Source organism: Candidatus Hydrogenedentota bacterium (assembly GCA_035450225.1).
Lineage (GTDB): Bacteria > Hydrogenedentota > Hydrogenedentia > Hydrogenedentales > SLHB01 > DSVR01.
Genome location: DAOTMJ010000011.1, coordinates 1 through 57,671, shown reverse-complemented (window position 1 = coordinate 57,671; position 57,671 = coordinate 1). Strand labels below are relative to the sequence as shown.

Genomic DNA, 57,671 nt, shown 5'->3' with positions numbered 1-57,671 from the left:
ACATGCTGGCGCGCGTCACCCCCTCGGACGATCCCGCCCACGGCGGTTTCGGCTGGTTCAATTACGGCGAGGAATACGGGCGCGCCTCGTATGCCTTCATCGCGGCGGACCCTCGCCAATGGGGACGCCGTCTGCCCTTTGGCGGCAGCCGCGTCATCGCCTTGCGGGAGGTGCCCCGTGCCTGACAACCTCCGGCGATCCCTCCAAGTCTCCTCGTTCCTGCTCGTCATGAGCGGCTATCTGGCCCTTGTCACCACGCAGCGGTATACCGCCGCGCTGGCGTTTGCGCCCCTGTTCTTTTATGCCCTCGCGCCGATCGGTGAATACCTTGACGCCCGTTCCCCTTGGTATCGCCGCATCACCGCCGTCGTGTCGTTGTTGAGCCTTGGAGCGGCGCTGGCCTCGCTGGCCGTGCTGGATCTGCTGACGAGTGTCACATTGTTGGTGATGTATATCCAGGCGTACACCCTCCTGCACCGCAAGCGCATATCGAGTTACCATCACCTGCATCTGATGGCCTTTTTCCTGCTGCTGGCCGCCTTCGTACAAAGTCCCGACCCCGAAATCGCGCCTGTCATCGCGCTGTTCGTGATCAGCGCCATCGCCGCGCTCATGGCGCTGCACGCCTGTTCGGAACTCGCCCGGAACGAGGGCATCGGCCCGGGCGAAGTCCTGCCGCTCGGCGCGTTCGACAACGGCATGCCCGTGCTCGATGCGCCGCGGCATGCGCGAGGCGTCACGGCGGTATTTGCGGCCATCGCCGTCGCATGCCTCGTGTTCATGGTGGGGATTTTTTACCTCACGCCGCGCATGGAGGCCGGCCTGCTTGGACGCAGCGACCCGGTGTTGTTCCAAACCGGCCCGTCGCGCACGGTGGACTTGTCCAAGGGCGGCACAATCCAGCAAAGCCAGACGCCCGTCATGCACGTCGAATTCCCGGACGAACCCGGCGGACGCTATCCCGGCGAAATGTATTGGCGCGCCACGGCGCTCGATGACTATCAGAACGGGCAATGGCAGTCCAAGGGCGTTTCCTCCATCAGAACCGAGCCGATGTATTCCGTGTCCGTTTCCGACATTGTCGCGTCGAACACCGGACGGAGCGGCCTCGTCGAGCGCGCCTCGTGGAACAACGCGCGGATTGTCCGCCAGTCCATCTACATGGACGATGCGCCGGAAGACGGCCTGCCCTGCCTCACAATGCCGGAACGCGTGTCCGTATCTGTGAACCGCCGCGCCATCCGGCTGGGTTGGAGCGATCGCGGCGACTACTCGGTTATCATCCTGCGGCGCGGTCCCCAGCGATGGATTCAGTATGAGGCATGGTCCGATGTGCGCCGGTTTTCACCCGAACAACTGCGCAGCGCGCCCGACAACTTTAGGGAACTGCTTTCGCCGCACGATTATGAACGGCTGACCTACCAGGATCTCCTGCCGGAAACCCGGCGGCTGGCACAGGAAATCACGCGCGATCAGCAAAATGTCCATGACAAGGCCGCCGCGATCAATGCCTATCTGAGCGGAAGCAACTATCTGTATACCCTTACGCTGCCTCCCCTGCCGCCGGACCACCCCATAGACGCCTTCATCAATCAGACCCGGCGCGGGCATTGCGAACTCTACGCCAGCGCCCTGGCCCTCATGCTCCGATCGCTGGGCGTGCCCACGCGCGTCGTCGCGGGATACCGAGGCGGCGAATGGAACGATTCGGATGCCGCGTACACCGTCCGCGCCGACATGGCGCATTTGTGGGTCGAAGTCTTCTTTCCGGGTTATGGCTGGATTACCTTCGATCCGTCGCCGCGCGGGGTCGAAAGCCTGGTAACGCGCAACTGGCTCGCGCAGGCGGTGTCCCGCCAAGTGTTACGCGCAAAGATTTTCTGGTACCGCGACGTAATCGGTTTCGATCGCGCCCTGCAACTGACCCTGTTCCGAAACGCGGGATTGCAACTGGTCGGCTTGGGTTCCGAATTGTTTGGCGCGGCGGACCTCGGCCAAGCCATCAACCCGCGGGGGCCGTGGTTGCTGCCGATCTCGGCCCTTGTGCTGTGCGCCGCCCTTGTCGCGTGGCGGAAACGATCCCGCGCCCGGGCGCAATCATTGTATGCCGGGGCGCTGTCCGCCGATCAGCACCGGGCCGTTACGCTTTACGAACGCCTCCGCCGACGGCTCCGGCGCATGGGCGTATCTGTCGCAGGCCTTACCGCCAACGAAATCCAGCAACACATCGAAACCGTGCCGATCGTGAACGACGCGGCGGCCGTACGCGAACTAATTGAAACCTATAACCAGGTCCGGTTCGGAGGGCGCCCGCTGACCCGCGAACGCTACGCCGCCCTGAAACGCCTCCTGCGCTCCATCCAATTCCGGGAACGCCCGACTTGATTTTTCAGGCCCGGAGACGTCGCGCAGCACAAGGAGGCATGACGGCCGGACGCTCAATTACTGGGCGCCGCGGCCGGTCAAAACAATCTTCACGGTGCCAATGAGAATCCGCACATCAAGACGGAACGAAAGGTTGGCGATATAGGCGAGATCGTACCGAAGCCGGTCGGCGGGCGTGCTGTCGTAGCGTCCCCACACGTGCGACAGCGCCGTCACGCCCGGCCGCACACGCAACCGCAGGGGAAAAAAAGGAAGTTCTTGGGAAAATTTTGAGATGAAATGGGGCCGTTCGGGACGTGGACCCACAAGACTCATGTCGCCTTTGAGGATATTCCACATCTGCGGGATTTCGTCAATGCGTTTTGCGCGTAGGAACGCGCCCACGCGCGTGACACGCGGATCATCCTTGGTCGCCCAGACCGGCCCCGTCTCCTTTTCGGCGTCCACGCGCATCGTGCGCAGTTTGAGAATCTCGAATTCACGCCCGTTCTTTCCGGCGCGGATCTGGCGATAGAACACAGGACCCGGCGTTTCGAGGCGAATGGCAACGGCGGCGGCCAGAAGAATCGGCGAGGCCATCGCAAGCCCCGCGATCGCGCATGTAATGTCCATGCCCCGCTTGATGAACGCATACGGCCCCGACAACGGGCGCGGCTTGAGTTGGATGAGCGGAAGACCTCCAATTTCGTAGAGGTCGAGGCGGCTGATCATTGAATGATAGAATGTGGGGACAATATGCACGACAATGTTCCGGCGTTCGCAGAGGTCCACGATGCCCGGCAAATATTCGGGATTTTGGGCGAACACCTCGCCGACAATCAGGATTTCGTCCACGTTGTAGCGTTCGACGATCGCGTCAATCTCGCCGATGCATCCCAGAAAATCCGGCGGCGGCGTTTCGTTTTTCGACGAAACGCACCCGGCAACCCGATGGCCGACACGCGAATATTCCTGCAATTCCCGCGCGATGTCGGCAATCCTATCGGGGTTTCCAACCGCAATCACGCGACATTGCAGATCCCCTCGCTTTCGGCGGTCCGCCGTGTACCAGACACGCCAACCGGGCAGGATTACCAATTCGATTGCAAGCGCCGCCGCAAAAACCGAACGTCCGATGACCTGCGTTTCCGGCGCATAATAGAGAATCGCGAAAGTCGCCAACGCAAACGAGGCGAAATTGGCTAAAAGCACGCCCAGCGCCGCCGAAAACGCCAAGTCCGATTCGCTGCGCGTTTTCCCGAAGTCGTAGGACTCGAACGCGGCTAGGCTCGCGATGTGAATGGCCACGAACGGCAAGAGGCAGCGCGCAAGCGTGTCAAGCATCTCCGGCGACGCGCCGAAGGCCACACGCGCAACCGTGCAGCCCACGTAGGTGTACACGACGAGGACGGCGTCGGCCAATATGGCGGCGATTATTCTCATGATCCACCCTGGCCTCCGCCGCCGTTCACCGATCGGATTTCGATCGGCCAAAGCGGTATCGGGCCCGTGCCGGACACCGCGGCGACGCTTATCGTGTACCGCCCCGGCGCCGTATCGGGCGGAATTGTCAGCGCAAATGACTCAATCAGGACATCGCCGCGAAAACAAGGACCCGGTCCCAGTTGCCGGGGCGACGACGCGAGCGACACTTCCGCGCCCCCGGCGAAAGGCAATGCGCGAAAAGACAATTCCGGCAGCGCCCGGCCCCGCGGATTCCCCGTGAAGAGAATGTAAAGGCCGGCCAAGATGGTCGCGCCCGATTCGGCGGTCTCCGGCGGAAGATCAAGACCCAGCACGCGCGCGCCCAAATCCAGCGAGCGATCGATGGGCATCGGCGGGGTTAGTTTTTCGCGCAGCATGCGCATGCGCGCCGCCTCGCCCGAATAGCCGCCGGCGGCGTAGAGATCGTGCAGCGCCTGCAGAGTCCACAGGGATCGGGGAAACATTTGCAGATGACGTTCGAAAATCTCGATGGCCTTGGCCGTCCGCTCCATTGAACGATAGGCCACGCCCATGTCGTACAGAACTTGCTTTGCCTCGGGAGCGTCCGACAGATTCAACACCTGTTCGCGCACCGCAATGGCTTCTTCCAGTCTGTCTAGTTTCTGATAGGCGTCGCCCAGCGCCGAAAGGGCCTCGATGGCCTGCGCGGAACTCGACGCGGCCTTGCGAAGCGGCGCAAGGCAGCCTTCATGGTCGCCTTGCCGAAACAGGGCAAGTCCGTAATGGAGGTTGGCCCGCGCATCATCGGGAAAACGGTCGAGGTAATTCCGGCACATGGCCAGCAGTTCGCTGCGGCGGTTCTTGCGTTCCAGGAAAAAGGCATACCGCGCGAGCGCCGGCGCATTGCGTCCCGACACCGCCACCGCGCGCGCGTACGCGGCATCCGCCTGCTCATCCATCCCGTGCGCGTCGTAGAAGCGCGCCAGCTCCGTCAGAACCGCCGGGTCGGCTCCGCGCCGTTCCGCCGCTCTCCGAAACAACGCTTCCGCGCTGGACGCATCGCCGCGTTCCTCGGCGGCCTGTGCGTTGCGCAGGATCGTTTCAACGGAATGCTCACGCGCAATATTCGCCAGACGATCGCGATACGCCGCGGCCGCCGCCACGCACAGCACGAAACTGATCATGAGCGCGGCCCACGCCACGCGCGGCGCGGTCAGCCGCCCTTTTTTCCGAAGGTTGTCTGCTGTCATCCATTCCGCCTCGACGGGTATTCTATCATCCCCCTTGGAGACCGTTCCTGTCAAAATCGCGCAGGCACGAGCATTTCGAAAATATTTCCAACCGCCCGTCGGTCCTTTTCGCCATCGTCATCGGTATCGCCATCGAAGACCCGCCCCCCCAAAAAACCGGTAATCCGCCTTGGCCCGCCCGTTGCCGGGATGCGCGGGAATCTGTAAGATGGCACGTATGCGTCGAACCGGCGCCCATCGCAAGGATTGCCGGATCGGGAGATTGGACAGGGAATTGCACGGAGACGGGCCATGAACAGCCAGGATATCCGATGGATACAGCGTTACAATCACCTCGGGCAAGCATACGGGCAATTGCACAATGCCGTGGAACTCGCCGGACAGCGCGCGTTGAGCGATCTGGAAGAACAGGGCATGATTCAAGCCTTCGAGTACACCCACGAACTGGCATGGAACGTCATGAAGGATTTTCTCGAAGATCAGGGGCTACGCGATCTCTATGGGTCGAAGGACACCACGCGGGAGGCGTTCAAAAGAGGTCTCATCGAAAATGGTGAAATCTGGATGGACATGATCAAGAGCAGGAATCTCAGTTCGCATACCTACAACCGCGATGTCGCCCGAATGATAGTCCGGGCGATTCGGGAGCATTACTGCATGGAGTTCGGGCGGCTTCTCGAAAGATTGAAGCCTTTGACCGGAGAAAAATCGGCATGAAGTTCGGTTTGAAGGAAACGGTCATTGGGCAAATTCAGTCCGTGTTTGCCCGCTATCCGCAGGTGGAGCGGGCCATTCTTTACGGTTCTCGCGCCAAAGGACCCTGCAAGACCGGTTCCGACATTGACCTGGCGCTCGTTGGCGGGGACGATCTGAATCTGAAGGTGCTGTACCGTATCATGGACGACATGGACGATCTGCTCCTGCCGTATTCCTTCGACCTTTCCATCCTGCGGTACATCGGCGACCCCGAAGTGGTCGATCACATTCGGCGAGTGGGAAAACTTTTTTATCAGAAAGCGGCGGAGCCAGCCCCGCAGGAACCACTTCCCCCTGAAAACGGGAACGCCGCCACGAAAGAATCGTGAGGCCCGCCCGTTGCCGTTCCCTTCGGCCGGCCGCCGCATTGAACACCGGCGCACATCGTGGCATGATGTAGCCGCGCGAAATCGAGGAGACGATGTCATGCAGGATAAAACGAGCTTGGGCCACACCATTCGCACCTTGCGCGAGGCCCGCCATCTGAGCGTCGAACAACTCGCGGAAAAAAGCCAACTCAACCGGAAACTGCTCGAGGAACTCGAAGCGGACGAACATGTCGCGTCGCTGGCGCCGATTATCAAGATCGCGCGGGGACTCGGCGTGCCGTTGAGCGCGCTCATAGACGACGCGCCGACGGCGGCGCCGGTGGTCGTTCGGGGAGGGCGTTCGGAAACGTCCATGGAAATGTCGGGGCTGGGACCGTATTGCCTGAGCACGCTGGATTTTCATCCGCTCGCGAAAAACAAACGGGACCGCCACATGGAGCCCTTCGTCGTGGAGGTGCATCCGACCGTGCCCGAAGAATGCACGCTGTCGTTTCACGATGGCGAGGAATTCCTGTACGTCCTTTCGGGGCGCATCGAGGTCATTCATGGCGGCCAGCGCTACGAATTGGCGCCCGGTGACAGCATCTATTACGATTCCTCGACGCCGCACCAGGTTCAAGCCATCGGCGATACTGACGCGCGAATCCTCGCGGTCGTCTACGCCTGATCAAAATGAACCGGCGTCATGCGATACTTGCGGTCGTCATCGTAGCGGCAGCCATGTCCGCGCAAGCGGAGGAATCCGCCGCGCACAAGGCGTTCTTTGCCCGGCCCATTCTGCTGGCCGCGCATCGCGGCGGCGTGAACCTCTGGCCGGAAAACACCCTGACCGCCTTCCGGAACGCCGCGGACACATGGCCCGGCATCCTTCTCGAAGGCGACGCACAATGCACGAAAGACGGCCACGCCGTACTGCTCCACGACCGGACGGTGGATCGCACAACGAACGGCACGGGGCGCATCGAGGACTTGACCCTGGATCAAGCCAAGTCGCTCGATGCGGGCTATCGCTTCACGCGCGACAAGGGCGCGACCTATCCCTATCGCGGCCAAGGCATTACGATTCCGACATTCGCGGAGGCGCTGGCCGCCCTGCCGCAATCGCGGTTCCTGATCGAAATCAAGAATCATCCCGGCGTGCCAGAGGCGATTGTCCGGGATATCGTGGCGGCCAACGCATTCGACCGCGTCATTCTGGCCTCGTTCAATCCAATCCTTGCCGCGCAGGTACGCAGGCTCAACCCGAATATCCTGACCTGTTACGATGTCCTGGAAGGCGTGAACATGCTGGTGCGATTGCGGTCGGGGCGCTGGGCGGACTATCGCCCGCAGGCGGATATGTTGGCAATCGCGGACGATCTGATTGACGCGTTCCACATCGAACCGGACGAGATTCGCGCCATGCAGGCCAAAGGCATCCCCGTGCTCGTCCATACCGTCAACGGTCCCGATGAAATGCGCCTTTATCTTGCGCAGGGCGTGGATTCCGTGCTGACGGATTATCCCGAACGCCTGGCCGCCGTGATCGGCGAACGCTGAAACAGCGCCGCCGAATGAAAACCAGAGGAGTCGAGCGATGCGGAAGTTGATGGTGACGGGATATGGCGGCTTCGTCGCGGGAAGCGTGGTGTGGCAGGCGGCGCGAAGCGGGGATTGGAACGTGTACGCGTTGTCGCTCCTCGAGAAGCAGGAGGAGCGGGAACGTTTTCATTGCATCCCGTTCGACTTGTGCGACGGGGCAAAGCTGGAAAAGGTTTTCGCGGAGGTCCGCCCGGAGGCGGTCGTACATACGGCGGCGTTGGCGGACATTGATTACTGCCAGACCCATCAGGCGGATGCCGTGCGGGTGAATGTGGATGCGACGCGGGACATGGCGCGGCTCTGCGCCGGGTCAGGCGCGAAAATGATCCTGTGTTCGACGGACACCGTGTTCGACGGCACAAAAGGCATGTATACCGAGGAGGATTCCCCGCACGCGGTCAACTTCTATGCCGAGACAAAGGTCGAGGCGGAGCGGATCGTGCGCGAGACGGTTCCGAACGGGGTCGTGGCGCGGCTGTCGCTGGTGATGGGTTTGTCGGTGCTGGGCGCAGGCAATTCGTTCCTGGCCAAGATGATCACTGCGCTAAAAAAGGGCGAACCGGTCCAATTTCCCGCAAACGAAATACGCACACCGGTGGACGTTATCACGGTGGGCCGGGCCTTCCTGGAACTGGCGGGAAACGATTTCGCCGGGACGATTCACCTTGCCGGTTCGACGCGGATCAACCGTTACGAGATGGCATGCGAAATCGCCGCGCATCTCGGTTATCCGCGCGAACTCGTGATCGCGACCGACTCCAACGCCATGCCGGGCCGCGCGCCGCGTCCGAACGACGCCTCGCTGGACAATGCCAAGGCGAAACGACTCCTCGAAACGCCGATGCAATCCCTCATGGGCGGCCTTGACCTCGTGCTGCGCATGAAACAGGCGCAGGAAAGCGAATCGGTATTCTGACCACGGCATCATGCGCTCAAGCGCTCCTGTAACGTGCTGAGCGCTTCCATAATGGCAGGATCGGGGCGCCGGTCAATGGCCTTGCGCAGTTTGGGCAACGCGCCGCCGACTTTCCTGCCGCCGCGCGCCGTTCCGAACAAGTGCCGGCTGACCGTTGACTGCGACAGGTCGAGGAGGACGGCGATGTCTTCCTGTGTCTTGCCATAATAGAAGTACAAAAGCACCACTTCGCGCTGGCGTCCGGTGAGTTCGGACTCGATCAGTCCGCGCACGGACGGGGCCACCTCCTGGTAGAATTCCCGCAGGGCATACCGCCGCTCACGATCTTCTTCCGTCTCAAACCATAACGCACGATTCGCGGGGATACGATCAAGATTCGCTACATCGATCGAGATTTCCCAATATTCGGGCCGGTATTCCGTCATAACCGCAGCCTCCTTCCGTCTTTGTCTGTCGTTTCTTTTCCGTTTGTCGTCTGGCGGGCCATTCGAGCCCCATGCCGTTGATGTGTCGCAATCGCCGATTTCGGAACATCGTTCATTCTCCTTGTTGCCGTGTTGTGCCAAGCCGAAAAAAAGAAGCGCCGCGGAACGAATCGTTTTGGGGTTCGCTCGCGGCGCCTCGATGGCTCCGATCTATGGGATTAGCCTATCTGGTCGAGTACACCTCCCCGGACGAACCGTGCGGATGCAGTCGGTGCAACATTCGCCGCATCGCCTTGCCGTATGTAAAACGCCACGTCATCCGATGTCTCTCCTTTACTGTAAAAAATTATACGGAAGCGCTGAAAACAATTGCAAAAGGAAGCAATCGCTTTGCTTATGTATCGTTTTATGCATACTTCAAGTCCCTGTACATTTTTGTGCAATTCATAATTGAAAAACAAGAAGCTGTACAAAAATGAACGCAGTAATTTCTGGACAAAAATATGCGCAAAATGCTTTGGCGTATAGATTTGTGCTTTTTGTCAACAATTGGCACGCCAAATGCTCTTACCAAATTACCATGGAATCGAATCAATCAAGCGAGAAGGAGAATGGAAGGATGTACGCGGAAGTGGCGACGCCATTGGAGGTGGTCCAAGCGAATCTGCCCGGCTGGCAGGTGATCGAAAAGGAAAGAAAAGAAAAAAGGGGGCGCATTTTGGTGGTGGACGACGAAAATGGCCCCCGGCAGGCGTTGCGCATGCTGCTCAAGGAGGAATACGAAGTTTTTCTGGCGTCCGATGTTGCCTCGGCGCTGGTGATTTTGGAGCGGGAATCCATTGATTTGGTCATTACGGACATCCGGATGCCGCGCCAGTCCGGCGTGGATCTCCTTCGGATCATCAAGGAGCAACATCCGGAGATTCAGGTCATTATCCTGACCGGCTACGCGCATCTGGACACGGCGATGAAGGCGGTGGAATTCGGCGCGTTCGTCTATCTGGAAAAGCCTTTCGACAACAACGCCATGCTGACCTATGTGCATGCGGGGCTGGACAAGACGCGGCAGGAACGCGAACGCCGCGTGATGGAACGCCTGGCCATCGAGGCGAACCGTTTCGAGACGTTCGGCAGGCTGGTGTCGGGCGTGATGCACGACATGGGTTCGCCGCTGTCGGTCATTGGCGCGACCATCGAGATGATGCTGGACAACCCCGAACGCACCGACGCCACGGATCGCCTCAAGACGATGCAGGCCCAGGTCAGGCACTGCAGCGAAATGGTCCGTTCGGCGATGAACGTGCTGCGGCAGGAAAGCCGCGGCAAGACGATGTTCAGTCTCAACAGCGTCGTCAATACCTGCCTGGAAGTGGGGCATCCGTCCATGCGGACCTGCGGTGTCACGGCGCACAAGGAACTCGCGCCGGATTTGGGTTCGTGTCTGGGCGATTTGGTGCTTGTGCGGCAGGCCGTGCTCAACCTGATTGCGAACGCGTGCCAGGCCATGAAGGAGTGGGAGGAACCGCGCGAACTGTTCCTGCGCACATGGATGGAAGACGGCGAGGCATGCTTGGCGGTCGAAGACACGGGGCCGGGCATTCCGGAAGAACATCGCGAGTGCATTTTCGATGCCTTCTTCACGACCAAGGGCGAACAGGGCACCGGCCTTGGACTGGCCGTGGTCCGGAACGCCATGAAACAGCACGGCGGATCGGTCGCGTTGCTGGAGCGTCCCGGCCGGGGCGCCACGTTCGTGCTGCGGTTTCCGACGGTAACGCTCGAGGAAGCGGTAGAAGCCATGCGGGACAACAATGTCAGGACGCTTTGACGCGGGACAGTAATAGATTCACGTAACGTGATTTCATTTGCCTGCTTGCCATGGCGCGCTTGATCGGCGGCAGTTTCACGATGGCGCCGAGGATGGCCGCCATGGCCCGATGGCTGGCCGACGCCTGATTGTCGAAAATCAATTCCGGAAGTGTTCCGCGCTCGACGGCCATGAGTACGGCGCGATGGACGGAATCCACCGGCGTGATCACGCGTTCGGAGCGCGATTCGAGTTTCAGGGCATTCTTGCCGCAGGCGCGCACGCACACCCCGCAACCAAGGCACATGCGATCATCGAGTTTCGCGACCCGGCGATTCGGCGCTGCGGAATCGTTTGCCGAAACCAGCGCCATCGCCTCGACCGGGCATGCGGACACGCAGCGGCCACAGCCCGTGCAGGCGTCCAGGACGACAACGGGAATGAAGTTCGTCGTGTGGATGGGCCGCATCACGCCGAACTTGCGCGCGGCCAGCATGGCCTCGCAACAGCATCCGCAGCAATGGCAGATGAAACTCACGCGCCTTTGGTTGTTTTCGGCGAATTGGACCAATCCCCGTTCGGTGGCCTGATTGAGCAGATCCACGGCCTCGGCCTTTTCGATGGCGCGGGCGTAGCCGTGCCGGATAAGCGAACCGGCCGCGGCATTGAAGGTCATGCAGATATCCATCGGCGCATCGCACGCCTGGCCGATATGCTGTTTCTTGTGCCGGCAATAGCACAGGCTGACGCCCACTTGCGGCGACGTGGCGATGACTTCCGTCGCCCGCTCGTAGTCCATGACATGCAGGGCGTTTTCACTCGACAACACCGCCTCCTGCACAAGCACGCGGCCGAACTGCGTCTCGCCGGTCGCGAAGAGCGCCTTGACGAAATCCTCCTCGACGTGGAGGTACTGGTGGAACAGTTCCGCGAGGACATGCTGGTCTATGTCGTCACGCACGCGCATCATCGAAAACTCGAAGAATCCCGCCATCGGCGGCGGAAGAATGTAGTGCATGGCGCCGTCGCGTCCCGGAAAATCGAGCAGCAACGCGCGATCCGCAAGGCGGTCAAGCAAAGCCTGCGCGTCCGCAAGGGACATCTGCCACACCGTGGCGGCCTGCTTGACGCCGAAGGGCTTGATGGGAAGCAGCGCAACCTTCGCCGCCTCCTCTTCGGAAAAGAGCATGCCGAGGATTTTGTACAAGAGATCCGACGGCGGCGCTCCCTGCGGCGCCTTGTTCAGGCGCGCGACGAGTTGTTGATATCCCGTTTTTGCCGTGGCATGAGCCATGCAGCCTCTCCCGTTTGTTTTCGGAACATGCGCGGAACGATCCCAATGCGTTTACGGTATCACAGCGGCTGCCCTATGCGCAATGGGTCGCACAAACGGGGCGGGCCTGTGCGATAGGGATAATGCGGGGCGCCAAATTGCCCCTTTATCTTGTGGTATGCGCTGTGGTATACTCCGCAACAATACAATATATGGGGAGTGCCGCGGGTGAATGGATTGAAACGCCGGGTCCATTTCGTCGGGGTTGGCGGTATCGGCATGAGCGGTCTTGCCGAAATCCTGCTGAACCTCGGTTACGATGTTTCGGGATCGGATCTGAAAGCGACGGAAATAACGGACCGTCTGGCCGCGTACGGGTTGCGGTTTTATGAAGGCCATGCGGCATCGAATATCGGCGATGCGGGCATCGTCGTGGTGTCGGCGGCGGTGAAATCCGACAATGCCGAAGTGACGGCGGCTCGCGAGCGCGGCACGCTGGTGATTCATCGCAGCGACATGCTCGCGGATTTGATGCGCCTCAAGCCGAACGCGGTGGCGGTCGGGGGCACGCACGGGAAGACGACGACGACCTCCATGATCAGCGCGTTTCTGGACCGCGCAAACATCGGCGCGACGAGTATCGTGGGCGGCATCCTGCACCGCAGCGGAACGAATGCCCGCTGGGGAACGGGCGATTATCTCGTCGCGGAGGCCGATGAACACGACGGCTCGTTTCTCCGGCTGCATCCGACGATTTCGGTGGTCACGAGCATTGACGCGGAACATCTCGAATATTACGGCACGTTGGATGGCATCCAGCGGGCTTTTGTGGACTTTTGCAACCGGATTCCCTTCTACGGCTATTCGATCGTGTGCTGGGACGAGCCGAACATCCGCGCCGTGATACCGGAAATCGAAAGCGTATGCATTCCGTATGGTATCGAGGACGGCGCGGCGGTTCGCGGCTCGAATATTCAGCTGGCCGTGCCGGATCCGTCCCGCCCCAAGGCGGCGCAACTGTCGCATCTGCGCACCCGGTTCGACGTGGAGGTGCATGACGAGCGCTTGGGGCTGACCGGCCGCATGGGCACGCTGGAAGTCAACGCAATCGGGACCCACAATGTCCGCAATGCGCTGGGCGCCTGCACGGTGGGCCTGTGCCTCGGCATGCGTTTCGGCATGATTGCCGACGGTTTGAAATTGTTCGACGGCGTCCAGCGGCGGCTGCAAGTCCGGGGCGAAGCGCGCGGGGTGCTGGTTGTCGAGGATTACGCGCATCATCCGACGGAGATCGCGAGCACGCTGGAAGCGGTGCGATGGGCCGAACCGAAACGGATCGTCGCGGTGTTTCAGCCGCATCTTTACAGCCGGACGAAATTCTTCCGGGACGATTTTGCCCGCGTGCTGGCTTCGGTGGATCGCGCCATCGTGACCGACATCTATCCGTCCCGCGAGGAACCGATGCCGGGCGTTGATTCCAGCATCGTGGTCGAGGCGGCCCGCGAACAGGGCGCGGCGCATGTCTCGTTGATTCGCGACATGTATGCCGTGCCGGCCCAAATCGCCCCGGATCTCGAACCGGGCGACATCGTGCTCGTGCTGGGAGCCGGAAACATCAACCGCATCGCCGAACCGTTGTTGCAGGAATTGGCGCGCACATGAAGCCATCGCCCCCCAGGCGCAAACGACTGCCCAAGGAAAACCCGAAGCCGCTGACGGCGCGCTGGCCGTTCCGCCTGATCGAAACGCTGGCGTGCCTGGCGCTCATCGGGGCATTCATCGGCGGCGGCGTCTATTACTTGCGAACAGCGCCGGAATTCCGCGTGCGGACCATCCGGGTCGAGGGCGCCAACAAACTGGCGGACGAAACCATCATTCAGTTGTCCGGTATCACGAACGCGGATTGCACGCTTTTTCTCAATTCGGCGGCCATCCGCGCGCGGATCATGAAACAGCCGTATGTGCGCGAGTGCAAGGTGACGCGGCATTTTCCGGGGTGCGTGGCGATCGCCATCGAGGAACGCACGGCGCTGGCGACCCTGATGGTGAACAACCGCCTGTTCGAGGTGGACGACGAATGCAACGTGCTGCGCGAAATCGAGCCGGACAAGCCGCATCCGGGCCCCTTTATCACGAATGCGGACGGCTTGGGATATGTCGAACCGGGCAAGAAACTCGACAATAATCCGGTGGCCTGCGCGTTGGCGGTCTGGCGCGCCTTCAGCCAGACGGCCATGTCGCGCGAAGTGACCGTTTCAGAAATATCCGCCGCCCAGGAAAACCGGCTTTGCATGTATTGCAACGAACTTGAATTCGAGATCCGGTGGGGACGCGACAATTTCGAGAAACAGGCCCGCAAGCTCGATATATTCTGGCGGTCGCAAACGAAGCCGGTGCGGTGCAAGAGTTATCTCGATCTGCGGTTTGGAAACGATGTGGCATGCAAATAAAGACTGAAGGCTGAACAGGCCTCGGACGGCGCCAGGAAGAAACAGGAGATATTGCCATGACGACGATTGGGATGTCGGACGAGTTCACGACGTTCGCGCAACGCGCGGTAATCAAGGTCTGCGGCGTAGGCGGCGGGGGCGGCAACGCCGTGAACCGCATGATCGCGGCGGGACTGCGCGAGGTCGAGTTCATCGTGGTCAACACGGACGCGCAGGCGCTTCAGAATTCACCCGCACCACGCCGGCTGCAAATCGGCCTTGAAACGACCCACGGTCTCGGGGCGGGGGCCAAGCCGGATATCGGCCGGGCCGCCGCCATCGAGGATCGCGATCGGCTTTCCGAGGCGCTCAAAGGCGCCGACATGGTCTTTCTGACGGCGGGTCTCGGCGGTGGCACGGGCACGGGCGCGGGACCGGTCGTGGCCGAAATTGCGAAGGGCACCGGCGCGCTCGTCGTGGCCATCGTGACGCTGCCGTTTTCGTTCGAGGGCATCGAGCGCATGGAAAACGCCCGCGAGGGACTCAAACTGCTCGAGGAACAGGTGAACAGCCTCATCGTCGTGCCCAACGATCGCGTCGCCGCGCTCGGACAAAACAAGATTTCGTTTCTGAACGCGTTCCAGCAGGCCGACGAAGTCCTGCACAACGGCGTGCGCGCCATCACCGATCTGATTACGGTGCATGGATTGATCAACGTGGATTTCGCCGACGTGCGCACCGTGATGGAAATTGGCGGACGGGCGCTGATGGGCATCGGCGTGGCCGAAGGCGAGAACCGGGCCGTGCGCGCCGCGCAGGAGGCCATTGTCTGCCCGCTGCTGGAACAGTCGAACATTCAGGGCGCGCGCGGCGTCATCGTGAACGTGACCGGCGGCCGCGACATCGGCATGCGCGAGATGGAAGAGGCCGTTTCGACCGTGCGCAAGGCCGCGCACCCGAAAGCGCGGATCATATTCGGCGCGGTGGTGAGCGAGGAAGAACGCCCCGAACTTCAGGTGATGGTGATCGCGGCGGGATTCGATCCGGACATGGCATCGGAGTATTCGGACCAGGGGCTTGTGTCGGCGGCGGAAACGCCCGTGGCCGCGCCGGTCGAACCGCCCGTGTTCGCGCCGGCCCCCGCCAAGCCGGTGCTCCCGCCGGAGCCTGCTCCCGTCAAACCCGGCACGCAGATCGAGTTTGCCGTGAACAACAAGGACACGGTCGAGGCCGGCGTGTCCACTACGGTGTGGGCCGGCAACGAACCGGAACCGGAACCGGCCGTCCAGCGTTCCGGCGGCTCGCAGGACGACGACATGAATCTGCCGACATGGCTGAGGAAACGGCTGAAGAAGTAGGTGGTTGGAACGGGAAGATACGTGTAAGAGAAATCGCAGATCTAAAAAATCGTAATCGGAGAAGACAATCATGGCGGTGCGAATTGGATTTATCGGCGCGGGCGGCAATGCGAATTGGCACATGGATATGTTGCGGGACGTTCCGGACGCAAAGGTTGTCGCGGTAACGGATCTCGCGTTCGACAAGGCGAAAACGGCGGCGGAAAAACACGGCGCGAAACCCTATGCCAGCCATAAAATCATGCTGGAAGAGGAAAAACTGGACTGCTGCTACATCTCGGTGCCGCCGTACCAGCATGGCGAGCCGGAAATAGACGTCATTCACAAAGGATTGCCGTTTTTCGTCGAAAAACCGCTGGCGACGACATGGGATCTCGCCACGGATATCGCGGACCGCATCGAGAAACGCGGAATCGGCACCTGCGTCGGCTACCAGATTCGTTATCTCGATATCATGGACCGCGCAAAGGAAATGCTGGACGGCGCCTTTGTGAACATGGTCCAGGGCCATTACGTCTGCGGCGCCATCGGCGGCTGGTACACGCGGCTGGCGTTGTCGGGCGGACAGATCACCGAGCAGGCCACGCACATGCTCGACCTGATGCGATTCCTGCTTGGCGACGTCGAATGGGTGTGCGCGACGAAACGGCAGGGCGCGGTGGTCACGGCGGACAAATTGGAGGCGAGCGCGTTGGGCAAGGGGTCGGTGTCGAGCCAGACGGCCGGGCTTCAATTGCACGAGTACAATATCTGGGACGCGACCACGCTGCTCATGCAGTTCGAATCCGGAATCCCGGGCGTTTTCGTGTGTTCGTGCCAGGTCAATTACATGTTTGAAGTTTTGTTGGATGTTTTCACAACGGATTTCCGCCTGAAAATTGACTACGAGAAAATGTCCATCATTCGCAAATCCGGCGGTGAAACCACGACCGAGGTAATCCGGGCCGACACATCGCCGAAAATTGACGCGACGTTTGTCAACGCGGTGAAGACCGGCGATTTCTCGAAGGTCCGCAGCAATTACGCCGACGCGATGAAAAGCCTTGCGGTATCGCTGGCGGCGGTGGAATCGGCGGAAACGGGCGAAATCGTCTGCACAGCCGATTGACATTGCTTTGAATGAGTACAGATAATGCCTGCACGTTGGTGTAGGCGGACGACAAGGAAATAGCGTTCATGGATCCGACCAGCATAATCGGCATTATCCTGGGCATCGTCCTGGTGGTGGGCGCCGGCATTGAAGAGGGGCTGCCCCCGTCGTCGCTGATTGCCCCAAGCGCCCTTGTCATTATTCTGGGCGGCACGATCGGCGCCACCATGACATGTTACTCGATGAACGAAATCAAGTCGCTCATCTCGGCGACATCATCGGCGTTCAAGAAACGCACCGTCGAGTTCCCGGACCTCTTCGAGATGTTCGGGGAACTGGCTACGCTGGCGCGCCGTGAAGGGTTGTTGGTGCTTGAAAACCATCCGATTCCCATAGACAGCCCGCTTCTGAAACGCGGCGTTGGCTTGATTGTGGACGGCACAGAGCCGGCGCTGCTGCGCGACATGCTCACAACGGAACTTTACACCTTCGAGGAACGCGCCAAAACCATGGCGGGCATCTGGTCCACGGCGGGCGGGTTCGCGCCGACGATGGGCATCATCGGAACGGTCATGGGCCTGATTCTCGTGATGGGCAATTTGGAAAACGCCAGCGAACTCGGCCCCTCGATTGCCGTCGCGTTCATGGCCACGTTCTATGGCGTTTCCTCGGCCAACTTGGTCATGTTGCCCATTGGCAAGAAGATGTTGCTTGTGGCCAAAGAGGAAACCCAGATCGGCCTCGTGATCGTGGAAGGACTGGTTTCGATCCAGTCCGGCGACAATCCCCGCGTGGTCCAGGAAAAACTCAAGTCCTATATTGATGAAAGCATGTGGGCAAGGCTGCACGTCAAGGCGCCGGTAAAAGAGACCAAGTAAGCGGCAAAGGAATCCAAGGTGGCCGGTAAACGTTCGCGCGAGGAAGCGCACGAAAACGAAGAGCGATGGCTGCTGACCTACGCGGACCTGATCACGCTCATGATGGTGTTCTTCGTCGTCATGTATTCGCTCTCCAAGGCCGACACGGCCCGCTTCCAGGCCCTGAGCGCCTCCCTGAGCAGCGCCTTCCACACCCCCGCGGGCACGCCCGTGCCGATGCCGGGCGGCGGGGGACGCCGGGGCACACAGCCGACCACGCGCCTCGAAAAAACGCCCAAACCCACTCCGGGCGGACCAGGCGCGATTGAAGGGAAAAATCTGACGCCCACCATCGAGAAACTACAGGCCGAGTTCATGGATCTCGTCGCCCGGGAAAATCTCGAAAACGCCATCACGGTCAGCACCAGCCCCGGCGGAACCAAACTCTTCGTGCGGATGTCTGATTCACTCTTGTTCGAGCCGGGCAGCGCCACGCCGACACCGGCGTCGCTTCCGCTACTGGGCAAGATCGCGCGGATTATCGCCGAGGCCAAGAAACCCGTCCGGGTCGAGGGTCACACGGACAACGTGCCGATTCGCACCGCGCGGTATCCGTCCAATTGGGAATTGTCCACCGAGCGCGCGTCATCCGTGATCGCCTACCTGATCAATCAGTACCAGTTGCCGCCTGAATTGCTCTCGGCGAGCGGTTACAGCGAATATCGCCCGGTCGCCCCAAACGACACCCCCGAAAACCGCGCCAAAAACCGGCGCGTGGAATTCGTTATTCTGGATGAAAACGAATAAGCGTGCATCCCATGCCGGACCCAACAGTCGCATGGGAAAAGCACTCTTGAAGCGTACAAATTTCGCGACGTTCGTGTCTGATAACGGGGCCGATGTGAAAATCGGCGAAGCGAGGCGGCCATGTTCAATATCATTGCAGGATTTCGACGCTCGATCCAAGGCGATACCACCCGGAAATGCGCGTTTTCATCGCTGGTTTGTGCCTGTTTGGCTTTGTCGTTGATGCCTGTGTTGTCCGGTTGTCCGAGGCACCGGGGACCCGCGGCGTCGTTCACGGCGGCGCCGTTGAGCGGCCCGGTTCCGCTCGACGTGCAGTTTACAAACACGTCGCGAGCGGGCGACGCGCCGATTACGGCGTGGGAATGGGATTTCGGCGACGGGGGAACGGCCAATGAGCCGAATCCCCTGCATCGGTATGAATTGCCGGGAACCTATACGCCGCGCCTGCGCATCGTGACGCGTTACGGCCAGGACACTTTCATCGCCGACGAACCCATTGTCGTCGAGGGCGTATGTGTGGAACCCGGCAACGACGACAGCGAGGGGCCGCTGGTCGAAATCCCCGATCCGCTGTCGGGCGACAATCCGCGATTTCCGATACAGGCCACCGCCCTTCCCGCGCCCGGCCAGATTATCGTTGACGCCGAATTGCACACGTCGCAGCGGCGCATAACGCAAGCGCTGAGCCTGCGGCACGAGTATTCCCGCCACGATCCGTTCAACGCGGACCAGAGCCTGATTATTCTGACATATTTTCCCGAAGGCGACTGGCGCGTCTACCGGACGGACTGCGTTCCCTACGACAGCCCGGAGAATTACGTCGCCAATCTGAACCTTGTCGAACCGCGATGGGATCCGCAGGACGCCCACATCCTCTGGGCCATCCGGGATCTCACGCTTGTCACGATTGACCTGCGCGATCCCGAAACGGTCGTTGTCGTAAAGGATTTCACGCAAGATCCGGTAACGGGTCCGTTCCTGCAAGCCAATCCCGACATCTACTGCATCACCATGGCGGACGAAGGCGAACCGTCGGATGATATGCGCTACTGGGCCTTTCTCATGCGCGGCACGCGGGACGATTATAGGTTCCGGGCCATACTCACATGGGATCGGGAAGGCGATCAGGTCATTGCGCTCCGCGTTCTTTCGGCGGCGGAGTCCGACATTGACTGGGTGGGCATGTCGCCGAAGGGAACCTATGCGCTTGTCGGCGGACTCGACCCGAACGGCGGCAATCTTGCGGGCCTAACGATGGCCACGCGCGATCTCACGCAATTCCACCGGCTCGATTTCACCACGGCCCATGCCGATGTCGGCCTTGACAGCGACGGAAACGAGGTTGTCGTCATGCAGAACAACCGGACGGACTATGTGGATTTGATTCCGATAGACTGGGCGACGCAGCCCATCCTCGAAACGGGCGGCGATTACACCGGCACGAACCGCGTGCCGCTCGTGCGCCTGTATTACGCGGGCGACGACTTGGGCCTGAACAGCGGCGTCCACATCTCGTGCAACTATCCCGGTTATGCCGTCATTTCGACGAATACCGAACCGGGACTTGCCGAACAGAACTGGCTCGACCGGAAAATCGTCCTCGTGTCGCTCGACCGAAGCCATCCGCGGGCCTTTTATCTTGCGCAGGTCCACGGCACGCGCGGAGGATATTGGGAAGAAACCCAGGCGAGCATCACACGAGACGGGCGCAAGATCATCTGGGCCACGAACTGGAACCAGAACGTGGGCCACGACCCGGAACTCGTCTGGGACATGCTCCTGTCCCTGCCCGCAGACTGGACTTCGGCATTGCTTCCCTTGCGATAAGCGGTGCAAATGAAACAGGCATGGCGCCGACGAAGAGTCAGCGCCATGCCGATGGGGGAAAAATCCGTTCCGCCTTACTTTGCGGGGCGGCCGTACACTTCGACCTCGATGACGTGGTTCATGTCGTTCGATGTGTTGCCGTTTGAATACAGGCGGACATAGCGGCCCTTGGCGCCCTTGGCGTCAATCAGGCGGCCTTCGCTGGTCTCGATGTATTCCTTGTCGCTGCCGACGCCCAGTTTGGCGGTATTGTCGTGATCGTTGTTGTATACGGTCTTGACATCCTTCACGAAATCCTTGTCGTCGGAAACCTGCACGATGACATCGCGGTACACGCGGGCCTGGGAATGGTAATGCCACACGACGATGGCGAAAATTTCCTGCGGGGCTCCAAGATCAATCTGTACCCATTGGACGCCGGGGCCGAATTCGATGAAGGATCCGTCCGCGCCTTCCTTGTCGCCGTCGGTAATCATCGGAAGTTCGCCGATGATGGGTTCGGAGTCGCTGGCGGTGCATTCCTTGCCGGCGGCCACATTGGTCACATCCTTCGGCGCCATGAAGGGCGGCCGTCTCTCGCCGGTGGTCTTTTCGAGGTTCGGGGAAGTGATGTTTTTCGGCGTGCCGACAAACATTGGCTTCGGCAGTTTGATATCCAAGGGGGCCATGTCCTCCGCAAAGGCCGGAATCATCGCGCCCGCCGCAAACGCCATAGCCACCACCGCCGTTACCGCATACCACATACGCTTGTTCATTGCTTTCTCCTCTTGCATGCGAACGGCCACTTCATTTTGCCGTCCCGCGTTATGTCACGCGCTTTCGCGCATTCCTCTACGGTTCGCGTCATGCGAACCCATTGGTTTCCATATACAAACCTCGCCCTTTTTCATAATGGACGAAAACCAGCCGCCGTTATTCACGGAACGGGTCGGCGGCTCATGTCTTGGACTTGTCTTCCCGCGCGATGGTTTTCCACCATTGCGGGTGATGCTCCTCGGCCCATGCGCGGCTGACCTTCCCGTACATCATCGCGCCCAAGGTGCCAGGATTCGCTATGGTGCCGAGATACAGGTGTGTGATGCCCGCCAGAACGAACAACAGCGCGGCATAACGGTGCGCCTGGTACACGATGGCCTGGCCTTCCACATCGAACACGGGAAACATGCGGCCCAATCCCGTCACCAACACCACCGCGCCCAGCAGCGCCGCCATCCAGAAATAGGCCTTTTGGCCGGCATTGAACCGGCCGGCCGGCGGATGCTTGCCGAATCCGAGGTAGCCGCCGAACTTCAGCGCCCACTCCCAGTCGTACGACGCGAAAATCCCGTCTTTTGCCCACGTGGCGACCATCAGGGTCAGCGCAATCACGAACACGGGGGCCGCCGTGGCATGAATCAGCCACCACCAGCCTTGAAGCGGACTGCCCAGCGCAAGCACACTGTAGAATCCCGTGCCGGCCAAACCCAGAAAACCCGCCACGGTCGCGATATGGATAAACCGCTCCCAAAATCTAAACCGCTGAATCTGCCGCGGCTGCTTCGGGTCGCTCAGCCGTTTCGGTCCAAACAGGACAAAATGACCGAGGACCGCCGCCACGGTTGCCGCCATTCCGATCAGTGCAATCAATCGAAACATCTAACGCTTCCTTCAAGAAAAGTAGTCAATAGCCTATAGCCCGTAACCGGGCTGTTGGGGATGTATTGGGCGAAATGGATGTCATGAACACCGGTTTCCATCCCTCATCGTTCATCCTTGACCCTTCGGGTTTCAGCCTTTCTTCTCTCCCGTCGCCGCGAATCCGCGAAACAGGCCCTCCAATCCCATCAGCCCGTAATGCAGCAGGGCGAAAACCAGAAATGCGCCGAAAACCGCCGCCAGCGCAAGGTAAATCTTCCAGTGTTCGACCCCTTCCTCGAGCAACGTCAGGAATTTCGGATCCAGACGTTCCAATTCGTGCATTCGGGTCACGACGGGCGGGCCTGGATTGGCCGGCGCCTCGGCGATGACCTTGGCATTGAAAAATCCGCTCTTTTCCGAATGACAATCGGCACAGCCGCCGGCGCCCAAAGATTGCCGGGCCGGGCGCACGTCATGCGCGAACGGCCATGCGTACGGCTTGGCCGATTCGTGATCCGAGGCCGCCAGTTGGCCGCCCGAAACGCGATAGAGTTTGCCGCCCGCCACATACACCGGTTCGCCTGTGCCCTTTTCCGCCAATTGCCCCAGGATCGCGGCAATCTGCGTGGCGTTCAACGGCGGCGCGGGAGGCTCTTCCTTCTCTTCCACTACCTGTTCGGAAGTGGCTTCGCCTTCCCCTTCGCCTTCGCCTTCGCCTTCGCTTCCTTCTTGGGGCGCGGGCGTTTCGGGGGCCGCCGCCGCGTCGCCTTCGCCGGACGACGAATCGTTTGGCGTTTCGTTGGCGGGTTGTTCGGCCGGTTGTTCGGCGGGTTGTTCAGCAGGCGCGGCTTCCGCAACCGGCGCGGCCGCCTCTTGGGCAGCCTTGGCTTCCGCGTCGCGCAGCGCATCAATCAACGGCTTGACTTCTTCCGGCAGAAGGGGCTTGATCCCACCGTCCGCAAGGATACCCCAGAAGGCCGGGTAAATCATTTCATGCGGCGCGATGACACCGTCATCCTGCCGGATAAACACCGGCGCCAGAATATACGGAACCATCATGTCCCATTGGGCGCGTCCGTGAATGCCCAAGCGGTTGGCCCGCGCCGTGCGCACGCGGCCGGTCTTTTCCGCATCCGGCCATGGGCCGGAATGACATGCCGTGCACGTGAGTTTTTCCAAATGGACCGGCGGCAATCCCTTGTGCAGGGGACGCGGCGCGCCGAGACGGCCGCCCAGTTTTTCGACGCCGGACGCCGACGCATCGCCCAGATGGCAGCCGCGACAAGTCAGCGACCCGGCATTGCCCGCGTGTTCCTCGCCTTCGTATCCGCGCACGATATTGTGCGACAGGCCGTTGCGGTGGCAGTCCGTGCAGCGCAGTCCGGCGGCCATATGGACATCCGGATCGGATTCCCACAAGGCGGTCTTGTCCAGATCCGCCGGCGCCGTCGAGTGGCAGAAATAACAGTGGTCCACCGTGGGGCTGTCGGTCACGTCGAAGAAAACGCAATCCTTCTCATTGAAAAAGTGGGGCTGGTATTTCACCTCGGGCGCGGCGGCCCACGAATTGTCGCGGTTCGGGCCGTTCATGAAGTCGAAATAGTCCGGCAGGCGCGAAGCCATGTTTTTCACGATGCCAATCCCGCTGGCGCCCGTGGCGGCCCAGCGAAAGTTTTCGCGTCCGATCTGGACCGCCCATTCGCTTTGGTTGAGTTCGTTGGCGGCCAGATGGCACGCGAGACAGTTGATGTCGAGATGGCCGGAAATTTCCCAACGCGCCTTCGGATCCAGTTGCGGATCCTCGCGTTCGCCCATGTCGCCTCCGGGCATATGCCGCCCGAAACGCTTCGTGAATTCCCAGTAGGTCAGGCCCGCGTCGGCGGGATGCCATGTGCCGGACCAGCCCCGATACGACACCGGCAACTGGATGGCTGCGTCTTCGTCGGCAATGACCCACGGTTCCCCGGGGCGTCCCGGCAGTACATTGCCGGCGGTCGAGTTGAAATGCCAGCCCGTGGCGATTTTGTCGTATTCGTGGCAATCGCCGCAGGTGGCTTGGGTGGAAAACGGCTGGGCCGGGTTGTCCGTTGGAAGGACTTTCTGGCCCATGTCGTCGTAAAGCGGAATCAGATGGACGGGCCGCGCGCGGCTGCCGTCCACCAGCACATGTTTTTTGGGCGGTGCGGCCACCGCCACCATGGCCACGGCGCAAAGCAGCGCCACGGCCGCCGTCGGCGCATACTTCCTGCTCAAGCCTTGAACTCCTCCGGCGCGAAGGTGAGCCGCTGGCCCATTTCGACCGCCTGGTTGACCTTGAGCACCGCCACGGCGGTCTCGTAACCGATTTCCCCCGGACAACTCAGGGGCGTCCCCAGGCGGATGGCATCGAAGAAGTTTTCGAGGTGCGCCTGGTGCGGGGGTTTGTTGAACTGGATGGGCAGCGGCCACGAATCCGGCAGCGCCGAAACGCGCACGTCCACCGCCACATCCTTCGATTTGGCCGCCGGGGCCGCCGCCGTCACCATCGGCGCCAGCAAGCCCTGCTTGGCGAAAGGCTGCCAGTCCGGCGCGCCGGTCTCGCGCAGCAGCGCATCGCCGCGCTGCGGTACTTCGGAAATGGCCAGCGTGCCGTCCTCGCCCATGAACTGCTCGTAGAACCCGCCGTGGCTGGTCGTCGTGAGCACCTGGTAGAACGCGCGGGCAATGCCTTCGGCATTCTCGTACTCGTAAATGCACAATACGTTGTCGTACCACTCGTGATTCAGGTAGAAGTCCACGCCGCCCGAAGCATACACCGCCTTGGGCATCACGCCGAAGACCCAACTGAAAATATCCACTTGGTGCGAACCCAAGTCCACCATCGGCCCGCCGCCGTATTTCTTGTACCAACGCCAGTTCCGGAAGTGGTGCATGGAGGCGTACCCGTATTTTTCGAGCGTGGCCGGCTCAATTTCATATTGCTTGGGCCAGCCGAGATCCTGGCTGGCGCTCTTCGACCGGTTCCACTGCGCATAGGCATGCGTCACACGGCCCAAAAGCCTGTTTTCGTGGACGAGGCGGTTGATCGCATGCTGATAACGTGGATTGCTGCGGCGCTGATGGCCGATTTGCAGGAGTTTGCCCGTCTCGTGCGAGGCCAGCACCATCTGGCGCGCCTTTTCAATGTCGTTGGACATTTCCTTTTCGCAGTAGACGTGATGGCCGGCTTTCATCGCGGCGATGCTGTGCTCGGCGTGCACGAATTCGGGCGTTGCCACAATGACCGCGTCAATGTCCGTCTCATTGGCGAGCAGATCCTGGTAATCAACATAGGCGTTGACAGGATGCCCAAATTTTTTCAGCATGCCCGCCCCGCGCCGGCGACTGTATTCCCAGATGTCGCAAACCGCTTTGAAGCGGATGCCCGGAATACGCAGCGCGGCGTCCATCAGAACCTGCCCTTCCGCGCCGACCCCAATCAGGGCGATATTGAGTTGGGTGGCCTTCGATTCCGGAGACACAATCGCCGGAGCCGCCGCCGGTGGCGCGGCCGCCGCCGCGGCTTCCTGCGCGAACGCCTTGCTGGCGAACAACATCCCGGCGCCTGCGCCCGCCGTCGTCATCAGAAAATCCCGGCGGGAAGATTTCTTCCCCGGCTTTTTCGCCGCGCCGTCACATAACGTCGCTTCTTGGGTTCGCGTCAGGACGATTGTCTCCTCCATCGCCCCCGGCGCGGCCTGGCTTTTTTTCTCTCGCATACGCATACTCGACTCCTGCACTTCAGACCCTTGCTTCCGACCACACGAAACGCGATCATATCCGAAAACGGCGCACGGTTTCCATCCATCCGCGCGCCGCCAAACGGTGTCGCGATTTATTGGCCCGCAATAATCTTGTCCATTCGTTCCGAGAGATCCTTGAGATAGGCCTCGTCGCCGCCCGACAGTTCCGGTGTCAGATAACTCGCATAGCCGGTTTCCTCGAAGGCCTTACGGACTTCCGGCCAGTTTACGTCGCCTTCCCGGAGGTTTTTCCACTGCATGCCGTCGCGCTTGAAATCCTTTAGGTGCACACGGACAATCCGCTTGCCGAGCACGCGAATCCACTGCTCCGGCCAGCCGTACACGACAACGTTCCCGACGTCGAAATAGGCGCGGAGCCAAGGATTCTGAAACTCGTCCACATACCGCGCAAATTCGAGCGGACTCAGCAGAAACTTGTTCCAGACATTCTCGACCGCAATAATAATTTCCAGTTTTTCGGCCAGCGGGAGAATTTTCTTGATGTTCGCCTGCGATCGTTCATAGGCGGCGTCGTAACTCACCTTGTCGTTCACGACCGCCGGCACCAGCAGCACGACGTCCGCCCCCATGGCCTTCGCGGCGCGCATCGTCGTTTCCAGTTTCGCCGTTCCCTTTGCGATAACCGCGGGATCCGCGTCCGACATCGGCGCGTCCCAGCCGCCATGGCAAATCGAATGAATCGGCGTGCCCGCCGCCCGGGCCTGTTCGCCCAGTTTCTTCGCGGCGTCCAGATCGTCCATCGGCACGGCCTCGATGCCCTCGAATCCGCACGCCCTCGCCAGTTTGAACTTGTCCGCGTCGGACAATTCCTTGGGCAGCATCCCGATTTGGATGGCCTTTTTCAGCGATCCGTTTTCGGCCGCCCGGGCCGTTGTCGAACCCGCGGCCCCGACGACCGCCGCCGTCATGGCCGCCCGTTTCAGAAAATCCCGCCGTCCCATTGTCGAACCGTTCATCGCATCCTTCCTCCTGACGTTGATGTCCAAAAAGTTTCGATCGCCTGTGAATAAAGAGGCCCTGTAACGCTGGCTGTCATCCCATTGCCGTCTGTCTTTTCGGACCGAATAACCGAATTGTACAGGATCAAGGATGGCCGGACTCAAAAAGTGGAAAATAGGCATTCAATGCCCGAATTCAAGACTTTGCCCGCAATTTCCATGCGCCCGATCGGGAAATGGTGGACGACAAACTAAAGCCCAAGGTTGTCCATGGCCTGTTCTTGTTGCCGGCCGTAATTGTCGCCGATGTCGCCGATCTTACGGCGCGCATACCCGCCGGCGGAATTCACGGCGGAACCGCCGCCCCCCCGGTTGAGTTCGTTCTGGATTCCGATGCCTGTCATCACTTCACCCATTGGACCCACGCCCGTCGCACCCGCCGCCGGCGGCGGTTGCGGCCGGGACGCTGGGCCGGATGCCTGTTGCGGCGATATGGACGAAACCGGCACGGACAAGGCGCCATTTTGGGGATCAAACAGAAAATCCTGCCCGGAATCGGTTTTCGGCACCTCGGCCAAATACTGCGGCACAAGCGCCTGCAGGGAGGGTGGATAGTAGCCGATTGCCTGGCCGTATTGATCTATCGCGGCTCGGATCACGGCCATTTTCTGAACGTCGTTCGGGGTGGGACCGGACACGGCCGTCGCGGGATGGTCAAGGATTTGGCCCGTGGACGGATCGTAGCCATAGGGGGATCCGTCGGCATGTGTCGGGATGGACGGAATCCACGTGGGCGCCAAGTCATTGAGCGACGGCGGCCATTGGCCTTTTTCGGCCTGATACGCGTTGATGGCTCTTTGCAGGTTGGTCTTGCCCATCATTTCGCCGGCCATGGCGGTTTGGCCTTGCACGGCTTTCAGATTCTGCGCCTGCAACTCGCCGTGGATGGCCGTCGCCGTCAACAACTCGACGCCGCCGCAGCCCGCCAGCACCAAACCCGGCAGCAATGCCCATGCAATTCTCATAACCGGCCTCCTTGCTTTTTGGCCCATGCCATGTAAAATTATAACATACCCTGAAAAATCCGGGCGCATTCAGGATGGGCGGACTCGCTGTCATTTTCCCCTTTTTTTATGTTACTCTTTCCGATTGACGGAAGTCTTTTACGAGGATGGCCGCGTGAGCGATTACGAAGCACGCATGACGTTTACAGAACATTTGGCGGAACTCCGCACCCGAATCATTCGTTCCATGATTTCGGTGGCGGTGGCATTCGCCTTTTGTTACGGCCTTTCCAATTACATTTTTGAAATCGTTTCGTGGCCATTGTCCCCGCTTCAGCAGGCAGGTGTGCTGAAAACGGAACCCTCGGACGCGACCGGCGCCGTCAAGGAACCCGCTCACAGTTCCAAGCCGCTCAACGCGCAATGGACGGTGCTCAATCCGCTCGAGCCCTTCCTGGTCAAACTGAAGTTGTCGGCGTACGCGTCAGTGTTGATCGCATTGCCCTTTATCATCTACCAATTGTGCGCATTCGTGTTCCCGGGGTTGAAGCCGGGCGAGCGCAAGATGGTTCAATTTCTATTGTTTGGCTGCGCCGGATTCGGTTTGCTGGGCGCGGGCGTGGCCTATTTCGGTGTCTTCCCGCTGGTTTTGCCCTACCTGATGCAATGGGTGCCTGAAGGCGTCGAGTTTCAACTGCGCATGAGCGAAACCGTGATGCAGATTCTGCTTGGAATCCTCGGTTTCGCGGTGGCGTTTCAGTTTCCGATGGTCGCCTTGGCGCTGGTCTACATGGGGTTGCTCACGCCGGCCGGATTGAAGCGGTTTCGACGGCTGGCCATCGTGGGCTTGGCCACCGCCGCCGCCGTGCTGACGCCGCCGGATCCCATTTCCATGATGATCATGCTGATTCCCATGATCCTGCTTTACGAAGTCAGCATCTGGGCGTCGTACATTGTCTACCGCCGGCGCCAGCGCGAAAAGGCGGCATAGGAGGTTTATCCGGTTATGTTCGGCAACTTGAGCATGGGCGAAATCACAATTCTCGCCGTGATCGCGCTGGTTGTCCTCGGACCGGAAAAGTTTCCCGAATACGCGAAGATCGCCATGCGCGCCTTTCGGGATTTTCGGGGATACATTGACGACATCAAGCGGGAAATGGCCAACGAACTCAAGCCGGTGCAAGAGGAAATCCGCGAACTTGCCCGCCACAATCCTGAGGAATACATCGAGGATCTGAGCAAGGCCATATCCTCTCTGGACGACGAAAAGAACGCCGGGGGCTCAACTCCAAACACGGAAACAGCGTCCAATGCCGCTCCGGAAACGGATCCCGGCCCCAAAGAGGCCGATTCTACGGAGCAAGCCGAAGAAGGGCGGACGGAATCGCCCGAACGTCTTGACGGTTAAAACCATCCCCGGACCCGATTATCCCATTTATATCGCATCCCGTTTTCTCGCAACGTCCGATCCGTGCAACGCCGGCGGACGCCGCTGAAAAAAATCTAAACAATTTCGCGCAAATGTCATAAGATAGTGTGCAGAGGGTAGTAAAACCATACGAGTGAGGTTGCGGAGTTTTCCTGGCCGGTCGTCCGGGGAAAGGGGTGGTTTATGTGGCGATTGAAGCAATTGGCAGTTCATACGCGTGAGCCATTGGACGATGGCGTGCCCGTCTTGAGCGCGGGGGTCATCTATCTGATCGCGATGGGAATCTCGCTTGAAATCGGCGCGAACGTGGTATGTCATCTGATTGACCGCGACATGCCGCTCGACGAATGCCTGAGCCTGCTGGCCATATCCCAACTGCTTGCCGCGAGCGTGATTGTCTTGCGCAGGCTCAACCCGACCGGTTTGATCTCCGTGGTTCCCATACTGGCGGGCGCGCTGTTTGTTTTTTCCAAGTCACTTGACGTAACCGGAAGCATCCATGCCTTGAACCAGGTCTATCTTGTCGGCCGGGATTTTCCGATGCACAAGATGGTAAAGGATCTGACTCTCTTTGCGGGTTTTCTCATCCTGTTGCTGAGTTTTTTCCTGGCCGCGTTGGAATCGCGCATGGCGCATCTGAACCTGGCGCGCCAGAACAAAATGCTGCTGCATGAAATGGAAGAACGCCGGCGTCTTGCCATGGCCATCGAGCAATCCGGGGAGGCCGTAGTCATCACCGACGCTGACGGCATAATTCAGTATGTGAACCCCGCGTTCAAGTCGCTGACGGGCTATGCGCCGTCCGAGGCCGTGGGCAAGAAAACGAACATTCTCAAGAGCGGCAAGCACGATCAGGCTTTCTACCGCCGTCTTTGGGATACGCTGGCGCGCGACGGCGCATGGACAGGCCATTTCGTTAACCGCCGCAAGGACGGCTCTTTCTACGAGGAGGAATGCACCATTTCGAGCGTCCGCAACGGTAACAACACGGTCACGAACTACATTGCCCTCAAACACGACGTCACCGCGAAAATCACCATGGAACGCCAGTTGCGCCACGCGCAAAAGATGGAAACCGTCGGCTCGCTGGCGGGGCGCATCGCGCACGATTTCAACAATATTCTCGCGCTCATTCTCGGCCATGGCGAAATGGCCCTGCGGCGCCTGTCCGAAGAAGACCCGCTGCGGATGAACGTCGAACGCATCGTAAAAGCGGGCAATCGCGGCGCCAACATGGTCAAGCAGATCATGACGTTCAGCCGCCAGGTCGAACAGGACCGCCGCCCCGTCGCCATCCATACGATTGTGGCCGAAGCGCTCGATTTCCTCCGCGCCACGCTGCCGGCCACCATCGTGCTGCGTGAAAACGTTCGCGATTGCGGCGTGATTCTCGCCGATCCCACGCAGGTTCACCAGGTCGTGATCAACCTCTGCACGAACGCGTTCCAGGCCATTGGCATGGCGCCGGGAACCGTCGAGGTTGGCCTCGACGAGCACACCATTTCGACCGGTTTTATCGCGGACGCGGGCACGCCGCCGCCGGGCGCGTATGTGTGCCTGACCGTGCGCGATACGGGATGCGGCATGGATCCGTCAATCATCCCGCATATTTTCGACCCCTTTTTCTCGACGAAAAAGCCCGGCGAGGGCACCGGACTGGGCTTGGCGTCCGTTCACGGGATCGTCACCAGCCATGGCGGCGCCATCATGGTCCGCAGCGAAGTGGGCATGGGAACGACGTTCGAGGTCTATTTCCCGCAAATGGAAGGCGCGCCCGCTTTATCGGCGCCGACGAGCCTGTCGGTAACGCCGGGTTCCGAACACATTTTGTTTGTGGATGACGACACGGAACTCGCCGTGTTGTACCGCAACGCGCTGGAAGAGGTGGGTTACGTGGTTACGGTCTGCACAAACAGCCAAGACGCCTTGCGGCTATTTCAGGAACAGGCGGGATCGTTCGACATCGTCGTCACCGATCAGGTGATGCCCCATCTCACCGGAATGGAACTTTCCTGGGAAATCCGATCCATTCGTCCGGAATGCCCCATTATTCTCTTGACGGGGTACATGCAGGGAATCAGCCGGGACGCGGCCCGCGCCGCAGGCATTACGGATAGTCTCAACAAGCCGCTGCCGACGTCCGTGCTGGCCTCCGCCATCCGGCGCATCATGGAAAAGGACGCCGAAAGCCCAGACCGTCTGGAAGCGGTCAGTTCCTGTTAGTAAAGCCGGCGCAATGGCCTGTAGCGCCGAATTCCGATTCGGCATAAAAAACGGGCGCCCCACCCGAATTGGAATTCGGCGTTACACGTTTGACTGCATGGAAAAATCACGCGATCTCAGACCTTGATAAATCCGGCGTAACGTCCCATCCAATAGGGCAGCAGCCAGAACACGGGGCACCATTCGCTGCGGCCGTCTTCGCCATGGACAGCCATCCAGGGATTCTTGTCCCACCGCACGACCCCGCGTTCGCTTGCGGGCAAAAGGCGGCTGGTCTGCAAATGCTCCCATATCGGTTCGCGGACGATCCGGATGTCCTCGCGCCGCGTGTTGTCAACGGTCCAGCAAACGAGATCCAGCGGCGCGTCGCGCAGGAAGGCAACCGAGCCGTCGGGTTCGGGATGTTCGCCCGCCAGCAGGCCATAGGTGAAATTCGCAAGGGGATTTTCCTCGATGCGGAGGCTCTTGTACCAGTGGTCGAGGCTTTCGCGAAACAGGGCGCGTAGGGCGGGATCGGTCTCGTATAGCAACAACGCGGGATACGCCATCATCAATAGTTCATCGTCAATATGCGTCCGCCAAGCCGGCGCGTAGGACTGCGCGCGGCGCACGTTGTCCGCGTAGCCGCAATCGAACAGCAACCGGCGATATTCCCTTTCGTACTTCTCGTCACCCGTGATGTGATGCGCCGTCTTGAGGTACGACAGGATCTCGACGCTGTTGATGCCGCGTTCCGCCGCCCAATCCGGGTCGCTGTTCAGGCGTTCCGGCGCCCACACCCCCCAGCGCGTGTGCGTGCCGTCCACGTCCATCAGCACGTAGCCTCCGTCAATGATGTAATCCATGACGCGGCGAACGTGATCGCGGACAATGTCCCGCTCCGCGCCTTCGGCCACAAGGTCGTAATAGAAGGCATACCCGTAGAAATGCCCTGTCATTTCGTCGCTGCTCGTGTCGCGCTTCCACAGCCATTGCCCATCCGCCGACGGCAGCCAGCGCTGTTCCACCTCTTTATACCGCGGATCTTCGATGCGGACACGGGCGCGTTCCTGCGGCGTGAAGCGCTCGCCCGGATCGTGCATTCCCGTCCATGTGGCCGGAACGACCGTGCGCGCGACAAAGCCGTTCGTGCCCGTCACGGTTTGTAAAAACCGCATCGCCTCGAAGGCTTTCCGCGCATTTTCGCGCGCCTCCGGATCGCGTGTTACCGCGTACCGGAAACATTCCATCACCATATATTGCGCCGTATAGGAACCGTCATTGTCGTCGTCTTCCGGTTCCCATTTCGAGACATCGCCCGGCACGGGCAGGCGGCATCGTTCGACCAGCCACGGCTCCCGGACGTGGCGCTGCATGCACACGCCGTGGAAATGGGCGGCCTTTTGCGCAAACGTCATGGATTCGCGGACAATCGCGCTGACCCCTTTTTTCGTGGCAATCCACGCCGTGCCGTCCGCGTCAAAGGCCACGTCGCGCACGTCGTCGTCGAGCAGCCAGCGGCGGCTATGGCGCAAAGACCACGACTGGCCGTCGTAGCGCGTCACGCCGTGTTTCGTTCCGGCCCACATGATGCCGCCGGGCCCTTGCGCGACGGCATGCACATGGACGCTGGGCAGTCCTTCGCGCGGCGTGAAATGCGAAGCCCGATCGCCGTCGCGATAAACGGTCACACCGCCGAATCCGCCTGCCCAAAGCGCACCGTCCGCATCGAAGGCCAGCGATTTCACATCACTGGAAAGAATGGCCTTCTCGTCCTGATAGAGACGCAACGCGCCTTCCTTCAGCCGGTATAGCCCGTTGCCGGTGGCGATCCACAGGGCGCCGTCCGGACCGGCAATCATATCGCGCAGGCTGCGCGCCCAGCGCGGCGTTTCGTGACGCCACGAACCGCCCTCCTGAATCCAAAGACCGTCCGGACCCGCGGCAGCCATCCCGCCCGTTGTTTTGGCCAGCGCCGCGATCGGCGCGCCCACCGCCTCGATTTTTATCCCATCGCAAAACAGACCGTTCCACGCGCCAACCCACATGGATCCGCCATCCGACAGCAACGCGAAGACCGGGCCTTGTTCGTCCTTCGGCGTCATGGCCTGCCAGCGCGCGTTGCCGCGATCGAGCCGGTACACGCCCTTGTCCGTGCCCGCCCAGACACTTCCCGAAGCATCCACGGCCACGACGCGCACGCCGCCGTCCAGCGGATACGGCTCGTGCCGCTCCTGCACGAAGGGCGTGTCGGCGATGGCGTCGGGACGCAACGCCATCGCGTGCCGGGGCAGCGCGTTGCCTGGATCAATGGAAGGCCGTCCGTCCATTGAAAAACCTCCTTGGGGCTGCAACCCATGTTCTTTCAAAAAAACCAATATCTCATCGAACACCTTCTGGCGCGCGGACGCATGCAGGAAATCGAAAACGTGTCCATAGGGCACGGTGCTCATGTGAACCGGCACGCCGAGGCGCGTCAATTGATCCCGAAACGCCGTTGACTGCTCGTAACGCACGATATGATCGTTCGTTCCATGCACCAGAAACACCGGACCCATTCCGGCGTGCGCATAGGTCATAGGTGACGCCCATTTGTACGTGTCGTGATCCGGCGTTTCCTTGCCCACGAATCGTTTTACAAACGATTTCGTGATGCCGCGCAGGGCGAAAAACCCTTTTGGATCGCGGTATCCAGACAAGTCGTACACGCCGTACATGCCGATCGTCGCTTGTACAGCGCTCGATGCGCCGAGATTGACCGTCCCCTCGAAACCATCCTTGGGTTCGGTCGCGCCGAGCATCGCGGCCAGATATCCCCCCGCGCTGTTGCCCAGCGCGATGATGCGATCCGGATCAATGTGGTATTCCGCCGCATGCAGGCGGAGCCATCGGACCGCCGCCTTGCAGTCTTCGACGCATTCGGGAAAGCGGTGCTTCGGCATCATGCGGTATTGGATGGCTGCCGCCACATACCCCTTTTCCGCAAATCGGCGCGTGTACCAATGCAATTGGCTCCGCGTGCCGAACAGCCAGCATCCGCCGTGGATCAGCAACACGGCCGGTCGCGGCTCCACGCCCGGATCTTTCGGGGTCGCCAACGTCATTCGCAATGGGACCCCCTCGTGCCGCGCATAGACGATGGGGCCGCGATATTCGATTGGACCCGCCGCCGCGGACGCGGCCCATGCAAACAACAGCGCCGAGGGCAAGATAATCCGCCATCCGCGATCCGTCATCCGCAAACGTTGGATCACGCCTGGACCTCGCTGATTTTGACTTCGCGATGGGTGCGGGCGGACTTGTAGATGGCGCAGGCGATTTCGACCGCATGTTTCGCACTCGAAATCGGAATGACCGGCTCCCTATCCGAATGCACCGCCTTGACAAGGTCCTCGATGATCAACAGGTGACCGTCGGCGGAAACGGCCATCGGATCTTTGCTGGCCTCGGTGTCGGACTTTTTGTTGCCGCCGAAGAGATTCATCATGCGCTCACGCTGTGCGGGCGAATCCATCTCGTAAAATTCAAGCGTGCCGCCGTGGCGCGAAAACGAGCCTTTCGTGCCGTACATGTAAATGCGTTGCGCGCCTTCGGGAATCGCGCAGGTGGTCGAAAAGAACGTGCCGAGTGCGCCGTTTTTGAACTTGAGCACCGCGACAACCTGATCCTCGGCTTCAATCTTGTGATTGTGCACCCCGTAAAATCCGAACACGCTCTCGACCGGACCCGCCAGCCACTGGATCAGGTCCACGGTATGAATGCCTTGGTTCATCATGCTGCCGCCGCCGTCGAGTTTCCACGTCCCCCGCCACGGACCGTGCGGGCCGGAAAAATAATCGTCGCCGCGAAACCACGGCAAATGCGCGTGCGCGCCGATAATCTTGCCCATCTTGCCGGCAAGGATGGCCTTCCGAATGAGGATGTTGCAGTTGTCCATCCGCGACTGGAAAATGCAACCGCACTTCACGCCCGACGTCTTGACCGCGTCCTCGAAGGCCTTGATTCGCGCGGGCGTGATGTCTATGGGCTTCTCCATGATGATATGCTTGCCGGCCTTCGCGGCTTGGATGCCCAGTTTCGCGTGATAGCCGCTCTCGACGACAATGCAGACCGCGTCTATGCTTTTGTCCTTGAGCACATCCGCGTAGCGCGTGTACCCCTTGCAGTCGAATTCCTTCATGCGCTGCGCCAGGCGCTCCTCGTCAATGTCGCACACGGCCGCCAGGTTCGCTCCCTTGGCGCCCCGGATGGCCTTGCAGTGATGTCCGCCCATTCCCAGTCCCACTACCGCGAAATTCAACGTCCTGCCCATTGCGTTTGCTCCTGTTTGCATGGAATCGGTTGCCGAAAAAGAACAAACCGGAGTGTACGCTCCGGCCATGGCGGGCGTCAAACCTGCGAAGATTTGCGGCAACGCACGATGCGGATTGATCTCGGCCGGGGTGTGAAAATATAGTAATGTCCTGAATGGAGGGATTCGCGGCGACGATCGATCGCGAAAACAAAGGCCCGGTTCGGAAAACCGCACCGGAACACACGCAGCGGAAGCATCCATGACACATCCAGACCCGGCAACAGGCATTGCGCGCAACATCACGGCGTATGGCGACGCGGAATTCAGCCGGTACATGCGCCGAGCCTTTCTCGCGTCGGCGGGTTTCGACGCCATCACGCTCGACCGGCCCATCGTCGGCATCGTGGACACGTCGTCGGACTACAACACATGCCACCGGCAAATGCCGGAGATGGTCGCGGCCATCAAGCGCGGCGTGATCGAGGCCGGCGGCTGTCCCTTCGCGTTTCCGACGATTTCACTGCACGAAATCCTCACTTCGCCGACGACGATGCTCTTCCGCAATCTCGCCGCGATGGATACCGAGGAAATGATCGCCGCGCAGCCGATGGACGCGGTTGTCATGCTCGGCGGTTGCGATAAGACCGTACCCGCGCAGTTGATGGCGGCGGCCTCGGCGAACATACCGGCCCTTTCGGTCGTGTCGGGCCCGATGTTGACGGGCTATTGGCGAGGCGAACGCCTCGGCGCCTGTACGGACTGCCGCCGATACTGGGCGCAGTATCGCGCCGGACGGCTGGGCGCGGACGAAATCCGGGAAATCGAGCAGGCGTTGTGTTTCACGGGCGGCACGTGCATGGTCATGGGCACAGCCTCCACGATGGCGTGTGTGACCGAGGCGCTCGGCCTTATGCTGCCCGGCGGCGCCACGCCGCCCATGAGCAGCGGAGAACGTCTGCGGCATTGCGTCGAGGCTGGACGCCGCGCGGTCGAAATAGCCCGCGCCGGGCGGCGCCCGCGCGATATCCTGACACGCGCTGCGTTCCACAACGCCTTGACGGCGCTCATGGCGATCGGCGGATCGACCAACGCCATCGTCCATCTGTTGGCGATCGCGCGCCGGGCCGGCATCCCCCTCGCGATCGACGATTTCGACGCCATCTCGCGGCGCGTTCCCCTGCTGGTGGATTGCAAGCCGGCTGGCAGCGGCTATCTTGAGGACATGCACTTCGCGGGCGGCATGCCGGTGTTGCTGAAAGCGCTGGAACCGCTGCTGGACTTGTCGGCCCGGATGATTACAGGCCAAACGATGGGAGAATATCTGCGGAACATCCCGCCGCCCGGTGCATGGCAAACAACCATCCGCACGCTTGCCGAACCGCTTGGACCAACCGGCGCACTGGCCATCGTCAAAGGCTCGCTCGCGCCCGACGGCGCCGTGATCAAGGCCGCCGCCGCGTCGAAAAACCTGATGAAACACCGCGGACCCGCCGTGGTGTTCGATTCACCCGAAGACGCGGAACAGCGGATTGACGATCCGTCGCTCGGCCTTACGCCGAATCATGTCATGGTGTTGCGCAACGCCGGACCGGTCGGCGCCGGAATGCCCGAGGCTGGATCTCTGCCCATTCCGAAATACCTTGCACGCGAGGGAGTCAAGGACATGGTGCGCGTAAGTGACGCGCGCATGAGCGGCACAGCCTACGGCACGGTGGTCCTGCACTGTTCGCCCGAGGCGGCTGTCGGCGGACCGTTGGCGCTTGTGCGCGACGGCGACCTCGTCGAACTCGACGTCGAAGCCCGGCGCGTGGATTTGATCGTGGACGATTCCGAACTTGCCCGGCGCCGCGCCGCGTTCACGCCGCGCCCCTTGCCGCCCCGCGGCTGGCGGCGCCTTCATGCCCAACATGTCCTTCAGGCGCATCTGGGCGCGGACTTGGACTTCCTGTAGTCGTACGCCAAGAGCAGGCCATCGCGCAGGGCTTACCGAAACGCACCCAAAATCTTGGCGAAAACACGCCCCTGATTCTTCGCCTTTTCGAACAACACATCCAATTCGCCCGTGTCCAGGAAAATCCCGCCGCAATGTGTGCACTTGTCCACCTGCACACCCATGAACTCGATCTCGACCAGTTCCATGCCGTCTTTCGGACAACGCATCCAGTGAAGCTTTTTCAGCGCTTCCCGTTCCTGTTTTTTGAGCTTGGCCTCCTGCTCCTCGGCTATCTTCTTTCTGCGTTCGAACTCCAGCCGGGCGAAATATTCATCTTCCTTTTCCTTGGCTATCTTGTGAATCATCGCCTTGCCCTCTTTGGTTGCCGTGTCTTCACCTGTTGTGCAAACCGATTATCCCGGAACATGAAACCCGGGCGTTTCTGGAACATTCGGAGTATAAAATCTATTCTTCGGACTATTCAATTCCTTATCCCGCATTTGTCAGCAGAATGCGGATTTCACGCTCAGACTATGGGCCGGCTGGATGTTATGGCCCCCCGGAACCTTGTATGCTGGTGTGCGTGCCTCGACCTTAGTCCAACGCGTACAACACCATTCCGGACGGAAGTTTCGGGAAGAAATAGGTGGACTTGTGCGGCATGGGCTCACCGGATTCCGCGCAGGCCTGGATTTGTTCCGCGCGGGGACTGCGAAGGAGAAACGCGGCGCCGTATTCGCCGTTTTCGACGCAAGCGACGGCTTTGCCGGCATCGCGCTCATACGCGAACGGAGTATCCGCAGGCCATCCCATGATCCGTTCGATAATGCCGCGGTGCAGGACGGCGACATCGAGGTCGCGCCACGCCGGCCCGCGATCCGTGCCGAGCAGCGCCGCACGGTCTGTTTCGTGCAGCCGGAGCAGCCAGCGGCCGCCCGGCGCGACGAATCCGATGGCGCATTGCGATTCGCGCTCGACCGATTGCGGCAGATCGTCCCCGACCCGCTCACAATCAAAATACAGCGCGAGCTTTTGCAGAAACGCCGCCGTATCGAATTCGCCGGGCGGTTTCAAGAGGCGGTGGGTCGGTTCGATGACAAGGCCGGGATCGTCAATTGCGACGAATCCCATCATGATGAAATCGTGCGGCCCCTCGCCCATGCCTTTCGCGCGGCAAGCGTCCCGGTAGGCGCACGACGTGCGGAACCGGTGATGGCCATCGGCGATATACAACCGGGAATCCAGCAGACTTTGAGTGACGCACGGATCATACCCGACGCGCCAGACGCGCTGAAGAACGCCGTCCATCGTGCGGGCGGTCATGTCGGGCGGACGCTGCGCAACGGCGCCGGTCAGACACTCTCCGACCTTGCCGCCGGGATCGGCGTACAGCACAAACACCGGTTCGAGATTGGCCTTTGTGGCTTCGATCAGGCGCATCCGATCCTCGACGGTCCGGGCGAAGGTCTGCTCGTGGCCGAGAATGCTGCGCTCGCCCGGTTCGGGCAATCGGGCAAGGGCGAAAAAACCGCGCCGGATGCGTTGGCGCCCCCCGCTCTCAAAGACCTGCTCGAGTACATAGAACGATTTGGCGCCGTCTTTGAGAAGGACGCCATCCGCACGCCAACGGTCAAGGATACGCGCGGCGGCATCGTAAGGGGTTTCACCGGCCTCCGGTTCAGGCAACGAAACATGAACCATGCTGTAAGGGCTTTGCGCGGCCAGTTCCACGCGTTGGGCCGGAGAAATTACGTCATAGGGCGGCGTAACGACCGCCTCGAGCGGGCCTGTCTGGTCCGGATTGAAACGGAGTCCGTAAAATCCTTGTATTTCGGGCATAAAACCGGTTTGCCTCTTGAGTAAGGGCTAAAAAAAAAGAATCTTATCGGACCCGCCGTTCCCAGTCAAGAAAAAGGGCGCGGGCGGCGTCGAAAACTTGGCCGGCCGTAATCGCGGAAAGACAAACAGGCTCGGAATAAAGGGGACAGACGTCCTGTAGGCACGGACTGCATTCGACGTCGTGGCGCAGGACACAATGATGCGTTCCATACGGATACCAACGAAAGGGGTGATCGCGGGCGCTGAAAATGGCCACGACGGGAACGCCCATGGCGGCGGCGACGTGCATGGTTCCGGTGTCGTTCGAGACAAGGAGCACACAGCGTTCAAGCAGAATCGCCAGATCCGTTACACTCGTTTCGCCCGCCAAGGACGTGCAATGACCGCCTATTCCCCGCGCTACTTCGTCCGCCAGTGTGCGCTCGCCGGGACCGCCGGTCAGGAGTATATGGACCCCATGCTCCTCGATGAGTCTCCGGCCCACCTCGACGAAACGTTCGGGCATCCAGCGGTTTGCCGGGCGTTTCGCGCCGCATTGCATGGCGACAAGCGGGCGGTTGTCGCCGGGTATGAACCGGCGAAGGGCGGTTTGCCGGCGTTCCTCGGAAACGCGAATCCATGGACAAGGTTCGATTTCAGTGATTCCGAGCGGTTCGAGAAGCCCCATGAGCCGCGGGACTTGGCCCAGCCGGAACTGGTCCGGTGAAACGAGACGAAACCCGATAAAACGGCGCTGTCCCGCCAGCGCCAGCAACGCCATGTGCTTGGCAAGATTCCGGAAACGGCTTCGATCGTCGGGAAGCATAATCGTTATATCGAACGATTCGCGGCGTATGCGTCCGCACAATGCCCTCCAAAAACGGGGACGGCCCGATTCATCGGCGTGGTAAACAATACAATCATCAAAAGTCGGATCGTCCGCCAACACATCTTCCGCGCCCGGCGCACCGCGCAGGGTCGGAGAGGTCAGCAAGACTATCCGGGCGTCTGGAAACCGCTTGCGAAGCGCGTGAAACGCGGGCAAGGCTACCACGATGTCGCCGAGATTGCCGAGCCGGACAACCAAGATGCGCCGAACCGGATCCCGCTCGCCTGTCCGCGACAAAACGCCCAAGAGCCCCGTGGCGACCGCCAAGGCGCGGTTGGCGGCGGTTGCGGTCATGCGGACGACGGGTTTCCAGCCGGCTGCGTGAGAATGCCCGGGGGAAGCGGCCCGCCTTTCAACCGGCTCTGGCACAGCGACCGGGGGTGCGCAAAGAGCGTGCGCCATTGCTGGAACATGAAGACCTTGAACAATTGGCGCCCCGCGACGGGATCGTTGCGGCGCATGTCGCCGATCATGTTCTCCAGATACGGAAGGTTGAAAATGGTTTCGGAATCCGACCGGCACTCGGCGATGGTGTCGCGCAGAAATTGGGCAAGGCTGCCCTTGAACCATTCCGTGACCGGGACCTCGAACCCGTGCTTGCCGCGGTTGATGAACGAGTCGGGCATGTGGCGCGCGAGGAGTTTGCGTAGGGGAAGTTTGAGCCGGTTGTGCGCGATTTTCTGCCGGGGCGGCAGCGCGAGGCCGAACTCGACCAGGCGTTCATCGAGAAAAGGAAACCGGCCTTCCAGTCCGGACGCCATCGCGATCTTGTCGGACTTGAGCATCAGATCGTCAGGAATGAAACTGTGTAATTCGCAATATTGCCGGGTTCCCAGGGCGTCCAGGCACAGGGCATTTGCCTCCGCAAAAATCGTCTCAAAGACCTCCTGGGAACGATAGCGGTCCACGTGCCGGAGAAAATCCGGGTGGAGCATGTGGCGCTTGACGCTGTCAGGCATGATCGTAAACCAGTTCATGTAGCGTTCAGGGTCCGGCAAGCCCGCGAATCGGCTGAATTTTTCGCCGCGCCGGCAGAATTCCTTGACGGGGTCGGGCAGGCGCGATCCCAGCCGGAACAACGGCGCCAAGACGCGCAAGCGGACCGGTTCGGGCAGGCGCGCCATGGCGTGGGCGTAATGGTCCCAATAAAAACGCGGATAGCCGCCAAAGGCCTCGTCGCCGCCGTCGCCGCAATGGACCACCGTCACGTCGTGTTTGGCTTGGCGGCACAGCTCATGCAGCGGAATCATCGAAGCGTCGGCCAACGGCTCCTCGACGTGCCAGAGCATTTCGGGCAGCCGCCCGATGGCTTCGGGGGTACAGTCGTATTCATGATGAATCGTGTGGCAGGCGTCGGCCACTTCGCGGGCGTACACGGACTCGTCGTATTTCGGGTAATGGCGGAACGTGACCGAAAAGGTCTGGATCGGTTCCGGGCAGATCGCGCTCATCAACGCCACGATCAGACTCGAATCAATGCCGCCGCTCAGGAAAACACCCTGGGGCACCTCGCTCATGCGGTGATCGCGAATGACGTCCTTGAGCAAGGATTCGAGCGCTTCGAGATTCTCTTCTTCGGAATGGGGCGACAAGCCGTTGAAGAGCGGCGTCCAATAGCGTTCAATGCGGACATTTCCGTCGTGAACCCGAAACCAGTGGGCCGGTTGCAGCCGCCGGATTTCCCGCCAGGGCGTTTTCGGACCCGGCACGTATTTGTAGGTGAAATAATCGAAGACCGCCAACGGATCCAACGTCAATTCAAGGTCCGGATCCAGCATGAGAGCCTTCATTTCGCTTGCAAAAGCGATCCCTCCGGCGTTTCGCCAATAATAGAACGGCTTGATCCCGAAACGGTCGCGCGCGGCAAAAAGCGTTTGCTCCTTCTCGTCCCAGATCGCGAACGCGAACATGCCCCGCAGGCGGCCCGCGCAATCCGTGCCGAATTCCTCGTAGGCATGCAGGATCGTCTCGGTGTCGCAACGCGTGCGATAGCGATGGCCGCGTTTTTCCAACTCGGCGCGGAGTTCAAGATGGTTGTAGATTTCGCCGTTGAACACAATCCAGCAGGAACCGTCCTCGTTGGCGATCGGCTGGTGTCCTCCCGCGAGATCCACAATGCTCAGGCGGCGTTGGCCGAGACCGGCTGGACCCTTCAGGTAGCAGCCGTCATCGTCGGGACCGCGATGCGACAGGGCCGTCATCATGTCGCGGATCAGACCTTCATCCACGGGACGCGCGGGATCAAACGATAATTTACCGCAGATGCCGCACATGCCCGTTTCGTCTCCCTCGATCGTCCGTTTATCCTACGCCAGAACACCCGTACTTCTCATACCAGGCAACACACTATAGCACGGCTCCTTGAAAAAATCATCGTCTGCTGGGCGTGAAAGTTGCGTTTCCACGGGAAAATACGGGAAAATAAGGTGTGGGCCTTTGGCCGTGGTCGAAAACAGTCGGAAGCAGTGCAGCGTGGGAATTTTGCACTCAAAAATCAGGGAAGGGTGAGTCATGTCAAGTGTAATGGATGAATACCGGAGCAAGCGCATCAGCGCCGATGAAGCCGCGGCCATGGTCAAGTCGGGCGACACCGTGGACTATTATGCGTTCAACGCGAGTTCGCAATATCTCGACGCGGCGCTGGCGAAGCGGGCCGGCGAGTTGGAAAACGTGACCATCCGCAGCGAACTCCGCCTTGCCCCCCCGATGCAGGTATTCATGGCCGATTCCTCCGGCAAGTCGTTCCGATTGAACTCGCTGTTCAAGGGACCCTTCGAAAACATCGTCCCCGACGCCTGCTGTTCGCCGATTCCTTCGCGTCTCGGTCATTATGAAACAATATTCCGGGCCGGCGACATGCACACGGATATCGCTTCCTTCATGGTCAGCCCGCCCGACGACGACGGTTACCTGTACTTTTTCCCGTCGCCGGCGCTGGCCAAGGCCGACGTGGACACGGCCAAATGTTTCATGGCCGAAATCAACGAGACGTATACCCCCTTCCGCGGCGATGAACACCGCCGCATCCATATTTCTGAGGTGGATTACATCATCGAGGGCGACAACCCGCCGGTTCTCGACATTCCAAGTCCGCCATCCACCGACACCGACGCCAAGATTGCGGACTTTGTCGCGCGCGAAATCCCAAACGGCGCCTGCATCCAGATCGGTTACGGCAGCGTGCCCAACGCCGTCGCCAACCTAATTGCCCATTCCGATCTCAAGGATTTGGGCGTGCAGACCGAAATGCTGCCGGAAGGCATCATGACGCTCTACGAGGCGGGCAAAATCAATGGCGTGAAGAAAGCCGTGGACAAGGGCTTGATTACGGCCAGTTTCGTGCTTGGCCCCAAGCGACTGGTGGAATTTGTGCGCGATTGCCCCGATGTGTACATGTGCACGGCCAGTTACACAAACAACCCGTGGATCATCGGACAACATGAAAATTTCATTTCGGTGAACGGGTGCCTTGAAGTTGACCTGTACGGGCAGGTCAATTCGGAATGCGTGGTCAACCGCACCATCAGCGGAACGGGCGGCCAGCTCGATTTCGTGCTGGGCGCGGGCATCTCGAAAGGCGGAAAGGCCATCCTTTGCACCCCCTCGACGTATACACGAAAGGACGGAACCGTGGTGTCGCGCATCGTGGCGTCGTTCGCGCCCGGCACGGTCGTGACCACCCCGCGCAGTTGCGTCCATTACGTCTGCACCGAATACGGCATCGTGAACCTGCGGGGACGCAACCTCTGGGAACGCGCCGAACTGCTTGCCGGCATCGCCCACCCCGATTTCCGCGAGGATCTCATCCACCAGGCCGAAACCTTGCTCCTGAAACACAAATAACGCCCCGGCGCGACCGTTTGGACAGTCTGTCTTGCATTCTGCCCGTACACACCCCAGGATCGCGAGAACGTCTCCGCCCACTCGAACGCGTAACGCCGAATTCCGATTCGTCTCAATTGACCATGTCAGTGCCGAATCGGAAATTCAGCCGCCCCCAGTAGAACTGGTGACTTGAGGAAGGCCAGAAGGTTCGTGCTCTTGCCCGTTATCGTCATCGTAATCGAGTCCTCAAATACTCATTTTTGAGTTATGTGATAATTTATTTGTATTGTATTTATAATATATTGCTACTATAATAACAACTTATTATAAGACATCGGGGTTCCCCCGCGGGGAATGACAATAAGTTCTCTTGAATAATCACGCAAGCGATCAAAGATGTCGTAACCCCTTGTTTCGATTACGATTACGCGCACGAGCACGAGAAATGCCGCCGGAACGGTGGAACCTGATGGATTCTCGCCGGCAAAGCTGGTGGTTATCTATGATTCAGCTCCAAACAAAGCGGCAATATAGACGCGGCCTCCTCGCCGTATTCCTGGCTCGCGGCTTACAGCCGGCCCACGAATCGCGACGCACGCGGTCAAATTGCCTCGAAGTATTTCTCATAGGCATGCGCGGGGAAGACGTGCGCCCGGCACAGCAGTTTGATGGGCAGGCGCATGAACCGCAGCAACGGGTAATACGTTGGATAGTCGTAAAAATACTTGTTGGGCGCGGCAAGAATCCGATCGAATTCCTCGCGGGAAAATCCCTGTTTCTTGAGACAGTAATTGACAAGTTCCTCGTTCTCAAAGAAGGGGATCGTCTGAAGGGCCTGGAGCGCCTCGTCGCGGGAAACGACGCCGGTCCGGACCTTGGCGGCCAGCTCGACGATGCGCCAGTCGAACCCGAACTTGTGGCGCGCGTAGTAATAGACGAGCGCGAACATCTCGTTGTCCATGTGGTGCTGGCCGGTGTCAATCCAACCGAAACGATCCGTCAGCAGTTTCTCGATTTTGTCGCCCGTGTCGTCGTAGTAGTTCGTGATGTTGACAATCCGGATGCCTTTAACAAGGCTCCAGTAGAGCATGTGGTGGATGTCCACGTTTTTAAAGTGAACGAGGGGTATGGCGCAGAAGCGTTTGATGAGCGCGCGGGTGTAGCGCGCGTCCATGTAGTTCCACGCGAGCGGCGTGATGCCTTCTTCGCGAAACGAGTGGCTGAGGATGATATACCGGACGTTTTCCTTCGCGGCCGTTCGATATAGCGCGCTGGCGATGCCGACGTCGTCGGTAAGGTCAATATAGGGCACGCAGGCGCGGATTGTGCAGTTCGTGAGTTCGCGCGACTCCGGCCAGTCCATGATGATCGTGTGCAGGTCCACATCGAGCGCGTCGCACACGCGGCTTAGATTCGTCTTGGCCGTCTCGGAATCCCAGCCGTTGTCGAAATGCACCGCGAGCGGGCGCAGATTCATGATCTCCTTCGTGTAATAAAGGCAATAGGAGGTGTCGCGCCCGCCGCTGACGCCGACAACGCAATCGTACTTGCGGCCCTTGCCGGCCTTGCGGATCTTGGCGGCGATTTCCTGCAAAATGCGCGCGCCTTCCTCGCCGGTGGGAAATTCCACGAGCAGACGGTCATGAATGTGGCAGTAGTTGCACACACCCTGCGCGTCGAACCGGATGCCCGGCACCGAAGCGTCCATGATGCACCGCGTACAAAGCTGGGTCGTCATTTTTCTCCTACAAGCGCGCCAACCGGGTGTCAACAATGCTCATCGGGTCTTTCGTGCGGATGTGTTCGGGGCGGAAATGGGCGCGGAGTTCCTCGTCCGTTGGATATGTGATCAAGACGGTCCGCCGCTTGCCGTAAAAAAGGAAAAACGCACCTGCCGCCACCGCCGACGCATGCCCCTCGTACACGGCCTGCGCCAGATGCGCGACACTCCCCGCGCCGCCGCAGGCAATCACGGGAATCGAAACCGCGTCCGCCACGCTTCGCACCAATTCGATGTCGTATCCGTCCATCGTGCCGTCGCGATCAATCGAAGTCAGGAAGATCTCGCCCGCGCCGTGTGCTTCCATGCGGAGCGCGGTTTCGACGGGATCGAGACCGGTAGCCTTGCGTCCCGCATGCGTGAATACTTCGCAGCGGCCGTCTGCATGCCGACGCACATCAATCGAAACCACCATGCACTGCCGTCCGAAACGGTCCGCGCCGCGCGCGACGAGATCAGGGTCCTCGATGGCGGCCGTGTTAATGACAACCCGGTCCGCCCCGGCCTGGAGCAATTCCCACATTCCGTCCACGGTTCGAATGCCGCCCCCCACGGAGAACGGCATGAACGATTCCCCGGCGATTTGGCGCACAACTTCAATCTGCGGACCACGCCGTTCTTCCGTGGCAATTATATCGAGCAGGATCAGTTCGTCCACGTTCTTGCCGTTGAACACCCGCGCGGCGTTGATCGGACACCCGACGTATTTCGGCGTGGTGAATTGAATGCTCTTCTCGAGTCCCCAACCGCGCAGCAACAGGACCGGGATTACGCGAACTTTATGCATGGGCGCACCGTTTCACAAAATTATGGACCACGCACAGGCCGTTCGCGTGGCTTTTTTCCGGATGGAACTGCGTGCCGAAGAGGTTGCCGCGCTCGACCGCCGAAACGAACGGCACAGCGTAATCGGTGCGCGCGAGAACGTCGTTTTCATCGCGGCATACGACATGGTACGAATGGGCAAAATAGAACGGCGCATCGCCCCGGATGCCGTTGAACAACGCGCTGTCGCGAAGCCGTTGGACATCGTTCCAGCCGAGATGTGGGATTTTCGCCGAACCGTCCGAAAACCGCACCGTCTCCGCGTCGAGCCAACCCAGTCCTTCGGTCTCGCCCTCCTCGCTCCGGCGCGCAAACATCTGCATACCAAGGCAAATGCCCAATACCGGCGTTTTGCCCTCGATTGCGCGCCGGTGAAGCACCGGCACAAGGCCGTGCTCGCGCAAGGTATTCATGGCTTGGTCGAACGAGCCGACGCCGGGCAGCACGATGCCGTCCGCGCGTTCCAAAGCGGACGCATCGGTCGTAACGACCGGTTCCGCGCCGACCTTCCGAAACGCGCGCGCGACGGAATCGAGATTTCCTATACCGTAATTGACGATCGCAATCATTGATGCAGCCAACGCCCGTCAACGCCTTGACGGCGCCTAGGCACAATGGTACCTTGGCTGCACGCAAAGGCGCAAATGAGACACTGCCGATCAATCGTATTTTGGACCGCTCTGCCATGCGGATTCGAGTTTGGAATCGCCTGGCCCGAACAGCCGTGCCCTGTTTCCCCTCTGCGTGTATCTACGTCATCTGGGGATCATGTGGTTTTCCGCAGATGACGCCGATACTCGCAGATATCGAACAGATGAATGGAATAAAGAGGAAAACGTGACTCCTTGCGGTATTGTGGTTTTATTGCAATTCTTTTGGACAGCACTGTTCCCCTATTATTTCATTCTTCCTTCAGCATCCTCAGTCGTTTGATTGCTATTTCGATGTCATACTGCGGCGTTTGTTGCCTCTTCTTGATAAAGCCGTACAAAAGCACGATTGAATCGCCGTAAAATCCGAATAAGATGCGCGCCATGCAGCCGTGCGACAAATCGCCGCGAACTTCCCAAGGACCGTGTCCCAACGGACGACAAACCGGAAGCCCAATTGACCAACCGAACTCTACCTTCTACGCATCTTTCCCGATAATCCGGCGATCATCGCCGTCCAGGTTCTTCAACCATACACGCACAGGTTCATCACCGCTCTACACGGCAAAAAATCGTGCCGTTATCTTCTTGAGCCGAATCATCGGCCCCCAGCACGCACCATTAATGAGGGGTCAACGGCTTTCCCCGTCGAATCCGGTCTGGGCTGATCGCTTCGCCGGACCTTGTCTGACGGGACGAATAACGTCAGACATCCACCCATCTTGACAGCGTCCATGCGCCATGTTACCTTGGATTGGCGCATGGGCGACAATGGAGGCGCTTGCCTTGTCCGATCCGAAAAGACCGCGTTTATCGGTCATCATCCCGACGCTTGACGCGCACCGCGATGGCGCCGTGCCGAGGCTGGTCGAAAGCATCAGGCGGCAGACCTTCCGCGATTTCGAGTTGTGTCTAGTCAAAGGCGTCTCGCCGCAGGGCAAGGCAATCAACAAGGGCGCGGACCAGACCCACGGGGACATTCTCCTCATCCTCGACGACGACAGTCGTCTCGCGGACGAAACGGTTTTCCAGCGGCTAATCGAAACGCTCGATGCGGACGCATCCATCGGAATGGCCGGCGCCAGCATCGTCGTCGCCCCGGACGCCTCCCCATTTCAACGCCGCGCGGCGGAAGAGTTCCCGCGATTCAACACGCCCGTCGTGGACCGCGTCACGGACAGCGATTTCGCGTGCCACGGCTGTTGCGCCATTCCGCGCCGCGTATTCGAGCAAATTGGACGGGAGCGCGAGGATTTGCTTCGTGGACTCGATCCCGATTTGCGCGTTCGGATTCGCGCGGCGGGCTATCGCGTCGTCCTCGCGCCGAATGCGCGCATCCATCATCCGCTGCCGGACGGTTGGCGCAGCCTGTTGCGGACTTTTTTCCGCAACGGCTACGGATCCGCCTACGCCCGTAAGTTCCATCCCGACAGCGTCTTTGAAACCGGCGAAACGCTGGACGATTCCGGTTTTCAACCCAAAACGTCGCTACCGTATCGCATGGCCCGCTTTCCGGTCCGGTTGGCGCAAGCGTTGGCGCGCGGGCAATGGATGCGGTTCGTGGCGTATTGCGCCTATGCGTGCGGATATGGGTGGGGCATGGCTACCGCGCGGGAGAACGCCGTTGGCAGCGGGTCCTAGCGCCAAGCGGCTGATCAAGCGCGCGGCCAAACGCGCCATCCGCGCCGCCGGTTTATGCGTGCGTGGAACCGGTCCGCGCATCCTCACCTACCACAGCGTGGGCGCGCGAACACACGACATGAACGTCGCGCCGCCCGATTTCGCCGCGCAGATGGAGTGGCTTGCGAAAAACGCCCGCATCGTCTCCCTTCGCGACGCCGCCAACGGACGCGACGGCGTCGCCATCACCTTCGACGACGGCTATCGCGACAATGTGACGAATGCCGCGCCTGTTCTCCAAAGACTTGGCCTGCCCGCGACCTTTTTCATCGTAACGGGCCGCATGGGCGGCGTCATGGTTCCAGACGAAGATCCGGCCACCGGCGCGATCATGACGTGGGAGGAGGTCCGCGAACTCGTTCGGGCCGGTTTCGACATCGGCGGGCACACCGTGACGCATCCGCACTTGGCCCGCCTTGGCGAAGAGGAACAGCGCCGCGAAATCCTCGACTGCGCACGCGCCATCGCCGAACAATTGGGGCAAAGGCCCGAGGCCTTTGCCTATCCCTACGGTTCCGTCGCCGACTACAACGAGGTCTCTGTCCGCCTTGTTCGCGAAGCGGGATTCCAATACGCCGTGTCGAACCGGTATGGCGCGAATCCGCCGGGATGCGACCGTTGGACCCTGCGCCGGATCTGGATTGACGGCACCGATTCGTTGGAAACGTTTCAGGCCAAAGTCGCCGGTCGTCTCGACGCCTTCGCCCTGCTCGATTCGCCGGCCGGCATCGCGTTGCGCCGCGGCTTGAACCGCGCGTTGGGCATACGATGATTCACGGAAAGCGGCACACGGCGCATTGCGGTCCGGTATTGCCATCGTGTAACGTGATCCCGATACAAGGAAGATCGTGAATGATCGCACTGATGTGCTGCATCATGGCCGTGTCGCACGGCATTGAAATCAAGGCGCCGGATTCGGGGTACGATCGCGCGATTCAACCGGATCGGGCGTGGGAACGGGTCGGCCGGGATCTGCTCTACAATTTCCGCAACATGTACCAGCCGTGCGTGGTCGAGCGGCCCGGCGAATCCCATCCTTACCGGATGTGGTTCTTCGGCTGGGCAAGCGCGGACACCAATCCCGGTGAGCCGGGTTGCGACGCCATCTATCACGCGCGTTCCCGGGATCTGCTGGCGTGGGAGGTCCTCGCGAAAGACGGCGGCTGGGACACGGACATGAAACCGGAGCAATGGAAAGCGGTGTTGTCCGCCAGCGATCGTTATTACGATTGCTGGCACAACGGCGACCCGTCCGTCGTGTGGAAAGAGGGGCGCTACTATATGGCCTACAGCGCCACCAGCGGCATCCATCGCAAGAAAGACCATGCGCACCTCGAAGGGATGTTGCTTTGCATCATGGGCGCAACTTCCCCGGATGGCATCCATTGGGAGAAGACCGAACAGCCGTTGCTGATCGAGCCCAAGGAAACGCAGGACGCGCCGGATTCGGACCGCATTTGCGACTTCCACCGCCCGTCGCTGATGTGGGACGGCGGACGCTGGAAACTCTGGTTCGACTACTGGGCGCCGCCGAACGGCGTGTGCATGGGATATGCCGAAAACACGGGCGATTTTTCCGCGCTGGACGGTTTCAAGATCACGCACGATCTGAAAACGCCGCTCATTCTCAACTGGCCCAATCCCGCCGTCGTGAAGGCGAAAGGGCGCTACTACAGTTTCGCCGATCCACCGGGATACCCGCCGAAGGTTGCGTCCTCGCCCGAAGGCCGAAACTGGTCCACGCGCGCCCTGTGCGAGGCCGTATCGGACGACGGCCTGCGCTGGCGAATCGTCGGCTACATTCCCCCTGACCAGGATGCGGCGGCCAACCATGTCCCGCAGCCGCTTGTACAAGGCGATTGGCTTTATCTCTTTTATGCGACCCAGCGCGGCGGCGAACCGCAATACGACTATCGTTACGATCGCATTCGCGCGATGCGACGGAAACTTTCGCCCTAATCCGGCATATAGCAAATACGGCACCCCATGTTTTCGATGAAACGACACAACAAGAAGGATGGCGCCGGACACATGAGCATCCGCATGGCGTTTATCGGATTTCAGCATCCCCACATTTTCGGACTCTACCAACTGGCGAGGCAACGCGAAGACATCGAAATCGTCGCGGCATGCGAGGAAGACGAGGCGACGCGCGCCAGCCTGCCCGGGCAAGGGATCACCGTCACACATGATTCCTACCGGCAAATGCTGGAGAACACGCCTTGCGACGCCGTCGCCTGCGGCGATTGGTTTGCCATCCGCGGATCGCGGATTATTCAGGCCATGGAACGCGGCCTGCATGTGCTGGGCGACAAGCCCCTCTGCACCGCGATGAACGAATGGGAACGCATCGCCGCGCTGGCGCGCGGGGGACTGCGCGTCGGCTGCATGCTCGACCTTGGCGATCTCGGCCCGTACTTGACCCTGCGCAAACTGATCCTCGACGGAAGGATTGGCGAAGTCCACACCATTCAGTTCTGGGGCCAACATCCCTTGCTCCACGGCAGGCGTCCGGCATGGTATTTCGAACCGGGCCGGCACGGCGGCTCGCTCAACGACATCGCCGTCCATGCGATCGACATCGTTCCGTGGATGACCGGCCGCACGATTGCGGCCATCACGGCGGCCCGCGCATGGAACGCGAAACTCAAGGCGCATCCCTGCTTCCAGGACGGCGCAGCCCTCATGCTCGAACTCGACAATGGCGGCGTGGTCCTCGGCGACGTCTCGTATCTCAGCTCCGACGCCCACGGCTACACCATGGATCCGTACTGGCGGTTCACGATTGCCGGCACGGACGGCGTCGTCGAAACCTGTTGCAACGCCCGGCGCGCGACCCTGTGGCGCCACGATACCCCCGAACCGATCGAGGAAACGGTCCTGCCCAACCGGCCCGGCGCCTATCTCGACGCTTTTCTCGCCGACATCGCCGGCACGCCCATCCCCGATGCCCTCGACACCAACCGGGTTCTGCACAGCACCCGCCTTGCGCTGTTGGCGCAACAGGTGGCGGAAACAGGCCTATATCCCTGCCGTTTGTGATGTGCCCCCGCAAACAGGATGGGCCTCGGCAACAAAAAGGCCTCTCCCCGAACAAGCGAACATCGGACGGATCCGGCGGATCCGGCGAATCCGGCGAATCCACGCAGCGGCCCCGATCCGCCTGCAAAACGATTGACATCGGCGCGGCGTTATGCCATAATGTTAGGCATGGCTAACAATTATAGCATGGACTAACAATCATGCCGGACATCACGCTCAGCGAAAGTTTGGAAGATTACCTCGAAACGATCGTCCACGTTCAGCAGGAACGCGACAGCGTGCGATCGCGCGACATTGCCTCCGAGCGGGGCGTTTCGACGGCCTCCGTGACAGGAGCCTTGCGGGCGCTGGCGCGGCGTGGTCTGATTGACTACGAACCCTATGGGACGATCATGCTCACGTCCGAAGGGCGCCGCCTCGGACGTCAAATTCTGGGGCGCCACAACGCCCTCCGCGATTTCCTGGAAAATCGCCTGGGCATACCCCGCGTGAAGGCCGCGGCGGCGGCATGCCGAATGGAACACGCGATTCCCGCCGACATTATCGGGAAAATGCTTGCCTTGTTCGATCGTATGGCGCAATGTCCGCTGGCCGCGCCGGAGGGGAATGAAACAGCCTCCCGGGGAAAAAAGACTCCGGCTTGTCCTCTGGCGGGAACATGGTTTGCCCGGGACGCCAATCCGGGGACATGCAACGAAATTCGGTTGGAAGCAAGAAAACGATGAACCGCGCCCTTCTGGAAATGGAAACCGACAGCACGCTGTGCCGGACCGCCGACGATCTGCGGCGCATCACGGCCCACTGCGCGCGGATACTGGCCGAGGCCAGCGTGGAAACCACCGGGCAAAAGCCCGGCCGGCCTTGCCGCAATCCCGACTGCGCCTGCCGTCAACTCCTCCGTTCCACCCTCCTCGACACGATTTCCGTGCTGGACGACACGCGGCGCAACTTCAAGTCGAAGCAACTGGCGGCATTGCGCCATAAACTGACGGAGGTGCTGGCGAACCACACATAAAATTCGCAATTGAAGCGTGTTCTACGGTTCGAATCGAAGGTCGAAAAGTGAGGACACGTCCGGCGCCGGTTCCAGGCATGAACCGGCGTGGACGTGTCCTCTTAGTTTTTTGGAAAAACGGCGACAACAAAAAAGGAAAATGGAAAATGAACACACGCAAGACAGGATTTACCCTCATCGAATTACTGGTCGTGATAGCCATCATAGGCATCCTGGCGGCGATACTGCTGCCGGCGCTGTCGCGGGCGCGCGAGTCGGCGCGGCGCGCGAGTTGCGCGAACAACCTTAAGCAGATGGGCGTCGTATTCGCCATGTACGCCAACGAAAACCGGGCGCAAAAATTTCCGCCGCGAAAAGTCTTCAACTGCGACGGCAGCCTGTCCGCGACGATGATTTTCAACGGAATCGCGGTAATTCCTGAATACCTGGCGGACGTCAATGTCGTCTGGTGCCCGTCGTGGGGCGCGCAGACGGATCCGATGGCCCGTTACGACCGCTCGAAAGGCAACGGCGACGGCATTATCGCACCCTGCGAAGTCGTAAAGGAGCCATACGACTACACAGGTTGGGCGCTGACCGACGATGTGAATATCCTCGGCGCGGCGAAACGGGGCCAGGAAGGCAGCGGACCGGGAGGACGCTGGGAAGAAGCCGAATACCAGGATACGCCTTGGGGCGAATTGGCGGCCGCCAACGCCGGCTCCGGCGCGCCCGGACGCGCAAGCGACGAGGATTTTACGGTGTCGCTAGCCCATGCCGGCACGCAGGGCGGCGGCGGCAACACGATGTACAGGCTTCGCCAGGGCATCGAACGCTTCTTCATAACGGACATCAACCATCCAGCGGCGACCGCCGAGGCGGCCAGCGTCATACCGGTCATGTGGGACCACATCAGCACAAGCACGGCCGATTTTTCACACGTTCCCGGCGGCGGCAACGTGTTGTACATGGACGGGCATGTGGAATTTCTTCGATACCCGGCGGAACGGTTCCCCATGACTCCCGACAGCGCACGGATTTTCGGGCGTTACGACCGGCCTTTCGACGGTTTCTGAGTCTTCGTTTACCTGTCTGCTCCGGCGCGTTTTTTGGCATTACGCCGGATCTATGGTATGCTGGCATGCGCTGTTTCAGTGGGAACGGCAGGCGCTAAACATGGGCCAAACATGGCGTAAGGAGAGCAGTGATGGGAAACGAACACAACCCGGGATTGACGCGCAGGGATTTCGCAAAGGTGTCCGCGGCGGCGGGCTTCGCGATTTTGTCAGGCACGGCGCAGGCCGCCAAGGACAAGAGCAACCGCGACACGCTGAAGGTCGGCCTGCTCGGATGCGGCAACCGAGGCACGGGCGCCGCAATCAACATGCTGGAAGGGAAGAACAACGTCAAATTGATTGCGATGGCGGATCTCTTCGAGGATCGCCTGAAACACTCGCGGCGGCAAATCTCCGAACACAAAAATCCGGAAGTCAAGAACCGTTGCCAAGTCAAGGACGACCTGTGTTTCATCGGATTCGACGCCTACGAAAAAATCCTGAAAACGGACATAGACATTCTGATCGAAGGCACGCTGCCCTACTGCCGTCCGAAACACATTGCGGCGGCCGTAGAGGCCAAGAAACACATTTTCACCGAGAAACCGGTTGCGGTGGATCCGGATGGCATCCGCGTCGTATTGGCGGCGGCGGAAAAGGCCGCGGAACTGAAACTGTCCATTGTCGCGGGCACGCAACGCCGGCATCAGAAGGAGTACATCGAGACGATCAAGCGCATCCACGACGGCGCGATCGGCGACGTGTTGGCCTTGCGCGCATACTGGTGCGGGGGATTGCCGTTTGCGTACGATCGCAAGCCGGGCTGGAGCGACCTTGAATACCGCATTCGCAACTGGTACGGACAATGCTGGGTGGCCGGCGACAACATCGTCGAGCAGCATGTGCACAACCTCGACATTTGCAACTGGGTCATGAACGCCCATCCGATCCGCGTATTCGCATCCGGCGGGCGCACGTGGAAACCAAAGGAAGAAAAGTATGGCGACATTTATGATCATTTCGACTGCGATTTCGAATACGAGAACGGCGTCCACATGACGAGTTTCAGCCGCCATTGGCAGAAGTGCGCGGACGGCGTTTTCGAGGATGTGGTCGGCACGAAAGGCCGCAGCAATTGCACGAGCATCGGCGACTGGAAACCCGAAGGCGGCGAGAATCCGTATATTCAGGAACACATCGATCTCGTGAAGAGCATAACGGGCGAAGGGCCGTATCTGAACGAGGGCGTGCAGGTCGCCGAGTCCACCATGACAGCGATCATGGGCCGTATGTCGGCGTACACGGGCCAGGTTCAGGTGTGGGGAAAGGCATTGAAAACCGACCTGAAACTGGTGCCGGAGGTACTCGATTTCTCGAAACCCTATCCGCTGGGTCCGGTGCCGGCCCCGGGCGGAATGGCATGAGCGCGGAAAGCAACAAGGAGGCTTTGATATGAATAGACGCAACTTTATGACGGCGTGCGGAGCGACCGCGGGCGCGGCCGCATTTTTCAAGTCCATGGCGGCGATCGGGGCCGTTCCGGGCGACAAGCCCTTCGCGAAGGCGAAACTGCGCATGTCGGCGCCGCTGGACTGGTTTCCCGGCGCCAATCCCCCGGAAAAGATCAAGGCGGCGGCCCAGTGGGGCTTGCCGGCATACGAGTGGCTCGGCGCCGGCGGCGATGCCGATGCGCTGCGCGCCGCGGCGGAAGAATGCGGCATGGAGCTGAGTTGTACCGGCGGTTGCGGCCGCATCGGGCCGGGCACGATGGTCAAGAAGGAAGACCACGACGAGGTGGTCAAACATTTCAAGGAACGCGTGGCGTTCGCGAAGAAGGCCAAGTGCAGGCATCTCGTCGGTCTGAGCGGAAACACCCGCACCGACGTTTCCGTCGAGGAACAGACCGAAAACGTCATCAAGTGCCTGAAACGCCTCGCGCCGATCGCCGAGGACAATGATGTCCTGTTGTGCTGCGAGGCGCTCAATCCGCTCGTGGACCACAAGGGCTACTTCCTCACGCGTACGGACCAGACGATGGCGATCCTGAAGGAAGTGAACAGTCCGAACGTGAAAATGCTGTTCGACATCTACCACCAGCAAATCACGGAGGGCAACGTCATTCGCAATTTCACGGAGAACATCGCCAACATCGGGCATTTCCACGTGGCCGACAATCCCGGACGCAAGGAACCCGGCACGGGCGAACTCAACTACAAGATCATTTTCCGGAAAATCGCGGAAACGGGCTACAAGGATTTTGTCGCCCTCGAATGCGGACATTCGACGAAGAATTACGAGGACACGCTGAACGCGACGCTGGCCTGTCTCGATTTCTAAGAGCGTGTTTTATAAATCGTTTGAGCGCTTGATGTAGGACAGGTTGTCCAGCCTGTCGTTCATAATAGCGTGGAAAACACGCAATAAACAGATGGGTCGGTCTATCCCGCGAACTTTTGAAACGCGATCCAAAGTTCCGGAAAATTGGCTGAAAAAAGGCCGCGCCGTGTGCGCGGCCTTTTCCTCACAAGGAGGTTCGATCATGCGAATAGCGCACATAGAATTGTTCGACGGCTCCGCTGTTTATGCGGTGCAGCAAACCGACGGACGCCTCGCGCGCGCCGAAGGCAATCCCATGACGGGCGGCCTTGTCGCTACGCGGGAAATGGTCGAACCCAAACGATGGCTGCCGCCCATCGAACCGCGTGCGATCCTTTGCATCGGGCGCAATTACGCGGAGCATGCCGCCGAGGGGGGCGCGCCGCCGCCGGAATTTCCTATTCTTTTCATGAAGAATCCCAACGCCGCCATTGGCCATGAGGCGCCCATTCGCCTGCCGCGGGTCTGCGGGGATGAGGTGGATTATGAGGGCGAATTGGTCGTCGTGCTGAAGAAGGCGGCATTGAACGTGCCCCGCAACGCGGCCCTGTCGTATGTGCTCGGCTACACCATCGGCCACGATGTGTCGGCGCGCGTGTGGCAACAGCACAAGGGCGGTTCGCAGTGGTGCCGGGGCAAGAGTTTCGACACGTTCGCGCCCATGGGGCCGGTGCTGGTCACGGCCGATGAAATTCCCGATCCGTCCGGTCTCTCAATTCGCACGACAGTCAACGGGCGCGAAGTCCAGAAAAGCACAACGGACAAAATGATCTTCGACGTCCCCGCGCTGATCAGTTTTCTCTCGCAGGACACCACGCTGCTCCCCGGAACGGTCATCATGACCGGCACGCCCGAAGGCGTCGGCTGGGCGCGCGCGCCGAAATTGACCCTGCGTCCCGGCGATCGGGTGAGTGTCGAAATCGGTCGCATCGGCTGCCTGTCGAATCCCGTCATGGCGGCCTGACGGCGAGAAAATCGAGTAGGGGGGGGGGTTGCCCCTCTCCCCCTCTCACACCACCGGGC

49 protein-coding genes and 1 pseudogene (1 of these 50 running past the window's edge) are annotated in these 57,671 nt (G+C 60.4%); 30 read left to right on the top strand and 20 right to left on the bottom strand.

The features are described 5' to 3' along the window. A protein-coding gene (locus P5540_08540; protein ID HRT64865.1) for a DUF58 domain-containing protein crosses the window boundary here: on the top strand, positions 1-185 show its 3' portion. It extends 865 nt beyond the left edge of the window; 185 of the gene's 1,050 nt are visible here — the last part of the coding sequence; its start codon lies beyond the left edge, outside the window; its stop codon occupies positions 183-185. Further along, positions 178-2,385: a DUF3488 and transglutaminase-like domain-containing protein gene (locus P5540_08535; protein ID HRT64864.1), complete on the top strand. Its 2,208-nt coding sequence runs from the start codon at positions 178-180 to the stop codon at positions 2,383-2,385. Before P5540_08540 ends, P5540_08535 begins: the two co-directional genes overlap by 8 nt. Positions 2,386-2,442: 57 nt before the next feature. Here P5540_08535 and P5540_08530 read toward each other — a convergent pair whose 3' ends face one another. Both P5540_08530 and P5540_08525 read right to left on the bottom strand, forming a co-directional pair. Further along, positions 2,443-3,807, bottom strand: coding sequence for a sugar transferase (locus P5540_08530; protein ID HRT64863.1), 1,365 nt, complete (start codon positions 3,805-3,807; stop codon positions 2,443-2,445). Continuing rightward, positions 3,804-5,060 (bottom strand): tetratricopeptide repeat protein, encoded by a 1,257-nt coding sequence (locus P5540_08525; protein ID HRT64862.1) that lies wholly within the window; start codon positions 5,058-5,060, stop codon positions 3,804-3,806. Before P5540_08525 ends, P5540_08530 begins: the two co-directional genes overlap by 4 nt. Before the next feature lie 291 nt (positions 5,061-5,351). Between P5540_08525 and P5540_08520 the strand changes: the two genes are divergently transcribed. From P5540_08520 to P5540_08500, 5 genes are all read left to right on the top strand, one after another. Next, a complete protein-coding gene (locus P5540_08520; GenBank protein HRT64861.1) occupies positions 5,352-5,777 on the top strand; it encodes a nucleotidyltransferase substrate binding protein in 426 nt (141 codons plus the stop codon). After that, the gene (locus P5540_08515) at positions 5,774-6,145 is read left to right on the top strand and encodes a nucleotidyltransferase domain-containing protein (GenBank protein ID HRT64860.1); all 372 of its coding nucleotides are present in this window, start codon (positions 5,774-5,776) and stop codon (positions 6,143-6,145) included. The genes P5540_08520 and P5540_08515 overlap by 4 nt, the downstream gene beginning before the upstream one ends. 97 nt (positions 6,146-6,242) lie before the next feature. Next, positions 6,243-6,812, top strand: a complete 570-nt coding sequence (locus P5540_08510; GenBank protein ID HRT64859.1) for an XRE family transcriptional regulator — start codon at positions 6,243-6,245, stop codon at positions 6,810-6,812. Between the two features lie 53 nt (positions 6,813-6,865). After that, positions 6,866-7,684: a glycerophosphodiester phosphodiesterase family protein gene (locus P5540_08505; protein HRT64858.1), complete on the top strand. Its 819-nt coding sequence runs from the start codon at positions 6,866-6,868 to the stop codon at positions 7,682-7,684. Positions 7,685-7,721: 37 nt separating this feature from the next. After that, positions 7,722-8,642, top strand: a complete 921-nt coding sequence (locus P5540_08500; GenBank protein HRT64857.1) for an SDR family oxidoreductase — start codon at positions 7,722-7,724, stop codon at positions 8,640-8,642. Between the two features lie 8 nt (positions 8,643-8,650). Here P5540_08500 and P5540_08495 read toward each other — a convergent pair whose 3' ends face one another. Then, positions 8,651-9,067 (bottom strand): sigma factor-like helix-turn-helix DNA-binding protein, encoded by a 417-nt coding sequence (locus tag P5540_08495; GenBank protein HRT64856.1) that lies wholly within the window; start codon positions 9,065-9,067, stop codon positions 8,651-8,653. Positions 9,068-9,686: 619 nt separating this feature from the next. Between P5540_08495 and P5540_08490 the strand changes: the two genes are divergently transcribed. Beyond that, entirely contained in the window at positions 9,687-10,895 is a 1,209-nt protein-coding gene (locus P5540_08490) for a hybrid sensor histidine kinase/response regulator (GenBank protein ID HRT64855.1), read from the top strand. Here P5540_08490 and P5540_08485 read toward each other — a convergent pair. Further along, positions 10,882-12,168, bottom strand: a complete 1,287-nt coding sequence (locus tag P5540_08485) for a 4Fe-4S dicluster domain-containing protein (protein ID HRT64854.1) — start codon at positions 12,166-12,168, stop codon at positions 10,882-10,884. The genes P5540_08490 and P5540_08485 overlap by 14 nt on opposite strands. Positions 12,169-12,375: 207 nt before the next feature. Between P5540_08485 and murC the strand changes: the two genes are divergently transcribed. The 7 genes from murC (at position 12,376) to P5540_08450 (ending at position 20,515) form a co-directional block, all read left to right on the top strand. Further along, complete coding sequence (gene murC / locus P5540_08480; GenBank protein ID HRT64853.1) at positions 12,376-13,809, top strand: UDP-N-acetylmuramate--L-alanine ligase; 1,434 nt, start codon at positions 12,376-12,378, stop codon at positions 13,807-13,809. Further along, positions 13,806-14,597 (top strand): FtsQ-type POTRA domain-containing protein, encoded by a 792-nt coding sequence (locus P5540_08475; GenBank protein ID HRT64852.1) that lies wholly within the window; start codon positions 13,806-13,808, stop codon positions 14,595-14,597. The genes murC and P5540_08475 overlap by 4 nt, the downstream gene beginning before the upstream one ends. A 56-nt stretch (positions 14,598-14,653) precedes the next feature. After that, positions 14,654-15,934, top strand: coding sequence for a cell division protein FtsZ (gene ftsZ, locus P5540_08470; GenBank protein HRT64851.1), 1,281 nt, complete (start codon positions 14,654-14,656; stop codon positions 15,932-15,934). Between the two features lie 70 nt (positions 15,935-16,004). Continuing rightward, positions 16,005-17,042 carry a Gfo/Idh/MocA family oxidoreductase gene (locus P5540_08465; GenBank protein ID HRT64850.1) on the top strand — a complete coding sequence of 346 codons (1,038 nt, stop codon included), beginning with the start codon at positions 16,005-16,007 and terminating at the stop codon, positions 17,040-17,042. A gap of 68 nt (positions 17,043-17,110) precedes the next feature. Further along, positions 17,111-17,902: a MotA/TolQ/ExbB proton channel family protein gene (locus P5540_08460; GenBank protein HRT64849.1), complete on the top strand. Its 792-nt coding sequence runs from the start codon at positions 17,111-17,113 to the stop codon at positions 17,900-17,902. Positions 17,903-17,920: 18 nt separating this feature from the next. Beyond that, a complete protein-coding gene (locus P5540_08455) occupies positions 17,921-18,688 on the top strand; it encodes a flagellar motor protein MotB (protein ID HRT64848.1) in 768 nt (255 codons plus the stop codon). A gap of 120 nt (positions 18,689-18,808) precedes the next feature. Then, entirely contained in the window at positions 18,809-20,515 is a 1,707-nt protein-coding gene (locus P5540_08450; protein ID HRT64847.1) for a PKD domain-containing protein, read from the top strand. 74 nt (positions 20,516-20,589) lie between these two features. Here P5540_08450 and P5540_08445 read toward each other — a convergent pair whose 3' ends face one another. The 6 genes from P5540_08445 to P5540_08420 all read right to left on the bottom strand — a co-directional run bounded on the left by P5540_08445 (position 20,590) and on the right by P5540_08420 (position 27,877). Then, positions 20,590-21,270 carry a discoidin domain-containing protein gene (locus P5540_08445; protein ID HRT64846.1) on the bottom strand — a complete coding sequence of 227 codons (681 nt, stop codon included), beginning with the start codon at positions 21,268-21,270 and terminating at the stop codon, positions 20,590-20,592. Positions 21,271-21,451: 181 nt separating this feature from the next. Continuing rightward, positions 21,452-22,150 (bottom strand): cytochrome b/b6 domain-containing protein, encoded by a 699-nt coding sequence (locus P5540_08440; GenBank protein ID HRT64845.1) that lies wholly within the window; start codon positions 22,148-22,150, stop codon positions 21,452-21,454. 132 nt (positions 22,151-22,282) lie between these two features. After that, positions 22,283-24,385 (bottom strand): hypothetical protein, encoded by a 2,103-nt coding sequence (locus P5540_08435; GenBank protein ID HRT64844.1) that lies wholly within the window; start codon positions 24,383-24,385, stop codon positions 22,283-22,285. Continuing rightward, positions 24,382-25,875 carry a Gfo/Idh/MocA family oxidoreductase gene (locus tag P5540_08430; protein HRT64843.1) on the bottom strand — a complete coding sequence of 498 codons (1,494 nt, stop codon included), beginning with the start codon at positions 25,873-25,875 and terminating at the stop codon, positions 24,382-24,384. The genes P5540_08435 and P5540_08430 overlap by 4 nt, the downstream gene beginning before the upstream one ends. A gap of 110 nt (positions 25,876-25,985) precedes the next feature. Beyond that, positions 25,986-26,870 (bottom strand): TIM barrel protein, encoded by an 885-nt coding sequence (locus P5540_08425; protein ID HRT64842.1) that lies wholly within the window; start codon positions 26,868-26,870, stop codon positions 25,986-25,988. Positions 26,871-27,103: 233 nt separating this feature from the next. Next, positions 27,104-27,877: a hypothetical protein gene (locus tag P5540_08420; protein HRT64841.1), complete on the bottom strand. Its 774-nt coding sequence runs from the start codon at positions 27,875-27,877 to the stop codon at positions 27,104-27,106. 154 nt (positions 27,878-28,031) lie between these two features. Between P5540_08420 and tatC the strand changes: the two genes are divergently transcribed. From tatC to P5540_08405, 3 genes are all read left to right on the top strand, one after another. After that, positions 28,032-28,847, top strand: coding sequence for a twin-arginine translocase subunit TatC (gene tatC, locus P5540_08415; GenBank protein ID HRT64840.1), 816 nt, complete (start codon positions 28,032-28,034; stop codon positions 28,845-28,847). Positions 28,848-28,862: 15 nt separating this feature from the next. Then, positions 28,863-29,264 carry a twin-arginine translocase TatA/TatE family subunit gene (locus P5540_08410; protein ID HRT64839.1) on the top strand — a complete coding sequence of 134 codons (402 nt, stop codon included), beginning with the start codon at positions 28,863-28,865 and terminating at the stop codon, positions 29,262-29,264. 204 nt (positions 29,265-29,468) lie between these two features. After that, positions 29,469-31,508, top strand: coding sequence for a PAS domain S-box protein (locus P5540_08405; GenBank protein ID HRT64838.1), 2,040 nt, complete (start codon positions 29,469-29,471; stop codon positions 31,506-31,508). A gap of 116 nt (positions 31,509-31,624) precedes the next feature. Here P5540_08405 and P5540_08400 read toward each other — a convergent pair whose 3' ends face one another. After that, on the bottom strand, positions 31,625-34,741 hold the full coding sequence (locus P5540_08400) for an alpha/beta hydrolase fold domain-containing protein (GenBank protein ID HRT64837.1): 3,117 nt from the start codon (positions 34,739-34,741) through the stop codon (positions 31,625-31,627). Then, positions 34,738-35,799, bottom strand: coding sequence for a Gfo/Idh/MocA family oxidoreductase (locus P5540_08395; protein HRT64836.1), 1,062 nt, complete (start codon positions 35,797-35,799; stop codon positions 34,738-34,740). The genes P5540_08400 and P5540_08395 overlap by 4 nt, the downstream gene beginning before the upstream one ends. A gap of 241 nt (positions 35,800-36,040) precedes the next feature. Between P5540_08395 and P5540_08390 the strand changes: the two genes are divergently transcribed. After that, on the top strand, positions 36,041-37,732 hold the full coding sequence (locus tag P5540_08390) for a dihydroxy-acid dehydratase (protein ID HRT64835.1): 1,692 nt from the start codon (positions 36,041-36,043) through the stop codon (positions 37,730-37,732). Between the two features lie 32 nt (positions 37,733-37,764). Here P5540_08390 and P5540_08385 read toward each other — a convergent pair whose 3' ends face one another. From P5540_08385 to asnB, 4 genes are all read right to left on the bottom strand, one after another. After that, a complete protein-coding gene (locus tag P5540_08385; protein ID HRT64834.1) occupies positions 37,765-38,079 on the bottom strand; it encodes a zf-TFIIB domain-containing protein in 315 nt (104 codons plus the stop codon). Positions 38,080-38,308: 229 nt separating this feature from the next. Continuing rightward, positions 38,309-39,553 carry a DUF1015 domain-containing protein gene (locus tag P5540_08380; protein ID HRT64833.1) on the bottom strand — a complete coding sequence of 415 codons (1,245 nt, stop codon included), beginning with the start codon at positions 39,551-39,553 and terminating at the stop codon, positions 38,309-38,311. Positions 39,554-39,596: 43 nt separating this feature from the next. Beyond that, a complete protein-coding gene (locus P5540_08375) occupies positions 39,597-40,715 on the bottom strand; it encodes a glycosyltransferase family 9 protein (protein HRT64832.1) in 1,119 nt (372 codons plus the stop codon). Next, positions 40,712-42,694, bottom strand: coding sequence for an asparagine synthase (glutamine-hydrolyzing) (gene asnB, locus P5540_08370; GenBank protein HRT64831.1), 1,983 nt, complete (start codon positions 42,692-42,694; stop codon positions 40,712-40,714). Before asnB ends, P5540_08375 begins: the two co-directional genes overlap by 4 nt. A gap of 238 nt (positions 42,695-42,932) precedes the next feature. Here asnB and P5540_08365 point away from each other — a divergent pair, with 238 nt between their 5' ends. Next, entirely contained in the window at positions 42,933-44,264 is a 1,332-nt protein-coding gene (locus P5540_08365; GenBank protein ID HRT64830.1) for an acetyl-CoA hydrolase/transferase C-terminal domain-containing protein, read from the top strand. A gap of 583 nt (positions 44,265-44,847) precedes the next feature. Here P5540_08365 and P5540_08360 read toward each other — a convergent pair. The 4 genes and pseudogenes from P5540_08360 to P5540_08345 form a co-directional block, all read right to left on the bottom strand. Continuing rightward, complete coding sequence (locus tag P5540_08360) at positions 44,848-45,984, bottom strand: N-acetyl sugar amidotransferase (protein ID HRT64829.1); 1,137 nt, start codon at positions 45,982-45,984, stop codon at positions 44,848-44,850. Between the two features lie 7 nt (positions 45,985-45,991). Further along, positions 45,992-46,813 (bottom strand): AglZ/HisF2 family acetamidino modification protein, encoded by an 822-nt coding sequence (locus tag P5540_08355; protein ID HRT64828.1) that lies wholly within the window; start codon positions 46,811-46,813, stop codon positions 45,992-45,994. Then, on the bottom strand, positions 46,806-47,432 hold the full coding sequence (hisH, locus tag P5540_08350; protein ID HRT64827.1) for an imidazole glycerol phosphate synthase subunit HisH: 627 nt from the start codon (positions 47,430-47,432) through the stop codon (positions 46,806-46,808). Before hisH ends, P5540_08355 begins: the two co-directional genes overlap by 8 nt. A gap of 320 nt (positions 47,433-47,752) precedes the next feature. Continuing rightward, positions 47,753-48,043 (bottom strand): annotated as a pseudogene (locus P5540_08345) (type II toxin-antitoxin system RelE/ParE family toxin). Between the two features lie 199 nt (positions 48,044-48,242). On the opposite strand from P5540_08345, the gene P5540_08340 reads away from it, so the two are divergent. The 10 genes from P5540_08340 (at position 48,243) to P5540_08295 (ending at position 57,612) form a co-directional block, all read left to right on the top strand. Further along, positions 48,243-49,142, top strand: a complete 900-nt coding sequence (locus P5540_08340; protein ID HRT64826.1) for a glycosyltransferase — start codon at positions 48,243-48,245, stop codon at positions 49,140-49,142. Then, complete coding sequence (locus P5540_08335) at positions 49,126-49,953, top strand: polysaccharide deacetylase family protein (GenBank protein ID HRT64825.1); 828 nt, start codon at positions 49,126-49,128, stop codon at positions 49,951-49,953. Before P5540_08340 ends, P5540_08335 begins: the two co-directional genes overlap by 17 nt. Positions 49,954-50,033: 80 nt before the next feature. Beyond that, the gene (locus tag P5540_08330) at positions 50,034-51,140 is read left to right on the top strand and encodes a hypothetical protein (protein HRT64824.1); all 1,107 of its coding nucleotides are present in this window, start codon (positions 50,034-50,036) and stop codon (positions 51,138-51,140) included. Between the two features lie 72 nt (positions 51,141-51,212). Continuing rightward, a complete protein-coding gene (locus tag P5540_08325; GenBank protein ID HRT64823.1) occupies positions 51,213-52,223 on the top strand; it encodes a Gfo/Idh/MocA family oxidoreductase in 1,011 nt (336 codons plus the stop codon). Between the two features lie 200 nt (positions 52,224-52,423). Next, on the top strand, positions 52,424-52,948 hold the full coding sequence (locus P5540_08320; GenBank protein HRT64822.1) for a metal-dependent transcriptional regulator: 525 nt from the start codon (positions 52,424-52,426) through the stop codon (positions 52,946-52,948). Next, the gene (locus P5540_08315; GenBank protein ID HRT64821.1) at positions 52,945-53,238 is read left to right on the top strand and encodes a hypothetical protein; all 294 of its coding nucleotides are present in this window, start codon (positions 52,945-52,947) and stop codon (positions 53,236-53,238) included. The genes P5540_08320 and P5540_08315 overlap by 4 nt, the downstream gene beginning before the upstream one ends. Positions 53,239-53,384: 146 nt before the next feature. Then, positions 53,385-54,293, top strand: coding sequence for a DUF1559 domain-containing protein (locus tag P5540_08310; protein ID HRT64820.1), 909 nt, complete (start codon positions 53,385-53,387; stop codon positions 54,291-54,293). 131 nt (positions 54,294-54,424) lie between these two features. Next, the gene (locus P5540_08305) at positions 54,425-55,696 is read left to right on the top strand and encodes a Gfo/Idh/MocA family oxidoreductase (protein HRT64819.1); all 1,272 of its coding nucleotides are present in this window, start codon (positions 54,425-54,427) and stop codon (positions 55,694-55,696) included. Positions 55,697-55,724: 28 nt separating this feature from the next. Continuing rightward, on the top strand, positions 55,725-56,609 hold the full coding sequence (locus P5540_08300; GenBank protein ID HRT64818.1) for a TIM barrel protein: 885 nt from the start codon (positions 55,725-55,727) through the stop codon (positions 56,607-56,609). Between the two features lie 202 nt (positions 56,610-56,811). Next, entirely contained in the window at positions 56,812-57,612 is an 801-nt protein-coding gene (locus tag P5540_08295; GenBank protein HRT64817.1) for a fumarylacetoacetate hydrolase family protein, read from the top strand. Positions 57,613-57,671: the final 59 nt, after the last annotated feature.

Excerpts from the sequence above, each read along its gene's own strand:
- P5540_08515 (HRT64860.1), top strand. The coding sequence starts at position 5,774 with ATGAAGTTCGGTTTGAAGGAAACGGTCATTGGGCAAATTCAGTCCGTG.
- P5540_08375 (HRT64832.1), bottom strand. The coding sequence starts at position 40,715 with ATGACCGCAACCGCCGCCAACCGCGCCTTGGCGGTCGCCACGGGGCTC.
- P5540_08340 (HRT64826.1), top strand. The coding sequence starts at position 48,243 with ATGTTACCTTGGATTGGCGCATGGGCGACAATGGAGGCGCTTGCCTTG.
- P5540_08440 (HRT64845.1), bottom strand. The coding sequence starts at position 22,150 with ATGTTTCGATTGATTGCACTGATCGGAATGGCGGCAACCGTGGCGGCG.
- P5540_08425 (HRT64842.1), bottom strand. The coding sequence starts at position 26,870 with ATGAACGGTTCGACAATGGGACGGCGGGATTTTCTGAAACGGGCGGCC.
- P5540_08355 (HRT64828.1), bottom strand. The coding sequence starts at position 46,813 with ATGCATAAAGTTCGCGTAATCCCGGTCCTGTTGCTGCGCGGTTGGGGA.
- P5540_08450 (HRT64847.1), top strand. The coding sequence starts at position 18,809 with ATGTTCAATATCATTGCAGGATTTCGACGCTCGATCCAAGGCGATACC.
- P5540_08495 (HRT64856.1), bottom strand. The coding sequence starts at position 9,067 with ATGACGGAATACCGGCCCGAATATTGGGAAATCTCGATCGATGTAGCG.
- P5540_08325 (HRT64823.1), top strand. The coding sequence starts at position 51,213 with ATGAGCATCCGCATGGCGTTTATCGGATTTCAGCATCCCCACATTTTC.
- P5540_08505 (HRT64858.1), top strand. The coding sequence starts at position 6,866 with ATGTCCGCGCAAGCGGAGGAATCCGCCGCGCACAAGGCGTTCTTTGCC.
- P5540_08390 (HRT64835.1), top strand. The coding sequence starts at position 36,041 with ATGACACATCCAGACCCGGCAACAGGCATTGCGCGCAACATCACGGCG.
- P5540_08330 (HRT64824.1), top strand. The coding sequence starts at position 50,034 with ATGATCGCACTGATGTGCTGCATCATGGCCGTGTCGCACGGCATTGAA.
- P5540_08530 (HRT64863.1), bottom strand. The coding sequence starts at position 3,807 with ATGAGAATAATCGCCGCCATATTGGCCGACGCCGTCCTCGTCGTGTAC.
- P5540_08500 (HRT64857.1), top strand. The coding sequence starts at position 7,722 with ATGCGGAAGTTGATGGTGACGGGATATGGCGGCTTCGTCGCGGGAAGC.
- P5540_08320 (HRT64822.1), top strand. The coding sequence starts at position 52,424 with ATGCCGGACATCACGCTCAGCGAAAGTTTGGAAGATTACCTCGAAACG.
- P5540_08300 (HRT64818.1), top strand. The coding sequence starts at position 55,725 with ATGAATAGACGCAACTTTATGACGGCGTGCGGAGCGACCGCGGGCGCG.
- ftsZ (HRT64851.1), top strand. The coding sequence starts at position 14,654 with ATGACGACGATTGGGATGTCGGACGAGTTCACGACGTTCGCGCAACGC.
- P5540_08310 (HRT64820.1), top strand. The coding sequence starts at position 53,385 with ATGAACACACGCAAGACAGGATTTACCCTCATCGAATTACTGGTCGTG.
- P5540_08305 (HRT64819.1), top strand. The coding sequence starts at position 54,425 with ATGGGAAACGAACACAACCCGGGATTGACGCGCAGGGATTTCGCAAAG.
- P5540_08405 (HRT64838.1), top strand. The coding sequence starts at position 29,469 with ATGTGGCGATTGAAGCAATTGGCAGTTCATACGCGTGAGCCATTGGAC.
- P5540_08525 (HRT64862.1), bottom strand. The coding sequence starts at position 5,060 with ATGACAGCAGACAACCTTCGGAAAAAAGGGCGGCTGACCGCGCCGCGC.
- P5540_08510 (HRT64859.1), top strand. The coding sequence starts at position 6,243 with ATGCAGGATAAAACGAGCTTGGGCCACACCATTCGCACCTTGCGCGAG.
- P5540_08315 (HRT64821.1), top strand. The coding sequence starts at position 52,945 with ATGAACCGCGCCCTTCTGGAAATGGAAACCGACAGCACGCTGTGCCGG.
- asnB (HRT64831.1), bottom strand. The coding sequence starts at position 42,694 with ATGTGCGGCATCTGCGGTAAATTATCGTTTGATCCCGCGCGTCCCGTG.
- P5540_08475 (HRT64852.1), top strand. The coding sequence starts at position 13,806 with ATGAAGCCATCGCCCCCCAGGCGCAAACGACTGCCCAAGGAAAACCCG.
- P5540_08445 (HRT64846.1), bottom strand. The coding sequence starts at position 21,270 with ATGAACAAGCGTATGTGGTATGCGGTAACGGCGGTGGTGGCTATGGCG.
- P5540_08395 (HRT64836.1), bottom strand. The coding sequence starts at position 35,799 with ATGGGCAGGACGTTGAATTTCGCGGTAGTGGGACTGGGAATGGGCGGA.
- P5540_08520 (HRT64861.1), top strand. The coding sequence starts at position 5,352 with ATGAACAGCCAGGATATCCGATGGATACAGCGTTACAATCACCTCGGG.
- P5540_08380 (HRT64833.1), bottom strand. The coding sequence starts at position 39,553 with ATGCCCGAAATACAAGGATTTTACGGACTCCGTTTCAATCCGGACCAG.
- P5540_08485 (HRT64854.1), bottom strand. The coding sequence starts at position 12,168 with ATGGCTCATGCCACGGCAAAAACGGGATATCAACAACTCGTCGCGCGC.
- P5540_08410 (HRT64839.1), top strand. The coding sequence starts at position 28,863 with ATGTTCGGCAACTTGAGCATGGGCGAAATCACAATTCTCGCCGTGATC.
- P5540_08360 (HRT64829.1), bottom strand. The coding sequence starts at position 45,984 with ATGACGACCCAGCTTTGTACGCGGTGCATCATGGACGCTTCGGTGCCG.
- P5540_08430 (HRT64843.1), bottom strand. The coding sequence starts at position 25,875 with ATGCGTATGCGAGAGAAAAAAAGCCAGGCCGCGCCGGGGGCGATGGAG.
- P5540_08385 (HRT64834.1), bottom strand. The coding sequence starts at position 38,079 with ATGATTCACAAGATAGCCAAGGAAAAGGAAGATGAATATTTCGCCCGG.
- P5540_08460 (HRT64849.1), top strand. The coding sequence starts at position 17,111 with ATGGATCCGACCAGCATAATCGGCATTATCCTGGGCATCGTCCTGGTG.
- P5540_08465 (HRT64850.1), top strand. The coding sequence starts at position 16,005 with ATGGCGGTGCGAATTGGATTTATCGGCGCGGGCGGCAATGCGAATTGG.
- P5540_08295 (HRT64817.1), top strand. The coding sequence starts at position 56,812 with ATGCGAATAGCGCACATAGAATTGTTCGACGGCTCCGCTGTTTATGCG.
- P5540_08420 (HRT64841.1), bottom strand. The coding sequence starts at position 27,877 with ATGAGAATTGCATGGGCATTGCTGCCGGGTTTGGTGCTGGCGGGCTGC.
- P5540_08490 (HRT64855.1), top strand. The coding sequence starts at position 9,687 with ATGTACGCGGAAGTGGCGACGCCATTGGAGGTGGTCCAAGCGAATCTG.
- P5540_08365 (HRT64830.1), top strand. The coding sequence starts at position 42,933 with ATGTCAAGTGTAATGGATGAATACCGGAGCAAGCGCATCAGCGCCGAT.